This is a genomic window from Azospirillum brasilense, from assembly GCF_007827815.1.
In the GTDB taxonomy this organism is placed as follows: domain Bacteria; phylum Pseudomonadota; class Alphaproteobacteria; order Azospirillales; family Azospirillaceae; genus Azospirillum; species Azospirillum brasilense_C.
Map to the genome: position 1 here is coordinate 1 of NZ_VITH01000020.1, position 56,234 is coordinate 56,234.

The following is a 56,234-nucleotide window of genomic DNA, read 5'->3' on the forward strand; positions in this document are numbered from 1 at the left end:
TCGGCGCCTCGTTGGCGGCCACCGCGTCGGGAGGCGCTTTATATGCGGGGTGCCCCGAGGGTGGCAAGCACTTTTTTCGCCCATCGGCGATTTTTTCCGCTCCTTACTCCAGACGCACATGACACCCTTTTCATTGGTTGTCCCGCAGCCCGAGCCCCATAGTCTGGCGAACGGCTGAAGGGTCCTTCAGCTTGGACGCGGCAGTAATCAATGGTTCGTTAACCAAAATCCGGTAAGGTTGCACAACGGCACAATGCAGCCGCCAGCCGACCGCCGGGACCAGCAACATGGGTCCGACCGCCGCGATTGCGCTGAACCATTTTATAAAGGCTGACAAGCGTGACATTGCTTCGCACGCCGACCTTGGTCGAAGCCCCAGGCGCCGGCCATCGTTCGTCCGAATCTTCGAACGATGCCTTCTCCTCTCCCCTCCCCTCTCTTCCGGTTTCCGGCGTTCTGCGCGGCAGCGCAATGCCGGAACTGCTTCGGGACGAACTGCTGTCCGACATCTTCGCGGGCAGCGCGCGGGCCATGCCGGAGCGGACCGCCATCCTGTTCGACGGGCGCCGCGTCAGCTACGGGGAATTGGAGGCTCGGGCGAACCGTGTCGCCAACGCGCTGCGCGCCCGCGGCTGCGGGCCGGGGAGCTTCGTCGGCCTGTGGATGACGCGGTCGCTCGACCTGCATGTCGCTCTGCTCGGCATTCTGAAGGCCGGAGCCGCCTATCTCCCGTTTGACGCCGACGCGCCGGCCGAACGCGTCGCGGTCAGCTTGGCGGACTGCTCGGCGCCGGCCATCCTGGTGGACGCCGTGACCGCGTCCAAGGCGGCCGGGCTCGCGGTGCCCGCCTTGATGCTGGAGGAGTTGGCCTCGGACGATGAGCGCGCGCCCGACCTGCGCGCGGACGGCGTCACCCGCGATCATCCCGCCTACGCGATCTACACCTCGGGCTCGACCGGCAAGCCCAAGGGCATCGTCATCAGCCACGCCAACATCTGCCACTATCTGCGCGCCGCCAACAGCGTCTATGGAATCACCCGCGACGACATCGCCTTCCAGGGCGCGTCGGTGGCCTTCGACCTGTCGCTGGAGGAGATCTTCGTTCCCTACATGGTGGGCGCGACCCTCTGGGTGGCGAGCCGGCAGGTGCTGGACGAGGCCGACCGGCTGGCCGACGTCCTGAACGACGCCGGGATCACCGTTCTGGACACCGTGCCGACCCTGCTCGCCATGCTGCCCAAGGACGTGCCCAGCCTGCGCGTCGTCATCCTTGGCGGCGAGGCCTGCCCGCCCGCGGTGGCCGCGCGCTGGTGCCGTCCGGGGCGGACGATCCTCAACAGCTATGGTCCGACCGAGGCGACCGTCGTCGCCACCGTGGCCGAGGTGCGCCCGGACGAGCCGGTCACCATCGGCCGGCCGATTCCGAACTACAGCTGCTATGTGGTGGACGAGGCGATGGCGCTGGTCGCCCCCGGCACCCAGGGCGAGCTGCTGATCGGCGGGCCGGGCGTTGCCCAGGGGTATCTGGGACGCCCCGACCTGACCGCCGAGAAGTTCATCCGCAACAGCTTCGCCATCCACGGCAACGACCCGCTGCTCTACCGCTCCGGCGACGCCGTGAGCGTCGATCCGAACGGCAACCTGCTGTTCCACGGCCGCATCGACGATCAGGTCAAGATCCGCGGTTTCCGGCTGGAGCTTGGCGAGATCGAGGCGAAGCTGACCGACATGGCGGGCGTCAGCCAGGCCACCGTCGTGCTGCGCAACGACAACGGGCTGGACCGGCTGGTCGCCTTCCTGGTGCCGCAGGCCGGCGCCACGCTGGACAGAACGGCGCTGCGCGACCAGCTGCGCACTCAGCTGCCGAGCTACATGGTGCCGTCGCATTTCGAGCTGACGGACCGCCTGCCCCGGCTGACCTCCGGCAAGGCCGACCGCAAGGCGCTGCAGGCCGCCCCGCTGACCGACGACGTCGGCCCCGGCGAGCAGGACGAGCCGCAGACCCCGACGGAGGCCGCCCTGCTGGAAGCCGCCAAGCGCGTCTTCCCCGGCCAGTCGGTCCCGCTGGAGGCCGACTTCTTCATGGACCTGGGCGGGCATTCGCTGCTCGCCGCGCGGTTCGTGTCGGCGGTGCGGGAGACCCGGCACCTCGACGGGCTGACCCTGCAGGACGTCTACGGCGCCCGCAGCCTGCGCGCCATGGCCGAGCGGCTGGACGCCCGCGCGCCGCGCGGCGGCAACGGCGACGGAGCCGAACGCAAGGACCGCTCGTTCACGCCGCCTCCCCTGCTGCGCCGCTTCCTCTGCGGCGCAGCGCAGGCGGCGGCCCTGCCCTTCATCCTGGCGCTGATGACGGCGCAGTGGCTCGGCGTCTTCGTCAGCTACATGCTGCTGTCCGGCGAGGACGCCAATTTCCTCCAGGAAATCGTCACGCTGCTCGGCGTCTACATGGTCATCAACGCCGCCACGGTGGTGATCGCCGTCGCCGCCAAATGGCTGGTCATTGGACGGACCAAGCCCGGGCGCTACCCGCTGTGGGGCGCCTACTATTATCGCTGGTGGCTGGCGCAGCGCTTCATCAGCCTCGTCCATCTGAAGTGGTTCCAGGGCTCCCCAGTCATGCGGGTCCTCCTGCGCGCGCTCGGCGCCAAGGTGGGCGACGAGGCGCTGATCGGCGAGTTCGAGTCCGGGGCAATCGACCTCGTCACCATCGGGGCCGGCGCCTCGATCGGCGGCAAGGTGAAGCTGGCGAACGCCGAGGTGATCGGCAACGAGCTGGTCATCGGCGCGGTGGAGATCGGCGCCGACGCCTATATCGGCACCTCCTGCGTCATCGGCATGGACGCGGTGGTCGGTCCCGGCACGGAACTGGCCGACCTGACCGCCCTGCCCGCCGGCGCCCGCACCGGCGCCTATGAGCGCTGGGACGGCTCGCCCGCCCGCCGCGTCGGCAGCGTCGACCGGGCGGATTTGCCCGCCCCGGCGACCGCCGGACGGCTGCGCCGCGGGGTGAACGCCGCCTTCTACACGGCGATGCTGCTCGCCCTGCCGCCGATCTCGCTGATGCCGATCTTCCCGGCCTTCTACCTGTTCGACAATCTGGACGGGGTTCTGGGGTCGGTCTTCGGGGTCAGCTACCTCTATTATCTGCCGCTGATCGCCTGGCCGACCGCGATGGCGCTGGTGGCGGTGACGGTCTGCATGATCGCCGCCGTGCGCTGGATCGTCCTGCCGCGCGTCGAGGCCGGCACCTACTCCGTGCACAGCGGCTTCTACCTGCGCAAATGGATGGTGGCGCTGTCCACCGAGGTGATGCTGGACACGCTCAGCTCGCTCTACGCCACGGTCTACATGCGGGCGTGGTACCGGCTGATGGGCGCCAAGATCGGCAAGGACGCGGAGATCTCCACCAACCTCGCCGGGCGCTACGACCTCGTGGAGATCGGCGAGAAGTGCTTCATCGCCGACGAGGTGGTGCTGGGCGACGAGGACATCCGCCGCGGCTGGATGTTCCTGAAGCCGGTCAAGACCGAGGCGCGCGTGTTCGTCGGCAACGACGCGGTGGTGCCGGCGGGCGCCTGCATCCCCACCGGCTCGCTGATCGGCATCAAGTCGAAGCCGCCCGCCAACGAGGCGATGTCCGCCGGGGAGACGTGGTTCGGCAACCCGCCGATCAAGCTGCCGGTGCGCCAGCGCTTCGACGGGGTCGGCGCCAACTGGACCTACGAGCCGTCCAAGGCGCGCCGTCTGGGCCGCGCGGTGTTCGAGGCTTTCAGCCTGTCGATGCCGACGATGCTGTTCATCACCTTCGGCACGCTGGCCGTCGAGCTGTTCGCCCCAGCCATCCTGGAGCAGCGCTACGGCGCCTTCCTGGCGCAATTCCTGGGCGTCAGCGTCGCCATTCCGGTGGCGATGGTGGCGGTCGTCATTCTGGTGAAGTGGCTGCTGATGGGCCGCTACGCGCCGACCGTCAAGCCGATGTGGTCCTGGTGGGCCATGAAGACGGAAGCGGTGGCGGTGCTCTACTGGGGCCTTGCCGGCAAGGTGCTGCTCGACCATCTGCGCGGCACGCCGATGCTGCCGTGGGTGCTGCGCCTGTTCGGCACCAAGTTCGGCGAGGGCGTCTTCATGGACACCACCGACATCACGGAGTTCGACTGCGTCTCGGTCGGCGACCACAGCGCGGTGAACGCCCTGTCGGCCCTGCAGACGCACCTCTACGAGGACCGCGTGATGAAGGTCGGCTGCGTGAAGGTCGGCCGCGGCGTCACCATCGGCGCCGGCTCCACCGTGCTCTACGACACCAGCGTCGGTGATTACGCCCATCTCGGCCCGCTGACCCTGGTCATGAAGGGCGAAGAGATCCCGGCCCACACCGAATGGGCCGGCGCCCCGGCGGAGCCGGTGACCGAAGGCCAGCCCGAGTTGACGGATCAGTTCAAGAGCGCCGCCTAAATCATTGTCGGTGTTTGATGGTTGCGGCCCGGTCTCCAGCGCTTCGGCGGTGGGGCCGGGCCGCTTCGTTTCTGGGCCCGGACGGCGGCGTTTCCTTATCGCCGCAGGGTGTTCCGTTCCCGTTGTGCGCGGGGCGCAGGGGTGTATAACGGTGCGCGAGCGTGGCCCTGGCCCTTTTGCGCGCTCCAACGCGCCGCATCGGGGCCTGTGACCCAAGAACAGGAAGGAAGCCCCCCGAATGCCCGACGACATCAGCCCCGCCCGCGGCGCCGCGACGCTGTTCCCGCTGGCCAAGGACGACACGACCTACCGCAAGCTGACCTCGGATCACGTCTCGGTCGTCGAGTTCGACGGCGAGCAGATCCTGAAGGTCGAGCCGGAGGGCCTGCGCCTGCTGGCCGAAGAGGCCTTCAAGGACATCAACCATCTGCTGCGTCCGGGCCATCTCGGCCAGATCCGCGCGATCCTCGACGATCCGGAAGCCTCGCCGAACGACAAGTTCGTGGCGCTGGACCTGCTGAAGAACGCCAACATCGCCGCAGCCGGCACGCTGCCGATGTGCCAGGACACCGGCACCGCCATCATCATGGGCAAGAAGGGCCGCCGCGTCTTCACCAAGGGCGGCGACGAGGCCGCCCTGTCGGAAGGCGCCCGCGACGCCTACCTGAAGCGCAACCTGCGCTACAGCCAGCTCGCCCCGATCTCCATGTATGAGGAAAAGAACACCCGCAACAACCTGCCGGGCCAGGTCGAGATCTACGCGGAGGGCGAGGATGCCTACAAGTTCCTGTTCATGGCCAAGGGTGGCGGATCGGCCAACAAGACCTTCCTGCATCAGGCCACCCCGTCGGTGCTGGCGCCGGACCGGCTGCTGAAGTTCCTTGAGGACAAGATCCGCTACCTCGGCACTTCGGCCTGCCCGCCCTACCACCTCGCCATCGTCATCGGCGGCCTGTCGGCGGAGCAGAATCTGAAGACGGTGAAGCTGGCCTCGGCCCGCTACCTCGACAATCTGCCGACCGAGGGCGGCGAGGACGCGCACGCCTTCCGCGACCTCGCCATGGAGGCCGAGGTGCACAAGCTGACCCAGACCATGGGCATCGGCGCCCAGTTCGGCGGCAAGTACTTCTGCCACGACGTTCGCGTCATCCGTCTGCCGCGCCACGGCGCCTCCATGCCGATCGGCATCGGCGTGTCCTGCTCGGCCGACCGTCAGGCGGTGGGCAAGATCACCAAGGACGGCATCTTCCTGGAGCAGCTGGAGACCGATCCGGCCAAGTATCTGCCGGAGATCACCGACGGCGATCTGGCCGGCGAGGTCGTCAAGATCGACCTCAACCAGCCGATGAGCGAGATCCTCGCCACGCTGACGCAGTATCCGATCCGCACCCGCCTGTCGCTGAGCGGCCCGCTGATCGTCGCCCGCGACCTCGCCCATTCCAAGCTGCGCGCGCGGCTGGACGCCGGCGAGCCGCTGCCGGACTATTTCAAGAACCACCCCATCTACTACGCCGGTCCGGCCAAGACCCCGGAAGGCTACGCCTCGGGCTCCTTCGGTCCGACGACCGCCGGGCGCATGGACAGCTTCGTCGAGCAGTTCCAGGCGGCGGGCGGCTCGATGGTCATGCTGGCCAAGGGCAACCGCAGCCCGGAAGTGACGGCGGCCTGCAAAGCGCATGGCGGCTTCTATCTGGGCTCCATCGGCGGTGCCGCGGCCCGTCTCGCCCAGGACTGCATCAAGAAGGTGGAGTGCATCGAGTATCCGGAACTCGGCATGGAAGCCATCTGGCGCATCGAGGTCGAGGACTTCCCAGCCTTCATCATCGTTGACGACAAGGGCAACGACTTCTTCAAGGAATTGAAGCTGGCCTGACGCCCACGCCTTTTCCCTTCCCCCGCATCTGCGGGGGAGGGTCAGGGTGGGGGCAAGTGTCTGCCATTCAAGGACCTGCCATGTCTGAGGACCTGACCGCCAAGATCGCCGATGCCCAGCGCCGCGCCCTGTTCGCCGCGGAGGTGATCGTCAACCGCCGCCTGCACGATTTCTCGATGCGCCACCAGACGCACTACGCCAACGACGTGGCGGAGGAGCGCAAGGCGATCGAGAAGGAAATCCGCGCGATCCGCCGCCGTGTCCCGGCCGCCCCTCCGGTGACTGACGCGCTGGTGGCCCAGGTCGCGGGCGACGCCTACACGCCGGACACGGTCCGGGCGGTGCTGCTTGCCCTGGCCGCAATCCGGCCTGATGTGCTGACAACGGTTGACGAAGCCGCCATCAACCCCGAAGAGGATGAGGAAGACTGACCGACTCGTCCGTTAAGGCATCATGACACCCGAACAAATCCAGGCCCGCGTTCTCTACCGCGACGGGCTGATGCTCATCATCGACAAGCCCGCCGGGCTGCCCGTACACGCGGGTCCGGGCGGCGGCCCGAACCTGGAGCGCCATTTCGACGCCCTGCGCTTCGGCTTTCCGAAGCCGCCGGGGCTCGCCCACCGGCTCGACCGCGACACCTCCGGCTGTCTGATCCTCGGGCGGCACCCGAAGGCCCTGCGCAAGCTGGGCAAGCTGTTCCAGGACGGCAAGGTCGACAAGACCTACTGGGCGGTCGTCGCCGGCACCCCGCCGGAGGAGCAGGGGCGCATCGACATGCCGTTGAAGAAGGTCACCAACAAGACCGGCGGCTGGCGGATCGTCGTCGCCGACGATGGCCAGAGCGCCGTCACCGAGTACCGCGTCCTGGGCCGCGGCGACGGCATGACGTGGCTGGAGCTGAAGCCCCACACCGGGCGCACGCACCAGATCCGCGTGCACTGCGCCACGGCTCTGGGCTGTCCTTTGCTGGGTGATCCGCAATATGGCGGGCCGGAGGGGCACCCGCTGCACCTGCAATCGCGGGCCATTTCGCTGCCCCTCTACCCCTCCCGCGAGGCGGTCGGCGCGGTGGCGCCGGTTCCATCGCACATGCGCGCGGCGCTCGCCGCCTGCGGCTTCCAGGGCGACGACCCGGCCTGACGGCTGGGCCCCCGATCGCCCTTGTCCGACCCGACGGTTACGCCCGCCACTCGGCGCGCTTCTCGGTGCCGGTCTCCGTCTCATGCACCATGAAGCCGACATAGCCGGCCACGATGGCGAGGACGGCGTGCAGCCAGATGTCGTTGCCGTGCAGCGGCACCAGACCGAACAGTGTGTTCAGACCCGGGATGAAACCGAGGACGGTCAGCACGGCGTAGGCCACCGCCACGCTGCGCAGATAGCTGCGCGAGGCGAGGCGGCTGGAGAAGTAGGCGAAGAAGCCCCACAGGCCGAACAGCAGATGCACGATGTTGTGCAGCAGGTTCACCGGGAACAGCCCGAGCAGATAGCCGTGGAAGGACTCGACGGCGAGGACCACGCCGTCCGGAGGCGGCGACAGGAAGGTCGGGATGAAGCCCAATATGCCGATGGCCGTAAAGGCCGCGGCGTAGACCAGCGTAACGTTGCGCCACCACATGTGCGTCTCCGTTGGCAGACAGGGGATGAATCCGCCTTACCAACAGAGGGTTTAGAAACAGCGTTCCCAGATTCGGCCGGCAATCTCAGGCGGCCACCGTCTCCATCGAGACGGCCTTGACCGGGCACACGGCCGCGCAGTCGCCGCAGCCGGTGCAGTTGCCCTCCTCGATGACCGGCAGCCAGCGTCCGCGCCCCAGCGGACGGAAGCGGATCGCGCCGCGATCGCAATGGTCGCCGCACATCCGGCAGTCGGTCCCGGTGTAGGACAGGCAGCCCGCCCCGATGCGCGCCTGCACCGCCTGGGGCGCCGCCGGTGTCGGCTGGGCCGGTGTGGATTCGGACCGGATGCGTCCCCGGAACAGGTCCGCGCGACTGATCGCCACGATGGTCGCCCTCCCCTCCTTTTTCCGTCGCTCGGCCGTTGCTGCATTCGCGAATGCCGAGCATCGGCGATGGCGGTACACTGACCGTTCGTGCACCACCCGGCCTTGATCGTCGTCAAGGTCCGCACCGGACGGAAGGACGGACGGCATGGTCCCCATCGGCAACACCACGGCGCGCTGGATGACGCTTCGCTACGGGCTGGCGCTCGGGGTGATCGCGCTGTGCACGCTGGCCGGCTTCGTCATGACCGAACGGGTCATCGACCAGCACGCCGACATGCTGGAGGTGGTGAACATCTCGGGCCGTCAGCGCATGCTGTCGCAGCGCACGGCCCTGCTGGCGGAGCAGCTCCGCAACGCCCCGACCGACGCCGAGCGGGTCGCCCTGACCGCGCGCCTCGCCGAGGCGACCGACATGTTCGAGCGTGCCCACCGGCGCCTGACCGGCGCCGACGAGGGGCCGGCCATGGGCAAGAACGTGCGCCGCCTCTATTTCGACGGGCCGGAGCCGCTGAACGATCTGGTGCTCCGCCACATCGCCGCGCTCCGCGCGGTGATCGCCGCCGGACCCGCCGGCTTGCCCCCCGACATGCCCGAGGCCGACCTCGTCATCCATCAGGCGCTCGGACCGCTGCTGGCCGGGCTGGAGGACATGGTGGCGCGCTACCAGGAGGCGGGCGAGCGCGGCTTCGCCACCCTGCACAATCTGGGCTTCGCCGCCCTGATCCTGACGCTGCTGACGCTGTGCGCCGAGGTGCTGGTGATCTTCCGCCCGATGGTCCGACAGGTGGAACGCCAGTTCGCGGACATCACCCGCATGACCCAGGCGCTGGAACAGACCAACGTCACGCTGGAAGCCCAGGTGCGCGCCCGCACCGCGGAGCTGCACACGGCCAAGGTGGCGGCGGAGCAGGCCCATCTGGCGAAGTCGCGATTCCTCGCCCACGCCGGCCACGACCTGAAGCAACCCCTGCAGGCCATCAACATGTTCACCGGCATGCTGGAACGGCAGCTCGACAAGCCCCGCGCCCTGGCGCTGGTGAAAGACCTGCGGCTCGCCCAGCGCTCCATGCACGACCTGCTGAACGCCATCCTGGACATCTCGAAGCTGGAGTCGGGCGTGGTCGAGCCAAAGCCCGCCGACATCGCCCTGTCCGCCCTGTTCGACCAGTTGGAAGCGGAATTCACCGGGATTGCCGAGGACAAGGGGCTGCGGTTGCGCGTCGTGCCGACGGACCTCTCCGTGCGGACCGACCCGTTCCTTCTGGAACGCATCCTGCGCAACCTGCTGACCAACGCCGTGCGCTACACCGAGCAGGGCGGCGTGCTGATGGGGTGCCGACGCCGCGGCGGCACGGTGTGGATCGAGATCTACGACACCGGGCGCGGCATCGCCGAAGCCGACCGCCGGCGCATTTTCGAGGAGTTCGTGCAGCTCGACCGGCCCGACCGCGACCGCAGCGAGGGGATCGGGCTCGGGTTGGCCATTGTCGACCGGTTGGCCCGGCTGCTCGGCCACCCGCTGGAACTGCGCTCGGTCGAAGGGCGCGGAACGGTGTTCGCCGTAGGGGTGCCCCTGGTCCGCAGCCTACACGAGACGGTCGCGGCCTGATTCTTTGACCAGAAGGACCGCCTGGGTCCGGCTGCCCACCCCGAGGGCCTTCAGAACCCCGGTGACGTGAGTCTTCACGGTCGACAGGTTGAGGCCCAGCCGTTCCCCGATCTCCTGGTTCGACAGGCCCTGGGCCAGCAGGTCCAGCACTTCGAGTTGGCGGCGGGTCATGCCGTCGAAGACGCTCGGCTCATGCGGCTTGGTGGCGGCCGGCGCCTGGGCAATCCCCGGCATGCCGAGGACCGGCGGCACGTAGGACCCGCCGGCCATGACCAGACGCAGGATGTTCACGACCAGCACGTCGTCGGTGGACTTCGGGATGAAGGCCCGCACCCCGCGCGACAGCACGGCGCGCATTTCATCCGGCGAGTCGATCATCGAGAAGACGACGACCGGCACCGGCGCCACCCGCTTCACCACCGCCTCCACGTCATCCAGGCCGCCGAGGCCCGGCATCCGCAGATCCATGATGACGAGGTCGTAGGTCCCCTGGTCCAGCAGCTGGTTCAACTGGCCGAAGCTGGTCGCCGCCGCCACGCCGGCCTGCTCGTCCAACTCCCCGACCAGATGGGTCAGGCCACTGCGAACGATGGAGTGATCGTCGGCGATCAATACCTGCATGACAACCCTGCTTCGGCGGAGGCGGATGGAGGGAATGACCCGATGGGACAGGGTCCGCTGGGACCGGGCCGGCCTCGGTCGTCTCAAACCAAAGTGCGGCATCCGGTATGAACCTCATACGCCGACCGGAGATTTCATGCCACAATTGATGCATGTTTCCGCGATGCCGCTCGTGCTTATCCCGCGCATGGCGAAGTTGCGCATGCGAAAAGGGCGCCGCGGTGGCGGCGCCCCTTCCCTGTCCCTGCTCTGATCGCGCCGGCCGGCCTTGAAGAAGACCGGCCAGCCCGCCCGATCACTGCACGCGGATGAGGATCTGCGCGCGGCGGTTCGACGGCTCGCGGACGTTCGCACCGGTGTTCACCAGAAGCTGGGTCTCGCCCTTGCCCTCGACGGTGATCTGGTTGGCGGCGACGCCCTTGCCGACCAGCGCGTTCTTCACCGCGTCGGCGCGGCGCAGCGAGAGCCGCTGGTTGTAGGCTGGCGAGCCCGAGGTGTCGGTGTGGCCGACCACATGGATGCTGACCGCCCGCACCTGACCGGCCGAGGCGGCGGCGTCGCCGATGATCTTGTCGGACGCCGCCGTGATGTTGGCCTTGTCCCAATCGAAGAACACCAGATACTCCGACTGCGGCTGCGCCTGGACCGGAGCCGCCGGAGCGACGGGGGCCGCCGCGGGCGCGGCCGCCGGAGCGCCGAAGGTGTAGCGCAGGCCGGCCATGACAGTGTGGTTCTGGTACTCGCCCTTCACGGTGGAGCTGGCGAGGCCGGCCGGGCCGCCCAGATCGAACTTCGGATCGAGCGTCGCGAAGTAGCGGTAATCCAGCGTCAGCGCCAGGTTCTGGGTCAGCGCGTAGGACACGCCGGCGATGCCCTGGTAGGCGAACACCCAGTCGCGATCATCGAAGCCGCCGAGATCCAGACGGACCTGGGCGATACCGGCGCCGACGCCGATGTAGGGCGTGAAGGCGGTGCCGGTCTTGATGTCGTAGAGCACGTTGCCCATGAAGGCGATCGAGCTGGCCTTGCCGCCCAGACCGTTCACCGCGGCGTTGGAGCTGTCGGTGCTGTCGATCGAGTTGCGCCAACGCCACGCGAACTCCAGTTCGGCGCGCGGGCCGGCGGCGGTCGCATAGCCGGCCGAGATGTCGCCGATGCCGCCCAGCTTGAAGCTGGTGCTGGCGTCCGTCGGGGTGTTCTCGAAGCGCAGATCGGCGTCGCGCGTCCAGTTCACGCCGGCGCCGGCGCCGACGTAAAAGCCCTCGGTCGCGGCCATGGCGGCGGTCGGCAGCATCGCCGCGAGCGCCGTTCCGAGCAGAATCCCACGCAGAGTCATTTTCTTCTTTCCTTTGTGCACGGCGTTGCCGGGGCTGTCGAAGCGAACCGTTCGAAGGGCGGGTGTCTGGCGACGCCAGCCTTCATCGGGAGAGCCCGCCGCATTCCGTCGGCGGTTGAAACGTCATAACCCCGAAATAACAGCAACCACTCACCGTCACAAGTGCCCCACGAAAGGATGCACAGAGATGTTGCATTTCTGCATTACCCGAACGTTCGTCGTTCTCTTCCTATTCATTTGATATCGAAGCAATCGAATGTCGAATTCTTCCTAAGCCCATTGGATAGGATGCATGACCTTTGGAATGGTTTTGTGCCTAAGTCCAACAATCCGGACGCGCGAAAGCGCCCCGCCTTCGGCAGGGACGGCGCGCCCGCAGTGTCGTTGATCAAGGAGTGCCCGCGGCCAATGCCGACGTTCAAATCAGTCCTGCGGTTCGGCGACCATCTCGAACTGGGTGGCATCAAGCAGGGCGGAGACCGCCAGGGTTTTCAAGGTCTTGTGATCATCGGACCGCTGAAGTTGGGCATGCTGGGTGCCCAGCCCATCCTTGCGGATGGCGATCACCTGCCAGATGCCACCGCCCGGACCCAGTTTGCGGAACATCTGGCCTTCGACGACTTCGCGCTTTCTGCGCATATCCGATCTCCAAAACCCAAAACGACAGACCCGCGAACCCTGCGGGTACGGCAGACCATACAAACACCAAAGCACCCCCGCTTGGCGAGCGTCCGCTGCGCGCGCCACGCATACCGGAGGCGGGATGTAGCGGTGCTGCAACAACCGTCTTCGCACCTGCGGAACAATCCGCCAATCCACCGTGTTGATGCCGTCATGAAAATCGATCACGACGTGCTCCTGTTCGCGACCCGCCTCGTGGAAGAACTGGGCGAGTCCGCCATCCGCATCAGCCGCGTCCGCCTCGTCGAACTCACGGCTGCCAACAACCTGCGCGCCGCCGCCTTCTGGCGGGACGTGATGCAGACCTCGGAGAGGCTTCTGGCGGAACGCTCTCCGGCTTTGGCGCCCCCTCCCACATCGCCGCCGATGGCGTCTCCGATGGCACCCTCAATGACGGCGCAGACCGCCACCCTCTGATCCGCGCGGCGGACACCCGGTCACGCGAAAGGCCCGGCGGTTCCCCGCCGGGCCTTTGCACGAGATCGTTTCCCGAAGGGTAACGGATCGTACGACCGGTTTACTTGACCTGGGCGTACTGGCCGTTGTTCCAGCGGTACCAGACGTAGGCCGGGGTGGTCACGTCGCCCTTGGCGTCGAAGCCGATCTTGCCGATCACCGTGCTGTAGTTGCCCTTGCGGAGAACCTCGGCGACCTTGGCGGCGTCGGTGGAGTTGGCTTGCTTGACCGCGTCCGCCCAGATCTGCAGGGCAGCGTAGGTGTAGAGGGTGTAGCCCTCCGGCTCGTAACCGGCCTTGCGGAACTTTTCCACGGCGTCCTTGGCTTCCGGCATCTCGCGCGGGTCCGGGCCGAAGGTCATCATGGTGTTCTCGCCGGCCGGACCGGTGATCGCCCAATACTCGTTGGTCACCAGCGCGTCGCCCGACACGATCGGGGCGTTCAGACCCTGATCCTTCATCTGACGGGCCAGCAGGCCGGCCTCGGTGTGGTAGCCACCGACATAGACGACGTCGACGGCTTCCTGCTTCAGCTTGGACACCAGTGCCGAATAGTCCTTCTCGCCCGCCGTGTAGGCTTCGTAGATCTTCTCCTTCTGGCCGCCGGCGTTCAGCGCCTTCTGCGTCTCGTCGGCCAGACCCTTACCATAGGCCGACTTGTCGTGCAGGATGGCGACGTTCTTGCCCTTGTAGTTCTCCAGCAGATATTTGCCGGCGATCTGGCCCTGCTGGTCGTCGCGGCCGCAAACGCGGAAGACGTTCTTCAGGTTCTGCTCGGTCAGCTTCGGGTTGGTCGAGGCCGGAGAGATCTGCAGGACGCCTTCCTCGGCGTAGACCTGCGAGGCCGGGATCGAGGAGCCCGAGCAGAAGTGGCCGGCGACGAACTTCACGCCCGCCTTGGCGAGCTGGTTCGCCACGGCGACGGCCTGCTTCGGGTCGCAGGCGTCGTCGCCCACTTCCAGCTTCAGCTTCTGGCCCAGGACACCGCCGGCGGCGTTGATGTCGGCGACCGCCTGCTCGATGCCCTTCTTCATCTGCTCGCCGAAGGTGGCGTACTGGCCGGTGATCGGGCCGGCGGTCGCCACCGCGATGTCGGCCTTCGCCACCGAGGCGGTCATAGCGGTCGCCGCAACCGCAACGAGGAGGGAAAGCTTGTAGTTCATAGTTTCGTTGGCTCCCTGTTATGAGTCGTACGCCGGCCCCGCGGGGGCCTTTTCACCGGTCCCCCAAGGGCTGGGGGAGCCGGTGCCGACAAGGTTCCACTATAGTCCGATCATCGCCAAGTGCGACAGTTTCACCCGCGTCCCAGTCCCGATCGGACCCATGGAATTCGCAATCACTGGGCGAGCGTTCCACCGACGCGTTCGCGCCAGTTGAAGGGCCCGGAACGCTCATACAGCCAAGGATACTGGGACACCATTCGGCGCGCCATCGAAATGCGGTACGTGGTCAGGGTGATCGCGCCGATCACCAGGGTGTGCACCACGAATCCATACACCGACAGGAGCTGGCCGCCGAACAGGCCCCAGACCAGGAACCGGTCGCCCAAGCCCAGCAGGACGGAGTAGGCGATGGCGCTCGACAGCGGCTTCCAGCCCTCGGCCAGGGTCTGGCCGGTCAAAACGCCGCAGCCTCCGAACACCAGGACCGTCAGGCCCAGGAACACCGGCAGAGAGGATCCGAGAACGCCGTCCATCAGTGACCTCCCTCCAGATAGGCCGAGCGAACTTCCTCGTTCGCCAGCAATTCCGAGCCGGTCCCCGACATGGTGACCTTGCCGTTGACCATCACATAGCCGCGGTGGGCGAGCTTCAGCGCGTGGAAAGCGTTCTGCTCGACCATGAACACGGTCATCTTCTGTTCGCGGTTGATGTCCTTCACCGCCTGGAAGATCTGCTTCACCACCAGCGGGGCGAGCCCCAGCGACGGCTCGTCGAGAAGCAGCAGCCGCGGCTGGCTCATCAGCGCGCGGCCGATGGCCAGCATCTGCTGCTCGCCGCCCGACATGGTGCCGGCGCGCTGGCTGATGCGTTCCTTCAGGCGCGGGAACAGGGTCAGGACCCGCTCCAGCTCGTTGGCGAAGCTGCCCGGCTTGGCGGTGATGGAGCCCATCTGCAGGTTCTCCAGCACGCTCATGCGCGGGAAGATACGGCGGCCTTCCGGCGACTGGGCGATGCCCAGGCGGACCAGCTCGTAGGTGGGCATCTGCGTGATGTCCTGCCCTTCGAAGGTGATCCGGCCCATGCGGGCGCGCGGACTGCCGCAGATGGTCATGAGAAGCGTGGACTTGCCGGCGCCGTTGGCGCCGATCAGCGAGACGATCTCGCCGGCCCCGATCTCGATATCGACCCCCTTCAGCGCCTCGATGGCGCCGTAGAAGGTGTGGACGCCCGATACCTTCAGCATGGCTCAGGCCCCCTCCTCGGCTCGCTTGGCGACCTCCGGCAGGTCGGCCTTGACCTCCGGCGGCAACTCCTCGTCCTCTTCCTCGCCCAGATAGGCGCGGATGACGGCCGGGTCGTTCTTGACGAAGGCCGGATCACCGTCGGAAATCTTCCGCCCGTAATCCAGCACCACGACATGGTCGGAAATGGTCATCACCACGCTCATGTCGTGCTCGATCAGCAGCACGCCGATCTTGTGCTCGTCGCGGATGTAGGTGAGCAGTTCGGCCAGTTCGCCCGACTCGCGCGGGTTGAGGCCCGCCGCCGGCTCGTCCAGGCAGAGCATCACCGGCTCGGTGCACATGGCGCGGGCGATCTCCAGCCGGCGCTGGGCGCCGTAGGGGAGATTGCCGGCTTCCCAGTCCGCGAATTCCAGCAGGCGGACGCGGTCCAGCCAATATTTGGCCAGTTCGACCGCCTCCCGCTCCGTCTTGGTGTAGGACGGCAGGCCGAGCAGGCCGGCGATGGAGAATCCCGAGGCGCGGATCAGCTTGTTGTGCTGGGCGACGATCAGGTTCTCCAGAACGCTCATGCCGCCGAACAGGCGGATGTTCTGGAAGGTGCGGGCGACGCTGGCCTGCTGCGAGATGCGGTAGCCCGGCATCCGCTCCAGCAGGAACTCCTTCCCGTTGGCGTGGCGCAGCGTCAGCCGGCCCACCGTGGGGGTGTAGAAGCCGGTGATGCAGTTGAACAGCGTGGTCTTGCCGGCGCCGTTCGGACCGATGATCGCGGTGATCTCACCGTTGCTGGCCGAGAAGGAAACGTCGTTGACCGCCACCAGGCCACCGAAGCGCATGGTGAGGTGTTCGACCGTCAGCAGGGGCGTGGTGGTCATGGAACGACCCGTCATCACAGTATCTTCCATCACTTCGCGCTCCCCCCGGCGATGCCCTGGCCGCCGGCGGCGGCGGTGCCCGCGGCGGGGCCGCCGGCTCCACCCTTGCCGTGCAGGAGGATGGTCGGGTCGCGGTGGGCCAGCAGGCCGCGCGGACGCCACAGCATGATCAGAACCATGCCCATGCCGAACGTCAGCATGCGGTAGTCGGCCAGTTCACGGAAGGCTTCCGGCAGGCCGATGACCAGAAGGGTCGCCACGACGACGCCGATCTGGCTGCCCATGCCGCCCAGCACCACAATGGCGAGGATGATCGCCGATTCGATGAAGGTGAAGCTCTCCGGGCTGATAAAGCCCTGGCGGGTGGCGAAGAAGGAGCCGGCAAAGCCGCCGAACATCGCCGCGATGGCGAAGGCCGCCAGCTTCATGTTCGTGCGGTTGATGCCCAGGGAGGCGCAGGCGATGTCGTCCTCGCGCAGCGCTTCCCAGGCACGGCCCAGCGGCAGCTTGCGGACGCGCATGGTGAACAGGTTCACCACCAGGGCCAGCACCAGGATCAGGTAGTAGAGGAAGATGATCCGGTGCAGCGGGCTGAACTCCAGGCCGAACATCTCGTGGAAGGCCGCGGTGCCCTCCGCCGGGGTCCGCGTGAAGTCGGCGATGCCGAAGAAGCTCGGGCGCGGAATGCCGGAGATGCCGTTGGGGCCGCCGGTGAACTGGTACCAGTTGATCAGGATGATGCGGATGATCTCGCCGAAGCCCAGCGTCACGATGGCGAAATAGTCGCCGCGCAGGCGCAGGACCGGGAAGCCCAGCAGAACGCCCGACATCGCCGCCAGGAAGCCGGCCAGCGGCAGGCAGACCCAGAAGCTGAAGCCGAAGTAATGGGCCAGCAGCGCGTAGGAATAGGCGCCCACCGCGTAGAAGGCCACATAGCCGAGATCGAGCAGGCCGGCGAGGCCGACCACGATGTTCAGCCCCCAGCCCAGCATGATGTAGGTCAGCAGCAGGATGCCGATGTCCAGCAGCTGGCGGTCGGCCAGCGGCGTGAACGGGAAGGCCAGCGCGACGACGACGGCGATCGGGCCGAGCCAGCGCGAGGCGTGCTGCACCTGCGCGGCGATGTGGTCCATCCGCTTGTCGCGCTCCGCCTGCGACAGCTTGGAGCGGCCGGTGCGGATCGCCAGGATGGCGCGGATCGCGATGACGGCACCGCCGCCGATCAGGATGACCCGCAGGGCCTCCGTCGGCATGGCGATGAAGAAGCCCGCCGCGGTGGCGGCGGCGGCCAGCACCAGGACGGTGACGGCGTGGCCCTCACGGATCAGGCAGAGGCCGAGGCGGCCGAGGAAGACCAAGCCGACGGCGGCGGCCACCTCGTTCCAGCGGGTCTCCAGCCCGAGCCCGGTGGGACGGTCCACCGTGCGCAGGCCGACCAGCGGGATCGTCAGGAGAAGGGCGACGAAGGCGGTCATCGCCGCCTCCTTCAGGATCACGGGCCAGGCGATGGCCCGCGGGGAGGACATGGAAATCGCGGTCATGGCCTCACACCTTCTCGATTTCCGGACGGCCCAGCAGGCCGGTCGGGCGGAAGATCAGGACGAGCACGAGAATTGTGAAGGTCGCCACGTCCTTCCATTCGCTGCCCATGTAGCCCGACCAGAAGGCCTCGATCAGGCCGATGACCACGCCGCCCAGCATGGCGCCGGGCAGCGAGCCGATGCCGCCGAGCACGGCGGCGGTGAAGGCCTTAACGCCGGCCAGGAAGCCGATGTAGAAGTCGATCACGCCGTAGATCAGCAGGACCATCATGCCGGCCACGGCGGCCAGGGCGGCGCCCATGACGAAGGTCAGCGAGATGACGCGGTCGACGTTGACGCCCAGCAGGCCGGCCATCTTCTTGTCCTGCTCGCACGCGCGCTGGGCGCGGCCGAGCGAGGTGCGGGTGATGAGCTGGGTGAAGCCGTACATCAGCGCGATCGTGATGACGATCGTCGCCAGACGCACGTAGCTGACCGACACCGCACCGTCCATCATGGTCAGGTTGCCCGGCAGGATCGGCTGCAGCGGCTTGCTGCGGGCGCCCTGCAGGATCTGCACGTAGTTCTGCAGGAAGATCGACATGCCGATCGCCGAGATCAGCGGCGCCAGACGCGGCGAGCTGCGCAACGGGCGATAGGCGATGCGCTCCACCGTCCATCCGTAGACGGCGGTGAACAGCATCGATGCGACCAGCATAATCAGAAGAGCCAGCGGAACCCAGGTGATGCCCAGGGTGCCGATGGCCAGGAAGGTGATGAGGGCCACGAAGGCGCCGATCATGTAGATCTCGCCGTGGGCGAAGTTGATCATGCCGATGATGCCGTACACCATCGTGTAACCGATCGCGATGAGGCCATAGATGGCACCCAGCGACAGGCCGTTGATCAACTGCTGAAGGAAGTATTCCATTGTCTTACCTCGCCTCGGCGCGATGCGCAGGCTTCGGCGAGCGAGACAAGCGCGCTCGTACACCAGTCACGTGAAGTGCCACTCCCCGAATTGGCTTACCCGTGCTCTTGAGCGCGGGGCCAAGATTGTTGTGTGAGCGGAACGTTAGCCCAGCGGCTCTCAACAGAGCAAGAGGGCAAACCCGCACTCTATCTGCGGTAATACCAATTTTCCGAGAATTTGCAATATCGATTCATGTCAGTTCCGTGAACTTTGCGCTTGCGTTCTACCATAGCGAATGCACCGCATGAAAAAACCCTCTTCACTGTGGTGAAGAGGGTTTCGCAACAACTGTGCCACTGCTGCGATGCATGATGCCGGTCCGGCTATGACCTCCGGCATCACCATCGATACTGGCCGGTCAGCGCTTGGCGGAGACCACCTGCGCCTTCGCCGGGTCCTTGGGCTTTCCAGGGGCCTTGGCCGTCGCCTTGCCGGTCGACTTGGACGGCGCCGCCGCGCTGCCACTGCGCGAGGCCGGGGCCTGGGCCACGTCGTAATTCACGTCCGGGTTGCTGACGACCTGCACGTCGCACAGCGGCTTTGACGACAAATGCATCAGGCCGGCGCTTTTTTCATCGCCGGTCAGGACGCGAAGGTCGTCCGCCGTCAGATCCATCGCCGCCTTGGACCGGTCCACGAAATTGGCGCAATAGAGACCGGTGCCGATCACCGCGGCGCGGCGGCTGACCTCGTTCGCCAGCTCGGTGCGGAACATGTCGAACTGCCGCGTCGCGTTGCCGCCGCCCTTCTTGCGGAAGTGGTCGATCATCGACGCTTCCGAGTTGGAGATCAGCGAGCGGTTCTTGACCGTGAAGTCCTGGTACAGGTTGAACGGCTTCTTGTCCGGATTCACCTGCTGGCAGGTCAGCCCGACCACCATCATCTCGGTGTGCATGCGGATGGTCTGCTCCGCGGCGTGCTCGGCGCGGCTGTAGCAGGCGCCGGGCTTCGTCGCGGCGGCTTTGGCCGTGGTGCTCTTGGCGGCGGTGCTCTTGGCGGCGGCCGGCTTCGCGGTGGCCTTCGCAGCCGTCTTTTCAGCGGGCTTCGCCGCCTCCTTGGCGACGGCCGGCAGCGCGGCGCCGGCGAACAGCACGGCAAGGCCGACGGCGGCGGCGCTGCGCAAGGTGAAGGAAGGAATGCGATGGGCGGCGCGCTGGCGATTCATCGTTGGTCCGGCTCCGGTGGCCCTGATTGACGGGCGGAATCCGACGGATCACGCCCTCTCCTTCGCTGGTTCTACAAGATCCCGGCAGACGGTCAACCCATATCGCCCGCGCAAAGACCATTTGTCCCAACCTGTGGCGCGACCGTCGCCGGAAAGGCCGGACGGTTGCTTGGCTTGCGGGGTGCCGGTCTTTCCCAGTATTGCAACAGCACCGGCGTCCGTCTGTGACGCGGGCCACAGATCAGGGCATTTTCCCATGAAAGGCACCGGCGGCCTCCTCCCGGCCATCCGCATCGGCATCGACCTCGGCGGCACCAAGACGGAGGGGATCGCGCTCGGCGCGGCCGGCGCGGAGCACGCCCGCTTCCGCGTCCCCTCCCCGCGCGGCGACTACGACGCGACGGTGCGGACCATCGTCGATCTGGTGGCGCGGCTGGAAAGCGCGACGGGATCGGCGGGCGCCACCGTCGGAATCGGCATTCCCGGCGCCATCTCCCCGGCGACCGGGCTGGTGAAGAACGCCAACTCGACCTGGCTCATCGGCAAGGCCTTCGACCGCGACCTGGCCGCGGCGCTGCAGCGGCCGGTGCGAGTCGAGAACGACGCCAACTGTCTGGCCGTCTCGGAGGCGGCGGACGGGGCCGGGGCCGGCTGCGGCGTGGTCTTCGCGGCGATCCTCGGCACCGGCTGCGGAGCGGGAATCGTCGTGGACGGGCGTCCTCTGGGCGGCCGCAACGCCGTCGGCGGCGAGTGGGGGCACAATCCCCTGCCCTGGCCGACCGACGACGAGCGGCCCGGACCGACCTGCTACTGCGGCAAGTCCGGCTGTCTGGAGACCTTCGTGTCCGGCCCCGCGGCCGCCGCCGACCATTGCCGGGCCACCGGCGCGGACCTGACGGTGGAGGCCATCGCCGCGCAGGCGGAGCGCGGCGATGCCGCCGCCCGCGCCACCCTCGACCGGCTGGTCGACCGGCTGGGGCGCGGGCTGGCGGGGATCATCAATGTGCTGGACCCGGACGTCATCGTGCTGGGCGGCGGGCTGTCGAACCTGGAGTTCCTCTACACCGCCCTTCCCCCGGCCATTGCCCGCTGGGCCTTCACGGACAGCCTGGACACGCCGATCCGCCGGGCCGCCCACGGCGATTCGAGCGGAGTCCGCGGGGCCGCCTGGCTGTGGCGGCCCGAGGAGGCCGTGGCTGGCGATCGAAGCCGCGGCTAGCGATCGAAGTTGTATTCCGGATTGAGCGTCACCTCGCGCGGGGTGCCCGGCACGTTGTCGCCGCCGCCGCCCCGCCGCGCCGCCGCAGCGGCGCCACGCGCGTCGCGGACCGGCGGGGTCAGCGAATTGGTCCGGGAATAGGAGGGGGTGGCGCGGGCCGGATCGGTGCCGTAGCCGCGCGAACCGGCGCGGAACTGCTCGCCGTTGCCCATGGCGCCCCAATGGGACGGCCGCGGGCCGGGAACCGGCTGGGCCTCCTCCATGCGGCGCATGTAGGGTCCGGTCGGCACCATCTCCTCATACACCCAGGAAGGGTATTCCTGCCTCTGCGCTTCGGCGGGTGCGGCGTAGGCCAGCACCGCGAGGGTCGCTACAGTCATCGTTCGAAGCATGACACGGCGGCCTTCCATCCTTTTGCGTGTGGAAGACCGATTCCGCCGGACGCGGCCGCTCATGTCCAGGGGGGAGGCGGGTTACTCAGCCCGCAGTCTCCATCTGGCAACCTCCATCGGACGGACACCCCATTCCGGCTCGTTCAGGGGCGCGCCGCGCCATAGAGCGTCAGGGTAAGCCGCTTGCCGGTGTTGTAGTTGAAGCCGGCAAAACGGCCGAGCTGGACCGGCTCCGCCCCCTTCAACGCGGCGCGGAACTCCGCCTCCTCCCGGTCGGTCACCAGGGCCAACCCGCAGGACGGATTCTCCGCCAGATGGGCAGCGGCGCCCGTCCCATGGGTCAGGCGCGTGCCGGTCCCCAGCAGGAAGACGAGGCTGGGCTCCGAATAGCCGGCGGAGGCGACCACGCTGTCGGCGCAGGGCCGCGCCGCCGCGACCGTCCGCGCCGCTTGGCGGCTGATCCACACGCCGTCGATGCCCGGCAGGACCGCACCGTAGGTTCCGGCGTACAGCACCGCCGCCGCCGCCAGACCCGCCGCGAACCCCGGCGTCTCCCGGCGCTGGGCGAACAGGCGCACGGCCAGCGCGTACAGCACGAGAACCACCGGCAGCATGGCGACCGCCACCGGATCGACGCGCCCGTCCACCAGATAGGGAATCACCGCGACCGCAATGGTCAGCGCGCCGAATCCGACAGCCCCGAGAACGGTGGCGACCGAGAACAGGCCCCAGCGCGGCGCGTCGGCGCGGCGCAGGAAATGCTCACGCGCCGCGGCGGCGGTGAGGATGGCGATGGCCGGGAAGACCGGCAGCGTGTAGTGCAGCAGCTTGGTCGGCACCGCCTCGAAGACCAGCCAGCTCGGGATGATCCAGGCGACGCAGAAGCGCACGGCGTCCGCCACCGGCCCGCCGCCCTTGCGGTGGCGCCACGCCCAGGGAGCGGCCAGCATCGCCAGGAAGGACCAGGGAGCGAAGGTCACCCAGAAGGTGCCGAGGTAATAGCCGGGCGGCAATCCCTTCGCCTCCTGCCCGCCGACGACCTTGCCCATCATGTCGTGGCCGACCGATTCCGCGAAGAAGGCGCCCTTGGTCTTCACCGTGATGGCGATCAGCCAGGGCGCGGCGATGGCGACCACGATGGCGAGGCCGACCAGCGGGCGCAGCCGCTTCAGCCAGCCGGCCCGGCGGTCGAGCACCGCCAGCACCAGCGCCGTGGTGCCGGACACCAGGAGGACGATGGGACCCTTGATGAGGATGCCCACGCCCGCGGCGATCCAGAAGGCGAGCGGCGCCGCCCAGCCGGAGCGCTCCGCGTGGCGGTTCAGGTAGAGGCTGGCCAGGGCCGCCTGTCCGATGACGATGGTCGAGAGCAGCACCGCGTCGGTCTTCGCCATGCGGGCCTCGACTCCCAGCACGACGCAGGAGGCCATCATCAGCCCGGCGAGGAAGCCGACCGTCCCGCCGAACATCCGCGCCCCGGTCCAGGCCGTCGCCAGCACCGCCAGCACCGCCCCGAGCAGCGAGGGAATGCGGAAGGTCCAGATCTCCTTTGGCACTCCGCCGGGCCCTTCGACCAGCCGGGTCGCCGCGGTTTGCAGCCAGTAGATGCCGACCGGCTTCTTGTGGCGCGCCTCGTCCTGGAAGCGGATGTCGACATAGTCGCCGCTTTCCAGCATCTGGTGCGACGCCTGGGCGAAGCGCGCCTCGTCGCGGTCGAAGGGCGGCAGATCAAAGAAGCCGGGCAGGAACAGCAGGACGCTGATCACCGCCAGCGCCAGATAGGCCAGGACCGGCAGGCGGCCGGCCTCGGCGTTCGGCACCGCGCTCATGGAGCGCCCGCCGCGCCGCCGTTCCGGCGGTTGTTCAGGACGAAGTAGAGGTTCCGGAAATAGATGATGAGGCCCAGCCCCTGCCCGAACATGAACACCGGATCACCCCGCTGGATCGAATAGGCCAACAAAAGAACCCCGCCGCCGATCGAGAAATACCAGAAGAGATCCGGCACGATGCTGCGCCGGGCGCGCTCGCTGGCGATCCATTGGACGACGAAGCGCATCATGAAGAGCATCTGCGCGAAAAAGCCGACGCCGACCCAGATCAGGTCGGCGCTGCTTTGGCTCTGGTACCAGGCGATGGCGCGTTCGAGCATCGGGCGGCGACCGGTCCGGATGGAGAGGGGGTCAGCGGTCTTCGACCGCGGGCGACAGCGCGGTGCGCCGCTTCAGCCAATAGACGCCCAGCAGGTCGACCACGCCGATGAGGCCGCGGCGCCAGTTGGTGTATTTGGACACGCCGCGCTCCCGCGGGCGGTGGTTGACCGGCACATAGGCCACCGGATGGCCGTGCGACCGGAACAGGGCGGGCAGGAAACGGTGCATCGCCCCGAAGAAGGGCAGATCGAGGAAGGCGTCGCGGCGGAACAGCTTCAGCCCGCAGCCGCTGTCGGTGCAGCCGTCCTGGAGGAAGGACTGCCGGACCGCGTTCGCGAAACGCGAGGCCAGACGCTTGGACAGGGTGTCCTGCCGCTTCTTGCGCAAGCCGCCGACCAGCACTGGCGCGTCCGGGCCGCCCTTGGCGGCCAGGGCGAACAGAGCGGGGATGTCGGCCGGGTCGTTCTGGCCATCGCCGTCGAGGGTGGCGATCCACTCCCCGCGCGCCGCCTTGACTCCGGTGCGCACGGCCGCGCTCTGCCCGGACCGGCGGACGTGGCGGACCAGCCGCAGGCGGCCGGCCGCGACGATCGGCGCGAGGCGCGTCAGCGTGTCGTCACTGGACCCATCGTCCACGTAGATCACCTCGAAGGCGCGGCCCAGCACGGCGGCGGGCGACAGCGCGCGCTCGATCTCTTCAAGAAGGGGAAGGACGTTTTCGGCCTCGTTGAAGACCGGAACCACGACCGACAGCCGCACGGGCGGACGGCCCTCGGAATCTACACTCACTGGATTAATCCCATTCGCCAAGTGGCGGGCAAATTACTCCCGCCGCCCGGCAAACGGTAGAGGAAAAGGTTGAGACGGCCCCCGTGGAGAACCTCCGGGTGCCGCCTCCGGCCGTCCTCAGCCCTTGCGGTCCTCGATGGGCATCGGCACGTAGCGCAGGTCGCCGTCGCGGCTGAGCAGCATCAGCACGGTCTTGCGCCCCTGGCTGCGCGCATCGTCCACCAGCCGGTTCAGGTCCTCCGGCGTTTTCACCGGTTCCTGCCCGGCCTCCACGATGACGTCGCCGGCCTCGATTCCGCGCTCGCTGGCAGCGCTGGCGTCGCCGACCTCGGTCACCACTACGCCCTCGACATCGGGGTTGATGGAGAAGCTGTCGCGCAGACCGGGGGTCAGCTGCGACAGGGTCAGGCCGAGAACCTGCTTGGTGTCTATGGTCGTTTCCGGACGCGGCGTCCCGCTCGATCCGGACAGCGCCACCTGCTCCTGCGGCTCCAATTCGCCCACCGTCACAGTGACGGTTTCGGGCTTGCCCTCGCGCACCAGTTCCAGCGGCACGGCCGAGCCGATCTTCGTGGCGGCGACGACGCGCGGCAGTTCGCGCATCTGCTCGATGGACTCGCCGTTGAAGCGGGTGATGACGTCGCCCTGGCGGACGCCGCCCTTGCCCGCCGGCCCTTCCGGCGACACGCTGGTCACCAGGGCGCCCGCCGGCTCCTGCATGCCCAGGCTCTCGGCGATGTCCGGGGTCACGCTCTGCACCTGGACGCCCAGCCAGCCGCGGCGCACCTGACCATGGTCGCGCAACTGCTCGACAACCGGGCGGGCGACGGAGGACGGGATGGCGAAGCCGATGCCCACCGACCCGCCGGTCGGCGAATAGATCGCCGTGTTGATGCCGATCACCTCGCCGTTCAGGTTGTAGAGCGGTCCGCCGGAATTGCCGCGGTTGATCGAGGCGTCGGTCTGCAGATAGTCGTCGTAGGGCCCCTGTTGAATGTCGCGCTGCCGCGCCGACAGGATGCCCGCGGTCACCGATCCGCCGAGGCCGAAGGGATTGCCGATGGCGACCACCCAGTCGCCGACGCGCAGCGCCTCGCTGTCGCCCCAGGGGGCGGCGACCAGCGGCTTTCTGCTGTCGACCTTGAGAACGGCAAGGTCGGTCGGCCCGTCCACGCCCACGAGCTTCGCGGGCAGTTTGGTGCCGTCGTGCAGGGTGACGGAAATCTCCGACGCTTCGGACACCACATGGCTGTTGGTGACCACGAAGCCCGCCGGGTCGATGATGAATCCGGAGCCCAGCGCCGCCGTCGGGCGTGGCGCCTGCTGCGGCTGCTGCGGCTGGCCGCGCTGGCGGTCGCGAAATTCGCGGAAGAATTCCTCGAAGGGCGATCCCGGGGGAAAGCCGGGCATCTCCGGCCCGCGCGGCCCCGCTTGCGGACCGCCCTGCGGGGGCGCCTGCGTCGTGGATATGAAGACCACCGCGTCGAGCTGCTTGTCCGCGAGATCGGCGAAGGTCGGTGGCGCGTTGGGCGGCAGGACGGACGCCAGCGGCGGCGCGGCGGGGGCCGGAGCAGCCCCTCCACCCGCATCCTGCGCGAAGGCCGGCGGCGAAAAAGCCAGGAAGGCGGCGAAAAGCCCCGCGGACACGGTGGGCACCGGCGAGCGCGGTGCAGATCCGCTCGTCAATCCGGTCTTCAATCCGGCTGGGCGCCGGACGGGGCCGGACCGGGGCCGGAATCGATCGATGGAACGCGGCATGAAGAAACTCCGCCTGTCGGACAGCGCGCGCCATGCGAGGGGCGCTTGATGTCAACAGAACGCTTTGCAACGCATTCCGGACCGCCGTGGATTTTCAAACCGCCTTGCAACCGCGTCCTGCACGACCGATTCGTGAAATACAGTTTTTAAAATTCGCGTCCGCGGATGTTCCTATGCGGTTCGCGGGAGCAACGCCGCAAGGCAATCCGGCCTTCGGACTAAGGCTCCGGCGACCCGCCTAAGCGCAATTTTTCCATGCGGCGCAAAGTTCTTCTGGCATTTTCCCTGCAAGTTCCCGATATTCATCCATACCGACAACATCGCACGCAAAAACGGCTCCTGACGTGATGCTCGTGCACGCGCCCGCGTGCCGCTGCGTCGGAAGGCGCGCGATACGGCCCAAGCAGCGTACGCATGACTCAAAATTCACTTTGGCAACCGAGCGACATAATGAACGCAGAAACCGGGTCCGAACCGGAGGCTCCGAAGAAGCGCGGACGAATCCCCCAGTCGGCGTGGCCGCAGATTCTTGAGCGTTACCGTTCCGGCGTCACCCTGTCGGCGATCGCGCGTGAATTCGAATGCACGCCGAGCGCCATCTCCTACATCATCCGCAAGGCCGAAGCGGCCAGCGAGAAGGACGCGCCGGTCGAAGAGGCCGCCGTCATCGACTCCGCCGCGGAAGAGGCGCCGGCCGGCGACGCCATGGCCGAGGAGCCGCCGCCCGCTCCGGTTGCCGTTCCGGAAGCGCCGGCGCCGGTGAAGCCCGCGCGCCGCGCCGCCGCCCCGGTTTCGGCCCAGGCCCCTGCTCCGACCGCCCAGACGGCGGCTCCGGCTGCGGCTCCGGCGGCCGCCCCGACCGCGGCTCCGCAGCCCGCCCCGACGCAGCCGGCCGCTCCGGCCCAGACCGAGACGCTGCGCCTCAACCGTCCGGAGTCGCAGCCGGCTCCCCAGCCGGCCCCGGTCCAGCCGGCGGCGCCCGCCGCCCAGGCTCCCGCCCAGGGCGCTGCCCAACCCACGGCGGCGGATGCGAACCGCCCGGCCGGCACCAACCCGCCGCCGGTCGACGCCGTCGAGGCGCGGCTGCGCGACACCGCACGCGGTTGCCTGAACGCCTACCGCGGGTGGCGCCAGCAGCCCGGCGAAGCGTCGATCCAGACGCTGTCGGAAGCGGTGCACGAACTGCGCAAGGCCCTGGCCCGCATCGAGATCGACATGTCCGCCAGCCGCCGCGAAGAGCAGGCGATCCGGCCCATTCCGATCCCGGCGCACCGCACCGCGCGCCGCACGCCGTAAGGCAGGCCATCAGAACGGGTCGTCGCAACGCTGCTTGGGTTCGCAAAAAGCCCTTCCCCACCGCCTGGGGAAGGGCTTTTTCATGCCCGGATGCCGGCATCGGACCTTCGGTCTAAGCCACCCGCCCGTCCCGCCTACCTCCAACGCCTCAGGAAAAAGCCCTACGGCTTGCAGTGGAATGACGGCTATACTGGGGACAACAAGGCAAACATAAGCCGGAGGAACGCCCGATGACCTTCCGCCGAAACACAGAACTCCCTGAATCGGTGAAGCGATGCCTGCCGCCGTCGGCGCAGGACATCTACCGCTCGGCCTTCAATCACACTTGGCAGGGATGCCGGTCGCCGGAGGCCGCTCAGGCCATGCAGCGCGAACGGCTGGCGCACAAGGTCGCCTGGGCCGCGGTCCGGCGGCGTTACGAGCCGGACGGCGGCGCTTGGCGCCCCAAGCATTGATCGCCGAAACCGCGACCGTCGACGCGAGGGGCGCGCGTTGCGCCCCTACTCCTTGTCCACCACCGTGAAGCTGCTGAGGTCGCCCTTGCTCCGCTCCTCGGACGGCAGGCGTCCCCGAACGATGTAGCAGATGTTCTCGGCCACGTTCGTGGCGTGGTCCCCGGCCCGCTCGATGGACTTCGCCACGAACAGCAGATGGGTGCAGCCGGTGATCTGCGCCGGCGACTCCATCATGTAAGTGAGGAACTCACGGAACAGGCTGGTGTAGGCCGCGTCGACCTGGCCATCCCGGTTGCGGACGGCCATCGCCCGTTCGGCGTCCTGTTCGTCATAGGCGCTCACCACTTCACGGATCATGCCGAGCACCGTCTCGCCCATCCAGGCCAGCGACGCGACGGGTGTCTCCGCCGGCAGGGCCGCCAGGGTGACCGCGCGTTTGGCGACCGAGCTTGCGAAATCGCCCATGCGCTCCAGGTTCGAGGCGATCTTGAGCGCCGAGATGATGTCGCGCAAATCCTTCGCCATCGGCTGGCGCAGAGCCAGCAAGCGCACGCTCAGCGCCTCAAGCTCCAGCTCGAGACGGTCGATTTCGGCGTCCGCCTCGATCACCCGCGCGGCCTTGTCGGCGTCCCGTTCCGCGATGGCCTGCAGCGCGGCGGCGAACTGCTCCTCCACCCGCCGCCCCATGGTCACGATGATCTGGTGCAGGCGTGCCAGTTCGGCGTCGAAGGCCGCCACCGTATGTCCCCCGGTCATTCCGAGCCCCTCCTCCTTGTTTGCCCGCCGTGGCGCACCGGTCCGATGTCGCGCGGCGCCCGGCAACGGAACGGCATGTTAACATTTAAACCAGATTATCTTATGACACTGCCAAAGCGCTGGAGTAACCGCGCCCATCTCCCTCGCGCCGGGAACGGGCCGATTGTCGGACGGGGTCATGACGCCACATGAGTTGGTCGCCGTGCTCGAAAAGCACGAGCGTTGGCTGAAGAACCGGTCGGGCGGCACCCGCGCCAACCTGACCATGACCAACCTGGAGGGATCGAATCTCGCCGGGGTGGAGCTGACGCAGGGCAAGCTGTCGGGGGCCAACATGGCCCATTGCGACCTGTCCAACGCGAATCTCAGCCACGCCGACCTGTTCGCCGCCCACCTGACCAAGGCCGACCTGACCGGCTGCAACTTCTATCGGGCGGATCTGCGCGGCGCCCACATGCGCGGTGCCAAGCTGAAACGCGCCATTCTGAAGGAGGCCGACCTGCGCGGCGGCGCGCTGCTCTATGGCGGAAGCGGCGCGAACGGCAGCAAGGGGCTCGACTTCGTGCGGTCGGACCTGTCGGGCAGCGACATGGACGACGCGATGATGTCGAACGCCAACCTGTCCGGCGCCGACCTGACCGACGTGTCGATGAACGGCGCGGACTGCGAAGGCGCGCTGATGGCCGGGGCCACGCTGATGCGCTCGACCATGAAGAATTGCAACCTTGCCCGCGCCGACCTGCGCGGCTGCAACCTGTCCGGCGTCAATCTTCAGGGCGCCGTCCTGCGCGACGCCAACCTGAACGGCGCGGTGCTGGCCGGCGCCAACCTGCGCAACGCCGACCTCCAGGGTGCGAAAATGGAGGGGGCCGATCTTGCCGGGGCGGACACGACGGGCGCCAACATGGCGCGCTCTGCCGAGAATTTCTCGATCCAGATTCAGGAAGCCCTGCACAACCATTACACCTGGATCAACACCAACGGCGCCATGGGATCGCGCGCCGACCTGAGCGGCGCGGACCTCTCGCACATCGACCTGCACGGCGTGAACCTGTCGGGAGCGAACCTGCGCGGGGTGCGGCTGGTCGGCGCCAAGATGCGCGATTCCCTGCTCATCATGTGCGACATCTCCGCCGCCGACCTGACCGGCAGCGATTTCAGCGGCGCCATCCTCGACGGGGCGACGCTTCGCGGCACCAATTTGACCGGGGCCCGGTTCGACGGGGCGGGCATCGGCTGGGTCGACATCAAGGGCCCGGACGGCCGGCCGACCGGCCGGTTGTGGGCGGCGAATCTGACCGGCAGCACCTTCGCGGGCGCCTCGTGCATCCGCACCAACATGCGCGGCGCCAACCTTGCCGGCTGCGATTTCTCCAGCGCCGACCTGACCGGGGCCATTCTGAGCGATGCGAACATCCGCGACGCGCGCTTCACCGGCGCCAACCTGACCGGCGCCAGCCTGCCGCCGCCCCCCGATCTCGACGACTGACGACCGCGGACGAACTTGCGCGACGGGCCGCGGCCCCTTGCGTCATCCCAGATCATCGTCCCCGCCGATGGGGGGCAGGCCGCCAAGATTGGCGGAGACCCGGCGCAGGACGCTGACCGCCAGGGCCAAGTCGTCCGACGAGACGCCCTGGGTGGCGCTCTCCTCGATCTCCTCGGCACAGGGCAGGATGTCGGCCCGCAGCGCCTTGCCCTTCGGCGTCAGGTAGATGTTCACCTTGCGCCGGTCGTGCGGGTTGCGCACCCGCTGGACGAGATCGCACCGCTCCAGATTGTTCAGCGCGGTCACCGTGGTGGGCTCCATCATGCCGACCCGCTGGCTCAACTCGCGTTGGGTCAGCCCGTCCTCGTCCCACAGGGCGCGAAGAAAATACCACTGCCCCATGCTGACGCCATGGTCGACGATGCGGATCTGCAGCGCGCGCGTGAGCGCGCGATGGGCTTCCCGCACGGCCCGCGGCAGGGTCGCGCCGGACTGCGGCAGTCCGGCAGCGTCCTCACGTTGCGGTTCGACCAACATGGGTTCCTGTCTCTTGAAACGCCCAACCATGACGACGATCTCTCGGCAGACGTCCGTCAGGCCGTGGTGCGGTGCAGCGGACGAAATCAACGGACGAAATCAACTTACCCGATCATATCTTCTCTCGGAAAAATCGCAAAGCAATTGAGGATTTAAATTTCTCGTGCATGCAATAATATGTCGTGTAACCGAAGAGCGGTCCCTGATCGGGCATTTTTGTATTTATGCGTATGACTGTCGAGTTCTGCGCGTGCTCAACGGCGAGGGCCATGGTTGGTCCGGCGCGGAAACCCGGACGAATCTGAAACGTTTGTGACAGGGCGGAGATGGGGTTGCGCACCCGGCCATCCGCCCACTAACACGGCGCAGCACACGCCAGAGCACAGGAGCACCAGCTTATGCGCCCCACCACCGGACGCACCGTCACCGTCGCGGCGACCCAGATGGCCTGCGGTTGGGACCGCGACGCCAATGTGAACGGCGTCGAACGCCTCGTGCGCGACGCGGCGGCGCGCGGCGCGCAGATCATCCTGCCCCAGGAGCTGTTCGAGACGCCCTATTTCTGCAAGGACCAGAAGCAGGAGTTGTTCGCCCTCGCCCACCCGGTCGAGGATCACCCGGTGATCGCCCGGATGAGTGCGCTCGCCCGTGAACTCTCCGTGGTCATCCCCACCAGCTTCTTTGAGCGGGCGCGGAACGCCTATTACAATTCCCTGGCCATGATCGACGCCGACGGCACGGTGCTGGGCGTCTACCGCAAGTCCCACATCCCGGACGGTCCCGGTTACCAGGAAAAATACTATTTCAACCCTGGCGACACCGGCTTCCAGGTCTACAAGACGCGCTACGCCGCCATCGGCTGCGCAATCTGCTGGGACCAGTGGTTCCCGGAATCGGCGCGCGCCATGGCGCTGAAGGGCGCCGAGATCCTGTTCTACCCCACCGCCATCGGGTCCGAACCGCAGGACGGGTCGCTGGACAGCCAGGCCCACTGGACGCGGGTCATGCAGGGCCATGCCGGGGCCAACCTGATGCCGCTGGTCGCCTCCAACCGCATCGGCCGGGAAGAGGGCGACATCTGCGGGATCAGCTTCTACGGGTCGTCCTTCATCGCCGGGCCGACCGGGGAACTGGTCGCGCAGGCCGACCGGGAGAGCGAGGCGGTCCTGACCGCCAGCTTCGACCTCGACCGCCTCGCCGCACAGCGCGCGTCCTGGGGCGTCTTCCGCGACCGCCGTCCGGAGCTGTACGGACCGCTGCTGACCCTCGACGGCGAGACTCCCGTCCGCCGCTGACCCACCGGAACCGGGCCGCCCGGCGGCGGACTCCGGGGTCAGACGATGATGCCGGCGGCGCCGGTCCGCCGGCCGATGCCGGAGGCCGACGCGTACGCCGCCGCGCCGCGCGCCGCCAGCGCCGGCGCGGCGGTCTCGCTTGGCGGCGCGCCGTTCCGCTCGTCGGACGGACCGTCGCTGCTCCCGCCCGGCCCCTTTCGCCGCAGTTCCTGCTGCGCCTGCATTTTCGCCGCGTCCGCCTGCTGGGCGACGCGAAGGTCCTGGGCCGACGGGTCGGACGGCGCCAAGGCCGCCGCCTTGACCGTGTCCATCTTGCGAACGGTGGCTTCGGGGTCGCTCTCGCCACCGACATCCACCTGGACTTCGCCGGCGGTCGCGTAGTTCTTACCGTCCGGGCCGCGGGTGAAGGTGAAAGAGGCGCCTCCCGCGTGGGGGCCGCCCGCCGCCTGATGCGCCGCCTCGTGCTGGCGGACGCTGGAGTCGATGCGCTTGAGTTCCTGGACCTGCCGCTGCTGATCGTCGGTCAGGGTCCCCGGCTGGCCGGCCGCGTTGCGGCCCGCGCCGGTCCGACCGGTGTCCTGGGCGCCATCCTGATCGCCGACTTGGCTGCGGTCGCGCGCCGGCTGACCGGACCGCGGGAGCGGCACGCCATAAACGGCACTGGACGAAACACCGGATACCATGGGCCCGCGGCTCCTGCGCGCTCCACGCGATGATCCACAGTCTACACGCCGCGGGCCGGCGCGGCAACGCAGCTTGGCCGTTGCCTTTTCCCGATTATGCTCGCATTAGTCTTATAACGTCCGGACGGGACGCCCCCAATGGTGCCGGGACTTGGCACGCCCACAATTTGCGTGTGACTCCTTGCGCAGACTCCTCGCCCTTTTGGTGCCGTTGGCTGTGATCACCTGGGGACTCGCCGCATCGGCTGCGGAACCGTTCCCCCCGGTCCCTCATCCGCGTCCGTCGGCCGCCGTGCCAGCCCAAGCAAAGCCCGCCCTCCCCCCAGCCTCCCTGTCGCCGGTCGAAGCCGCCTACAGCGAGCGGGCCGGCTCGGTCCTCCTCCAGTTCGGTTACGACCAGTTCGGTGAGGAGCCGCCACGGCGGGACGGATCGGGCGGCGTGCAGGCCGACTACACGCTGGGTCCGGGCGACGAGCTTCTGGTGACCCTGCGCGGCCAGAAGTCCTCCAGCAAGCGCCACGTCATCGACGCGGCCGGGCTGCTCACCGCCGATGACGTCCGCCCCGTCGTGGCGCAGGGCCTGACCCTGGCGGAGCTGCGCGCCCAGCTGACCAACGCCGTGACCGCCTCCTTTCCGGACACCGAGGTCTATGTCTCGGTGACCGAGGTGCGGCGGATCGGTGTGCTGGTGACCGGCGCCGTGGCGCGTCCGGGCCGGCAGGAGGTGGGGGCCTTCGCAACGCTGATCGACGCGCTGGGCGCCGCGGGCGGCGTCACCCGCGCCGGGTCGCTGCGCCGCATCCGCCTGTTTCACGCCCAGGGCACCGGGGGAAGCCCGCCCGCCGGGCTGCCCATCGACCTGTACGACCTGTTCATGACCGGAGACGGGGCGACCGCGGGCCTGCGTCTGCGGGACGGCGACCGCATCTTCGTGCCGCCGCTCGGCCCCACCGTGGCGTTGGCCGGCCCGCTGAAGCGTCCCGGCGTCTACGAGCTTCCCCCCGGCCAGGACCGCCTGCCCGTCGCGGCGGCGCGCGAGCTGGCCGGCGGCCTCCTGCGGCCCGGCGCGCATCGGGCGCTGCGCTACGCCATCGGCCCGGACGGCGAGGAGCGGGCCGAGGAGTTGCCGGAGACCGAGGCGCCCCCGTTGGCCGACGGCGACCTGCTGCTGCTGGCGCCCCGCCGTGAGGACCGGCGCGACGACCTGCGTCTGGAAGGCCATGTCCTGCGCCCCGGTCCGCGGGCTCTGGGGCGGACCCCGACCATCGCCGCCCTGGTCGCGGCGACGGATCTGGGACCCACCCCCTATCTGCCCTTCGCTGTGCTGGCTTCGACCCGTCCGGGGAGCCGCGCCCGCGTCCTCCAGCCGATCGACCTGACGGCCGTGCTCAATGGCCGCGACCGCCGTCCCCTGGCCGAAAACGACGTCCTCTACGTGCTGGGCGCGGAGGAGGTGGATTTCCTCACCGCCGAACCGGTGCTGGCGCTGCTGCGCGGTGCGCGCGAGCCGGCCCCCGACGCCTGCCGCGGTCTGGTCGTGCTGGCCCGCGCGCTGACGGCGCAGCCGGACGGCCCCCTCGCCAGCGGACCCCAGGCCCGGGCGGCGGCAAAGCTGACCGGCGGACGTACGCCCTGCCCGCCCCTGTTCGACGCCATTCCCGACCTGCTCGTCTTCGCGCTGGAGCATTCCACGCTCCTGATGGGCGGGGTGCCCCGCCCCGGCTTCTATCCCTCCACCGGACGGCGAAGCGCCGCGGAGCTGGCGCTCGCCGCGGGCGGGCCGGAATCCGGTCCTTACGAAACGCCCGCCGCCGGGCTCGGACCGCCGCGCCGCGCCGCGGCGCCGGGCTCCATCCTTGAGCCGGACGAGCCCGTCTACGAGCTGACCGGCCACACCCGCCGCCCCGGCGTCCGCCCGCTGGCGGGGGGCGCCACGCTGCGCGACGCCCTCAGCGGCGGCGATGCGCTGATGCGGGACGTCTATCCCCTGCTCGGTGTCATCGAGCGTTTCGACCGCCGCACCCTCGCCCGCCGCTTGCTTCCCTTCTCGCCGCAGGAGGTGGCTTCCGGTCAGGCCAACCGCGCGCTCGCTGACGGCGACCGGGTGCGCCTGCTCTCCGCCGCCGAGGTGCGAGCGCTGACCACCCCCACGGACAAGGACGGCCCGACCGAAGGGACGCCGGCCGACGCCGAACCGTCGCTTCCCGGCGACGTCGCGGCCCTCGTGCGGGAGCGCGGTGTGCAGGTGGGCGGCGCCGTGCGCCTGCCCGGCGCCTATCCCGTGGCGGAGACGGCGTCCGTCGAGGCCCTTCTGGCGACCGCCGGCGGCCCCACGGCGACCGCCGACCTCGCCAGCCTGGAACTCACCAGCGCCACCGGGCAGCGCCGCCGCCTGGACCTTCGCGACGGGATGTCCGCCCGGACCGCGCTGCATCCGGGCGACAACCTGCGCATCGACCCGCTGCCGCAGGCGCTTGAGGCGCGGGCGGTCACCATCTCCGGCGCGGTGCGCCGCCCGGGCAGCTACCATGTGGGTCGCGGAGAGACGCTGTCCTCGCTGATCGACCGGGCCGGCGGTCTGACCGAGGAGGCCTACCCCGCCGGCGCCAGCTTCCTGCGCGACAGCGAGCGCAAGCGCGAGCGCGCCTGGTTCGACCAGCAGGCCCGCGACCTGGAGCGCTGGATGGTGCAGGAGGTCGAGAAGGGTGAGGCCGCGCGTTCCGACGTGGTCGGGCTGGCCCGGCAGCTCGCCACCCAGCTGCGCGGCGTCGAACCGTTGGGCCGCATCGTCGTCGAGGCGGACCCCCAGGTGCTGCGGCAGCGGCCGGACCTGGACGTGCTTCTGGAGCCGGACGACCGCGTCCTGATCCCGAAACGGCCGCTGACCGTGACCGTAGCCGGAGAGGTGCTGCACCCGACCGCCGCCCAGTTCATCAGCGGCAAGACCGCCGAGGCTTATCTGCGCGAGGCAGGCGGAGCGAGCCGCAACGCCGACGACGGCCGCATCTTCCTGGTTCTGCCGGACGGGCGGGCGCAGCCGCTGTCCCTGTCCTCCTGGAACCACACGGTGACGGCGATCCCGCCCGGCTCGTCCATCGTGGTGCCCCGCGACCCGAAGCCGTTCGACCTCATGGAGTTCTCCAAGAACATGGGAACGATCCTCGGCCAGCTCGCCATCTCGGCGGCGGCCATCGCGGTGATCTCCGAATGACGGGGGCGGCGGGAACGATCCGGCTGGCGGTGGTCACCGTGGTCCGCGACGACCTGCCCGGCCTGCTCGCCACCCGCGCGAGCCTGCGCGCCCAGACCATGGCGGCCTACGACTGGTTCGTGGCGGACGGAGGCTCCGGCGACGGGACGGCCCGCTGGCTGGCCGACCATCGGGACGAGACGGTCTGGTGGCGCTCGTCGCCCGACCGGGGCCTGTACGACGCCATGAACATCGCGATGGACGCCATTGCGGAAGGGTCTCCGCCCTCCTGCAGCCATGTCCTCTTCCTCAACGCCGGCGACCGGCTGGCCGACGACCGGGTTCTCGAACGGCTGCTTCCCCTCCTGGCCGCGCATCCGGACGCCGGTCTGCTCTATGGTGATGCGTTGGAGGCGCTGCCCGGCGGGCGTCTCGTGGTGAAGCGGGCGCGGTCGCACCGCCGCGCCCTGCTGGGCATGTTCACGCACCATCAGGCCATGGTCTACCGCTTGGCCGAGTCGTCGGGCTGCCGGTTCGATCTCCGCCACGGACTTGCCGCCGATTACGCGTTCACGCTGTCCATCCTCAAGCAGGGGCTTCCAGCGCAGCGCTTGCCACTTACGGTATGCATTTTTGCTGGCGGCGGACGGTCGCAGCAGGACCCGGCGGGCGGTCGACGGGAGCAGGCGATCATCCGTCGCGAGGTGCTTGGGCTCGGCTTTGCAGCCAACGCAACATTATGGGGATTACAATGGCTTGCCCTTACCCTACGCCAGACAATCCCATGGCTTTACGCGAAATATCGTTTCTCACCAAATGAACGATCGTTGCTTTCATAAGCTTTGGCCTCTGTTTTACGCATCTAGCTATTGATGCGCACGAAAAGTTGCATAGAATTTACTTTCTGAACTAACCAATTTCCCTGGTGGCGCGGTCCACCTCCATACTGAGGGTCTATTATGAGTGCCACGAAATCCAAGCTATCACCCGCCCACACCCTATCACGCCGCGGCGAGGGACCGAACCCAATCGACATCCATGTCGGCGCCCGGTTGCGGCTGCGCCGGACCCTGCTCGGCCTCAGCCAGGAGAAGCTGGGTGAAGCGGTGGGGATCACCTTCCAGCAGCTTCAGAAGTACGAGCGCGGGTCCAACCGCATCAGCGCCAGCCGCCTGTTCAACCTGTCGCAGGTCCTGGGCGTCCCGGTCAGCTACTTCTTCGAAGACATGCCGTCGCCCGAGCACATCGCCACCCCGTCGCCCGACCTTCCGCCGTCGGAAACGGAAGAGTTCGAGTCGATGGCCCGCCGCGAGACTCTGGAGCTGGTGCGGGCCTATTACCGCATCGAGGACCCCTCGGTGCGCAAGCGGACCTTCGACCTGCTGAAGGCCCTCGGCGGCGAGCGCGCTCTGGACGAGGCGGTGTGAGGCGCGGCACAGCCTGTCCGAACCCTCAGACATCGGTGGACGCGGGTGACACGGCCCGCCGTCTCGCGTCCGCGATCTTCACGCCGACCTGCCAATAGTAGAAAGCTCGCGCCAGCGCGTGTTGGAAGCCGGGACCGCCGTCCAGAAAGCCCAGCCGCACGACATAGCCATACAGAAAGACCAGAAACGGACGGGCCGGCAACCGGTTGAGGCCGATCTTCATCCACCGCCGCGCCCCGGATTCCCGCGTGATCAACCCCGTCATCCGTCCATCCGAACGCAGCGCCGCCTCCCAGTCGGCGTAACGGGCGTGCCGTTCGAACCAAGCGGCGACCGGCTTGTCGTCGGCGTGGTCCAGGCTGTGACGCAGCCGTCCGACGCTGCCCGCGATCACCGGCTGATAATGGCCTTCCACCTCCCACATGGTGGCGACATCCAGATCGGGTGCGGGCGGAAAGGACGCCCGTCGCCGGTCGAACAGGGCGAGCTTCCGATTGCCCGCGCCGAAGCGCAGCCGCCGGCCGAGAAACACCGGACGGCCATCGATGAAGTAACCGGCGTGCCGCGGCCCCGCGGCCATCAGCGCGGCGATCTCCTCCACCAGGGCGCCGCCGAGCCGCTCGTCCGCATCGACGAACAGAACCCAGTCCCGGCTGAACGGCAGCCGGTCCAGACACCATTGCTTCTTCTTCGGGTACCGTCCGTCCCACTGGAAGGCCACCACCCGCGCGCCGGCCGCCGCGGCGATGTCCGGCGTTCCGTCGGTGCTGCCGCTGTCCACAACGAAGCGTTCGGCGAACCGCGCCAGCGCGGGCAGGCAGTGGGGAAGATTGACCGCCTCGTTGCGGGTCATCACCACCACCGACACGGGGATCACGATTCCGCCTCACCGCCCGCCCGCCACAGGCGCCGCAGGCTGACGAGGATCGCACCGGCCACCAGCCCGGCCAGCGCCGCGAATGGAACGACCGTCACCGGGTTCGGCCAGTCGGGGCGCTGCGCCGCGGCGGGGGGTTCGATGGCGTCCGCCGCCAGCGGCAGGTCGACCTCGATCATCATGGCGATCCGCTCCTGCTCCGACAGCAGATCGGCCAGCGCGCGGCGGTGCTCGGCGACGGTGATCCCGGCCAGACGGGCGCGGGCATGGGCGATCTGCGCGGCGCTGCGCCGCGACGCCTCCGCCCGCAGATGGGCGTCGGTCGCCTGGGCCGCGGCCGACAAGATCCGCAGCGCCATGGCGCGGTCGGCGTGACGCAGCCGGAGCCGCCGCATCGGCCCGCTGCCGACCATATCGACGGTCAGCCGGTCGCGAAGCGCGCTCGCCACCCGCTCGGCGTCGGGCTCCACCCAGTCCGACCGGCCGACGAGCGCCAGGAACAGACGCTTGGCGGACGCCATGGCGCCGGGCGCCGGGCGCCAGCCCCCCGCCTCCTCGTCCCAGCGGTCGGGAAACAGGCCGCGCAGCAGCAGCGGGTCGGCCATCATCCGTTCCGCCACCGGGATGGAGGTGAAAAGCTGGAGGTAGCGCGCGAAGTCTGACAGGATCTCATCCCCCGGTCCGGGCTCGGACGCGGCGGCGGCGGCTTCCCGGCCGATCAAAACGGGCAGCCGCGCGCCCATGGCCGCCGCGCCGACACGGGCGGTCGGCCCGATCACCATCACCGCGGTGTATTGCGGAACCACCAGCCGCAAGGAAGTCACGGAGGCCACCACCCCCAGCGCCGTCCCGATGAGCAGGATCGGCCAGCCCTCCCGCATCGTCCGCAGGAATCGGCGCAGCCGCAGCGCCGATTCCACCGCTTCGAACTCCAGTGGAGAGCGGCGCAGCGGCACGCCATCAGGCATGGGGCAGGCTCCGCCCCGGCAGAACGGGCACGCCAAGCGGCGTCCTCCGGCGCAGCCCGTCCGCCAGCGCCGCGAAGCGCCGCGCCGCCGCTGCGGCGTCCCAGGCCGCCGCGACGGACAACGCCCGCTCCCCTTGGGCCGCGCACAGGGCCGGATCGCCGGCATAACGGCGGATCGCGGCGGCCAGTCCCGCCGCATCGTCGGGCGCCAGCCTCTGCCCGCAGCCGTCCAGCAGCGCGGCCGCGTCGCTGCCCGCCGGTCCCAGAAACAGGCAGGGCCGCCCGGCCGCCAGCGCGCCGGCCACCTTGCTGGGCACCAGCAGTCCTTCCGCCCGCGGGTCCATCGTCGCCAGATGCAGGTCCGCGGCGGACAGGCTTTCGGCCAGCCGATCCGAGGGCTGGAGAGGCAGCAGCCGTACGTTCCTCAGGCCACGCCGCTCCACCGCCTCCGCCACGGCCGCCCGGCGGCGCCCGTCGCCGATCAGCAGAATCGCGATGGCGGGGTCGCTGCGCGCCAGCAGTGCCGCGGCGTCCAGCACCGCGTCCATCGGGTGGGCCAGCCCCATGTTGCCCGAATAGGCCACGGTGAAGCGGTCGCCCAGCCCATGCGCCTGCCGGAACGGATTCTCCGCCCGCGGCACCGGCCGGATATCCGGGTCGGGCCAGTTGGGCAGAACGGTGATCCGCTCGGCCGGCACCCCCACCGCCGCCAGTCGCCCGGCCATGCAGCGTCCGATGGCCACCACCGCGTCCTGGCGGCGAAGCGCCCGGGCGCTGGCCCGTTCGACCATCCGCATCAGCGGGTCCGGCAAGTGGACGCCGAGCACCGGCAGCAATGCCGGAAACACATCCTGGCTCCAATGAAGGGACGCCGCGGCATGGCGCGCGGCGATCAGCGGCCCGGCGCAAACCAGCAGCGGCGGGTCGGTCATCGTCACCACGACGTCGTGCCGCGGCAGGCGCAACGCCCGGTGAATCAACCGCAGCGCGGCGGCCAGATAGCCGCGTGTGGTCGCCCGCACATCTCCGGACATCGCCCCCGCTTTGGAAGAGCGCCCCCAACCGGCGCGGCAGACGGTGACCCCGGGCGGGGCGACGCTGGGGCCCGAACCGTCGGCGACCACGGTGACCCGCCAGCCCATCGCCGCCATCCGCTCCGCCACGTCGCGCACGCAACGCCCGGTCGCCCCCTTGTCCGGAGGAAACACGCGATTGACGAACAGGATGGATGGCGAATCCATGGATGAACGATCACTTCACGGATTGAACACGCGTAAGTATGCATTTCCATCAGCGCGCGGGCAACCGCTTCCCGCGCTCCGCCGCCAGAGCCGCCACGGTGAGGAGGAGGCCCGTGTCGAGGTATTTGAAACTGGTGTGCAGGCCGAGCGCCATCAGCAGCGGCGCCAGCACCGCCCAGCCGAGCGCGGGGTCGGAGCGGACAAGGCGCAGGGCTCGCGGCGCCAGTCCGCCCAGATAGGCGATCAGGGCGCACAGGCCGACCACGCCGGTCTTGGCGAGGGCGTAGGTCGCCAGCGTGTGGGTGTAGGACACCCGCCACCCGCCCACCGCCGGATTGGCGAGGAGCGCCCCCCACCCCTGCCCGAACAGAAACGCCGCCGGGGAGGACAGGGCCTGCCCGACCGCGGCCTCCGCCTCCTCCCACCGGGTGTTCGCCCCGGCCAGCCGGGTTTTCTCCGCCACCTGCCCGAGGGCGCCGAACAACGCCTCGTGAAAGAGCGCCAGCACCAGCAACCCCGCCACGCCAGCCCCCAGCACGGCCAGCGGCGCCCGGCGCAGCCACCACAACCCGAGGGCCGTGAAGGCGAGGACGGCGAGCCCGAGCGCCATCCGGTGCACCGCGCCGGCCAGCGCCGCCAAGCACAACAGGCCGCCCAGAATCGCGGCCACCCCGGCGGCGCGGCGTGGCCACCCGCCCTGCGCCAGCATCCCGACCCCGAAGGCCGGCAAGGCGATGGCCGCGAACAGCACCGACGGCGCGTTCAGCAGATAGACGCCGCCGTCCGCCATCGCCCGGACGCCGACGGCGCCGAATCCCCACTCCGCCTGCTTCCACCAACGCAGGGCGAAACCGACGCCGGCCACCGCCAGACCGCCGGCCAGCAGCCCCACCGCCCGGTCCGGAGCGGCGCGCAGCATCGGCACCAGAAGCACGGGAAGAAACAGGTACAGAAGAGGCACCACGTCGCGCAGCATGTCGCCCGGCGCCCAGTCGAGCCACACCCCGCGCATCAGGGGGCACCACAGCAGCACCGCCAGAGCCAGCACCGCCGGCATCTCCCACGGCGGCGAGTCGCTCTCCAGCAGCGCGTGGCCCGTCGCCACCGACAGGGGACGCAACAGCCCGACGCCCAGAACCAGCAGCGCGCCGATCAGCGCTTCGGCGAGGCGGATCTCCGCCGGGGCCGGAGCGCTCAGCAGGCCATACAGCGCAAGCGCCAGGGACAGCCCGGCGGCCCGCCACAGCGCCACTCCCCTTCCGGCCACGCGCTCCCCGCCATCGCTCCGACTCGAACGGGCGGCAGAATTTCACGACACAGCGAAAAAAGGAACAACCAACCCGATCCGCAACGCTCAGGCGTAACGCAACTCGGCGCGGTCGAGACGGTAGAACAGTCCTTCCAGGGGATTCAGCCGCAACGTGCCGGTCATCAGCACCGGCACCTGGGTCTCGCGCACCGGAATCTGGCTGTGGACATACAGCATGCTGGACGGGCTGGGCCGGTGGCAGGCCGGACAGGATATGGGGTTGGCGGCGAGGATGAAGCGGTTGTGGGCCGGGGCGTCGCCCAACGGCACCATGAAGCCGCGCACCGTAACCAGCTTGCCCTCCAGCGCCTTGACCCGGGTCGGAAAGACCGGGTTGGCCGCCGGTCCCTCCATCCGGACCTGCACCAGATCCCGCCAGAGGAACGTGGTGTCGTCCAGCGGCAGATGGAACGGGCCCACGGGATGGGTGGGTTCGCTGGCGTTGGTGGCCCAGATCGCCCAGCCGGCCACCGGGGCCAGCGCGAGCGGCAACAGAACCTGTCGGCGCGATGTCATGGCGGTCCTCCCCCTCGATCCTGCCCGTTCCGGTCGTTCGTTCGACCGTTCGTTCGATCCCGTTCATTGGATCGTTGAAGGCATTCTGTGCGGCCTTTGTCCCAGACCGTCGTGCTTGCGGCCGAATTGTTCCCGAGCCTTCGCCCAAGGTCAACTGGCGAGCGATAGGCCATACGGAAGAGGGCGTCGCCCATCGACTTCGATCGTTGTTTCGCCAACCTATGGGATTGACGCGGCGGCCGGCCTATACTTTGTAAAGGGCGGCAACCACCGATAAAACGCCGTAACCGATAAAAACCTTACAAGCGGGAACCAACGCGGCATGCAAAAAGGGTCAGCACCGAAGGACAAGCCGGCGCATCTCCGCCTGTCCGAAGACCAGACCACCGAACTGGCCGACATGTTCCGCCTGATGAGCGACCCCAGCCGGCTGCGCATCATCCTGGCCTGCCTGGACACCTCGACCTCGGTCGGCGACATGGCGGCGGCGCTGGGGCTGTCGCCGTCCCTGGTCAGCCATCACCTCCGCCTGCTGCGGGCGGGACGGCTGATCCAGGCGGAACGGCGTGGCAACCGAGTCTTCTACCTGATCACCGACGAGCACATCCGGCGCGTCCTGTCCGACATGGTCGACCATGTGGCGGAGGAAAGCGAAGGCGACCTGGAAGCCTGAGGCCACTTCGGTTGCGGAGGCTCATAGCGCCACAACCCGTTGAAGCCTTTATAACAAATACGCAATAGGATTTGACCGCCATGCCGGTTGCGCCGCATAGTTCCGACCATGCTGCGGCGCATCAAACCGTTGTTGCACAAATGGCTTGAAGAATCGGGCCAGGAAACAAAGGGTGTTGGCATGGAGACGTTCCGCTTCCAGCCGGGGGAAACCCCCGTCCTGCTCAGCATCCCGCATGTCGGCACCGTGGTGCCTCCGGACATCGCGGCCACCATGACCGACTCCGCCCTGGCGGTTCCGGACACCGACTGGCATCTCGACCGCCTTTATCATTTCGCCCCGGCGCTGGGCATCGGATTCCTGAAGCCGATCCTGTCGCGCTACGTGATCGATCTGAACCGCGATCCTGACAGCGCCGCTCCCGGCGCCGGCGGCACCGAACTCTGCCCCCTAACCACCTTCGATCATCAGCCGATCTATCGGCCGGGGATGGAGCCGGACGCGGCGGAGGTGGAGCGACGGGTCGGCGCCTATTGGCGCCCCTACCATGAGCAGCTCAACGGCGAGCTTCAGGCTTTGAAGGAACGCTTCGGCGTGGCGGTGCTGTTCGACGCCCATTCGATCCGGTCGCGCGTGCCGCGATTCTTCGACGGCCAGATCCAGGATTTCAGCCTCGGTACGGCGGAGGGGTCCAGCGCCTCGCCGGCGCTGGTCGGCCGGGTGATGAACGTGCTCACCGCGACCGGGCGGTTTTCGTCGGTGCAGAACGGGCGCTTCAAAGGCGGCTTCATCACCCGCCGTTACGGCAACCCCGCCGACAACATCCACTCCATCCAGCTCGAACTGTCCCAGGTCACCTACATGGACGAGGAGGCCCCCTTCGGCTTCCGCGAGGAGGCGGCGCGTCAGGTGCGCCCGACGCTGGAGCGCCTGGTCAGCCTCGTCGTCGAATGGGCGTGGGAGAACGCCGCCGGGCGGCGGCGCAGCGCCTTCCTGTAAGGCCGGCCGGTCCGCCCTCAGACCCAGACGCCCCGCACATAGGGCGTCAGTTGCGTGTCCTGCATGATGATGTGGTGGACCAGCCAGTTCGCGGTGAAGGTGTAGATCCGCTCGGCGTTCTGGTGGGTCGGATCGCGGGTGAAGACCGCGGACAGCTCGCTCAAGGTCCGCACCGCCTCGTGGTGCTGGCGCACATGCTCCTCGAACTTCGGATAATGCACGGCCTGCATGATCTTTTCTTCGCGGGCGAAGTGCTGCTGGGTGTATTCCAGCAGTTTCATCAGGATCTTGGCGACGCGCACAGGCATGAAGCTGCGCGAATTCAACGCGGCATCCAGTTCGTTCAGATACTCGATCAGGTGCTTGTGATCTTCATCGATGGACGGCTGGCCGACGCTGAGCTGCCGCCTCCACGTAATGACACCCATGAACCCTCCGCACCCTGTCGTCCGCGGCCACCGGGCCATTCCGCCGAAAGCCACCGCATTGAAGGGAAGCGCGCCGTAGCTTGCGCAACTGAAGATGAAGGTGCGCAACCCGTCAAGGAACCGTAAATACCGGACGCCGCGACCCTTGTTACCGCCGACTCCGCAACCGACGGCCTTTGCCTGCATTATGGGCGCATTTTCTACAAAACGAACGCATACGATCGTCACATGGCATTTTGCCGCACCAAAACAAAGACGCGAAAAGGCAGGGGAAACGTCATGTTTCCGCCTGCCTCCACATCGACTTTATGAAGATGAGGCGATGATCAGCCGCCCCAACTTACCGGTCAAACAACGTCCGATCAGCCGACGATCGAATAGCCGCAATCCACATAGGTCGTGCTGCCGGTGATGCCCTTTGCCCCATCCGTCGCCAGGAAGGCGGTGGTGTAGCCGACCTCTTCGATGGTGACGAGGCGCTGCTCCGGCGCGCGCTCCGCGGCCTTCTCCATCAACTCGTCGAAATGGGCGATGCCGGAGGCGGCGCGCGTCTTGATCGGTCCGGGGGAGATGGCGTGCACTCGGATGCCCTTCGGGCCCAGCTCCGCCGCCAGATAACGAACGCTGGCCTCCAGCGCCGCCTTCACTGGCCCCATGACGCCATAGTTGTCGATCACGCGGTTGGCGCCGAAGTAGGACATGGTGAACAGCGAACCGCCGTCCTTCATCAGCGGCTCGGCGTAGCGGGCCATGCGGATGAAGGAGTGGCAGGACACGTCCATCGCCATCTGGAAGCCTTCGCGCGAGCAATCGACGACGCGGCCGTGCAGGTCGTCCTTCGGGGCGAAGGCGATGGAATGCAGCGCGAAGTCCAGCTTGCCCCACTTCTGCTCGATCTTCTCGAAGATGGCCTTCAGCTCACCCTCGCCGGTGACGTCCACCGGCTCGAAGATCTCCGCTTCGAGCTGCTGGGCCAGCGGCTCGACGAAGCGCTTCGCCTTGTCGTTGAGGTAGCTGACCGCGAGATCCGCGCCCAGCGCGCGGAAGGCGCGGGCGCAGCCCCACGCGATCGACTGATCGTTGGCGATGCCGAGCACGAGGCCCTTCTTGCCTTCAAGAGTGGCGGCGGCGGGGATGATCGTGGTCATAGGCTGGCTTTCCCGGATTGCAAGGTGGCCGGATTCGGAGTGCGCCAGATCGGATCACTCGAATTGTGCAACGCACCATAATGCAATCGAAGGTCATAGGCAACTTGTTAAAGTCGCAATATATCCGACATTATCGCTTTGTTTATCCGTAACACAGCCTTCACACAGCGAAGACGCGAAGTCCGCGGCGGTAATCCATACCTCTTTCTTGCGTATTCATAGCGAGGACCGCAACAAAAACAAAGGCCCCACCTTTCAGAGGGGCCTTTTTACAAAGGACATGACGCTCAGACGGCGCCGGGCGTGAAAGACGGCGGATCGCTGGCTGGGAAGGATTCCATCGACGCCTCGTCCACCTTCTCCTTGTCGTCGGCGTCGTCATAGATGTCGCCGGGATGGCGGGAGTAGCGATGGACGCCCCGCTCCGCATCCTCGGCGGAGGCATCCGCGCCATCCTGGCCGTTCCAGTCCTCCATCATCGCCTTGGCCGGGCAATAGCCGGTCAGGCCGCGGGCGACCAGGGCGCCGCCGGCCAGCGCCAGCGCCGCCCCGCCGACGGTCGGGCGGCGCAACCCGAGTACGGCGAGCAGACCGCCGCCGACCAGCGACACCAAGCGCTCGGTGTGCCCGACGTTGATCATGCGCTCAAGATCGTCCGGCAGGGCCGCGTTGCGGCTGCCCATGCCCTGTTGGCTCGTCATCGCCATCGCTGCTCTCCTCGATCTTTTTCTATGGTCACTGCTGCGGGGCGGGCGGCGTGGAACCGCCCTGATCCGCCGGGGCTGGCGCACCGCCGGTCGATCCGGACGAGCCCGGCTGAGCCGACCCATCGGGCTTGCGGGCCGTATCGGCCAGCGTGCGGGCCTGCGACAGCTCACGGTTCAGCCGATCCACCTCCTGGGAGAGGCGCTGCACCTCCGACTGGATCTGCGGCGAGCCCGCGGCACCGCCCTCCGGCATACCAACCGCGGCGAGGGCCGCACCGTCGCGCATCCAATAGGGCTGGACGCCGTAATAGGTGTGCAGCGCAACCGCCCATTGCCGGTCCGACATGTCCGGACGGTTGGAGCGGGTGAACTGGGGGGCTGTGGTCAGCCGGTCCTTGGTCACGTTCAGGACATAGCCGTCACCGGCTTGCGCCGGCTGAACCAGCGCCCAGGGAACCGGGAAATTGCGCTCGCCCAGCCCGAGGAAGCCGCCGGCCTCGACCACGGCGTAGGCGACGCGCCCGGTGTTCGGATCAACCACCAGCTCGGAAATGGAGCCCATCTCCTCGCCGCTGGCGTTGTGCAGCTTGGCCTTCGCCAGATCGTCGGCGGCGACCACGCGCGGATGCTCGACCGAGCGCAGCAACGCGTCGGCCTCGCCCAGGATGGTCTGGCAGGCCGGTTCGCCGCCCCGCTGCCCGGCACGCTCGGCGGTCTGGCGCAGGGCGCGGAGTTGGCCAAGCTCCTGCGGGCTTATGGAGGCGGGGGTCTGGTTGCCGGCGGCCTCCAGCGCGCCGATGCGCTGGCCCAGCCGGTTCACCCCCTCCGGGCAGGTCTCGGCGAGCGCCGGCCAAGGCCCGAGCGCCCCCGCGATCATGGCGGCGCTGAGGAGCAAACGTTTCATCGTGGGTGCCTCCGGCTTGGTTTCCGTGCGTGTGGTTCTCACGCGTGGAAAACAGCACGGCCAAGACGGAGGTTCCGCGCCTGCTTCTTCCGCGAAGCGGTCAACCCGGAAGCGGCAACCCACCCCGCTGAACGATGAAGGACTGGACCGCGTCCACCCCCTGCCCCGTCTTGATGTTGGTGAAGACGAAGGGCCGGTCGCCGCGCATCTTCCTGGCGTCGCGGTCCATCACCTCCAGGCTGGCGCCGACCAGCGGGGCGAGGTCGATCTTGTTGATGACCAGCAGGTCCGACCGGGTGATGCCCGGCCCGCCCTTGCGCGGGATCTTGTCACCCGCCGACACGTCGATGACGTAGATGGTCAGGTCGGCCAGTTCCGGCGAGAAGGTCGCCGCCAGATTGTCGCCGCCCGATTCCACGAAGATCAGGTCGAGATTCGGGAACTTGCGGTTCATCTCGTCGACGGCGGCGAGGTTGATCGAGGCATCCTCGCGGATCGCCGTGTGCGGGCAGCCACCGGTCTCCACACCCATGATCCGGTCCGGCTTCAGCGCGCCGGAGCGGGTGAGAAACTCGGCGTCCTCCTTGGTGTAGATGTCGTTGGTGATCGCCGCGACCTCCCAGTCGTCGCGCATGCGCTTGCACAGCGCGTCGGTCAGCGCCGTCTTGCCGGAGCCGACCGGCCCGCCGATGCCCACGCGCAGGGGGCCACCATGGCTCTTGGAAATCGGGGCGGTCATGAGCGGAACAACCTCGTGTATTGGGTTTCGTGGATCATGGAGGTCCAATCGACGGCCATGGCGCGGCTGCCCAGATCGTCGAGCGGGGCGGCCAGCGCGGCCTCCGCCGCAGAGTGCACCACGGAATCGAGCGCCGCCAGGGCCTTCTGCCCGTCGGTCTGGCCCAGCGGCACCAGCCGCACCCCGGCGGAGACGAGGTTGGCGGCGAAGGCGTGCAGGTAGGCCGACAGGGCGGGTCCCTCCGGCACGCCGATCAGCGCTGCGGCCAGCGCCACGGCGACGGCATAAGCGACCGGGCGGCCGCTGTCGGCGATCACCCGGTCCCAGCGCTCCATTCCCTCCAGCGGCCAGGCGGCGCGCACGGCGATGAGGAAGGCCTGCCCCTGCGCGCGGCTCTCCAGCGCGGTTTCGGAGGAGGCGCGCATGGCGTCGGCGCGCTCGACCGCCCAGGCGAAGCCCGCCTCGTCACCCGCCAGCACGGCGCGGTGGGCGGCGACGAAGAGCATGCCGTCGGTCCGCCCGGCGCCGTGGCGTAGGATGCCGTCCATCCAGCGCGCCAGCGTGTCGCGGTCGCGGACAAGCCCCTGCTCCACCGCCGCCTCGATGCCGTGGCTGTAGGAGAAGCCGCCGACCGGAAAGGACGGCGACAGCCAGGCGAGGAGCTTGGTGAGGTGGGTTGCCGAGACGGGCCCCCACCCCGACCCTCCCCCGCTGCGCGGGAGAGGGTGCCTATCCTCGCCCAAGTCCCCCCCCTCGCGAGGCGGGGGAGGGTTAGGGTGGGGGCAAGCGCCCTCAGTCATGCGAATGACCGTGGGAATGGGAGTGCCCATGAGAATGGGAATGGGAATGGCCGTGGGAATGCGAATGACCATGATCGTGGTCATGCCCATGGTCATGGCCGTGCCCGTGCGAGTGGCCATGCCCCTGCCCCGAGTAGGCTCCGCCCTCCGGCGCGAAGGGCGCGTGGATGGCGGCGACGCTGGCTCCCAGCCCCTTCAGCATGTCCTCGATCACATGGTCGCGGCGCAGGCGGATGGTCTCGCCGACGATCTGCACCGGCAGGTGACGGTTGCCGAGGTGCCAGGCGATGCGGGCGAAGCCTTCCGTCCCGCCGCCGCAGCGCACCTCCATCAGCTCCTCATCGGCGGCGACCACGCGCAGGTAAGCACCGTCGCCCAGCTCCAGCCCGTCGCCGTGGTCGAGCGCGACCGCACGCGGCAGGTCGAGCAGGAAGTCGGCCCCCGCATCGTCCGTCATCACCATGCGCCGCCGGTGGCGGTCGTCGAAGGCGAGGGTCACCGTGCCGGCCTCGCGCTCGGCCGGCCAATGGCCGCGGGCGTGGACTCGGGTGGCGCGGCGGAGCGTGTCGGTCATGGAGAAAGCCGTTCGAAGGGTGTGGGCCGGCCGAAGAAACGTCCCGCGAGCGCGCCGACCGGTTCCGCCGCTCCCGTGGTGAAGAAACGAAGGGCGCCCGCCGCTTCACCCGCGGCCGGGGCGTATTCGGGGTGGCGCTCCAGGTAGTTGTCCAGCGACCGGGCGACCAGACTGGGCTGGCACAGCACCTCCACCCCCGGCGGCAACGCCTCCGCGAACAGATGCGCCACCAGCGGGTAATGGGTGCAGCCGAGCACCGCCGCGTCCAGCGGCTGGCCGCCGAGCTGTTCCAGCAGCGCCCGCACACAGCCGCGCACCGCCGGAGCCAGCTCCGCGTCCCCCGCCCCGCGCTCGATCAGCGGGACGAGGTCCGGACAGGCCTGCTGCACCACCCGCACGTCGGGCGCCCGCTTGCCGATCTCGCGCGGGAAGGAGCCCGACGCGACGGTGGCCGGGGTGGCGAAGACGCCGACCGTCCGCGGCTCCGGACGCCAGTCGGCGGCAGGCCCGTCCTGCATCCAGGGCACGCGGGTGATCGCTTCGACCATCGGCACCAGGACGCCCAGCACGTTGCGGCCCGGATGGGCCACCGGCAGCCACGTCTGCTGCATCCGCCGCAGGGCCACCGCCGCCGCCGTGTTGCAGGCCAGGACGACCAGCCCGCAGCCCTGGGCGAACAGCCGCTCCACCCCCTGGACCGTCAGGCGGTAGATGTCCTCTTCGCTGCGCGGACCATAGGGAGCGGCGGCATGGTCGCCGAGATAGACGAAGGGACGCCCGGGAGCGGCGGCCACCAGCGCGCGCAGCACCGTCAAACCGCCATGCCCGGAATCGAAGACACCAATCACGAACCCGTCACCTCTTGCCTCAAATCCCCTCTCCCGTCCCGGGAGAGGGATATGTGCCACCCTCGCCTCAGAACAGGAAGTACCGCTGCGCCATGGGCAGCACGTCCGCCGGCTCGCAGGTCAGGAGCTGGCCGTCGGCGCGCACCTCGTAGGTTTCCGGATCGACCTCGATGTGGGGTGTGGAATCGTTGTGGATCATCTGCTTCTTGCCGATGGCCCGCACCCCCGTCACCGCGACCAGCTCGCGCCGCAGGCCGAGCGAGCGCAGCGCCTCGTTCTCCAGCGACAGCTTGCTGACGAAGGTCAGGGAACTGGCCTGCATCGCACGGCCATAGGCGCCGAACATCGGGCGGTAATGCACCGGTTGCGGCGTCGGGATGGAGGCGTTGGGGTCGCCCATCAGCGCCGCCGCGATGGTCCCGGCCTTCAGCACCATGTCCGGCTTCACGCCGAAGAAGGCCGGCGACCAGACGACCAGATCGGCCAGCTTGCCGACCTCGACCGAGCCGACGACATGGGCGATGCCGTGCGACAGAGCCGGGTTGATCGTGTATTTGGCGACGTAGCGCTTGACGCGGAAATTGTCGTTCTCGCCCGTCTCCTCGGCCAGACGCCCGCGCTGGACCTTCATCTTGTGCGCGGTCTGCCAGGTGCGGATGATCACCTCGCCGACCCGGCCCATGGCCTGGCTGTCCGAACTCAGCATCGAGAAGACGCCGAGGTCGTGCAGGATGTCCTCAGCCGCGATGGTCTCGCGCCGGATGCGGCTCTCGGCGAAGGCCACGTCCTCCGGGATGCGGGGCGACAGGTGGTGGCAGACCATGAGCATGTCGAGATGCTCGTCCACCGTGTTGACCGTAAAGGGCCGCGTCGGGTTGGTGGAGCTGGGCAGCACGTTGGGCAGGCCAGCCACCTTGATGATGTCCGGCGCGTGGCCGCCGCCCGCGCCCTCGGTGTGGAAGGCGTGGATGTTGCGGCCCTTGAAGGCGGCGATGGTGTTCTCCACGAAGCCCGACTCGTTCAGCGTGTCGGTGTGGATCGCCACCTGGATGTCCGTCTCCTCCGCCACCGTCAGGCAGGTGTCGATGGCCGCCGGGGTGGTGCCCCAGTCCTCGTGCAGCTTCATGCCGCAGGCGCCGGCGGCGATCTGCTCCAGCAGCGCGTCGGGACGGCTGGCGTTGCCCTTGCCGAAGAAGCCGAGGTTGATTGGCAGCCCCTCGGCCGCCTGGAGCATCCGGGCCATGTGCCACGGCCCCGGCGTGCAGGTGGTGGCCGACGTGCCGGCCGCCGGGCCGGTGCCGCCGCCCAGCATGGTGGTGACGCCGCTGTTCAGCGCCTCGTCGACCTGCTGCGGGCAGATGAAGTGGATGTGGGCGTCGATGCCGCCGGCGGTGACGATCTTGCCCTCGCCCGCGATGACCTCGGTCCCCGGCCCGACGACGATGGTCACGCCCGGCTGGACGTCCGGGTTGCCGGCCTTGCCGATGCCGGCGATGCGCCCGCCGATGATGCCGATGTCGGCCTTGACGATGCCCCAGTGGTCGATGATCAGCGCGTTGGTGATGACGGTGTCCACGGCGCCGCCCTGGCGCGAGGTCTGGGCCTGCCCCATGCCGTCGCGGATCACCTTGCCGCCGCCGAACTTGACCTCCTCGCCGTAGACGGTGTGGTCCTTCTCGACCTCCACGATCAGGTCGGTGTCGGCCAGCCGGACACGGTCGCCGACGGTGGGACCGTAGAGAGCCGCGTATTCGGCCCGGTCGATGCGATGCGCCATTGTCTGATGCCCTCCGCTGGCGCCCTTCACAGGCTGCCGTTGACCTTGCCGTTGAAGCCGATGACCACGCGGTTGCCGGCGTAGGCGACCAGCCGCACGCGCCGCGTCTGCCCCGGCTCGAAGCGCACCGCCGTCCCGGCGGGGATGTCCAGCCGGAAGCCGCGCGCCTTGTCGCGGTCGAAGGTCAGCGCCCCGTTCGTCTCGGCGAAGTGGTAGTGCGAGCCGACCTGGATCGGGCGGTCGCCGGCGTTGGCGACGTCCAGCTCGACCGTGTCGCGGCCGGCGTTGAGTTCGATCTCGCCCGCGGCGGGGATGATTTCACCGGGTTTCATCGGGGCTCCCCTTAGCGAATCGGCTGGTGGACGGTGACGAGCTTGGTGCCGTCGGGGAAGGTGGCCTCGACCTGGATCTCGTGGATCATCTCCGGGATGCCGTCCATCACCTGATCGCGGGTGATCACCGTCGCGCCGTCGCGCATCAGCTCGGCCACGGTGCGCCCGTCGCGGGCCCCTTCCACCACGTAATCGGTGATGAGGGCCACCGCCTCGGGATGGTTCAGCTTCACGCCACGCTCCAGCCGGCGGCGCGCCACCATGGCGGCCATGGCCACGAGAAGCTTGTCCTTCTCGCGCGGTGTCAGGTTCATGGGGCTGTCTCTCCGCCTTCCCATTGGGTTGGCGGGATTATGCCACGTCGCTGCGGTGCGCCAATCCCGTTTTGACGGATGCGCTGCGCTTTCGCGCCGGTCAGACCTCCCACAGCCGCGGCAAGCGCGTCGGCAGGCCGGCCGCCGCCGCGCGCAGATGCGACCACAGCGCCGCGTAGGCGTTGCGCACCGACCGCGCCTCGCCGCCCAGGATGCGGACGACCAGCAGCCCGTCGAAGGCGGTGGCGCCGACCCGCACGCCCTCCAGCCCCTCCGCCGCCGCGCGCAGGGCGTCCCGCCGGCTTCCGGCGTCGGGAGCGGCGAACAGAAGGGTGGCGCAGGCCTCGGCCCCGCCGAAGCCCGCCGGGTGGGCCAGCGTCTCGGCAAGGTCGCCGTCCATGTGCAGGGCGTCGGCCCAGGCGAGGCGGCCGTCGCGCACCAACTCCCAGGCGTCGCGGACGAGGCCGCGGGTGACCGTCTCGCCGAAGGCGGCGCGCCCGAAGACCAGCATCTCCCCGGCGATCAGGCGGGCGTCGCCCTCCAGTTCCAACCGGGTCAGGCGGCGCAGGCGCGAGCCCTCGAAGACGATGGCCTCCTGCGGCATCCATTCCAGCCAGCCGCCGGCCTCCACGGTCACACGGGTGTCGATGCGGCAGTCCGGCCCGGCGGAGCGGTAGACCTTCTCCGCCGCCTGCGTCGTCACCAGCGCCGCCGCCCCCGGCCCCGCCGACAGGGCGACGTCCAGCCGGTCGCCGCCGACCAGCCCGCCGGAGGTGGTGACCAGCACCGCGATGGGCAGGTCCCCCGCCCGCGGGTCGGGCAGCAGCACCCGCAAAGGGTCGTGGTGGTAGAGCGTGGCGAGGCGCGTGGCCCCGTGGCGATGCTCGAACCGCACCGTCGCCGCGCCGTGGACGGCGACCTTCTTCATCAACGCGTCAGCCACCAGCGGAACCCATCCTTGCTTTTACGTCTTCGACCGCCAGAAGCACGCGCTCCGGCGTCGCGGGCGCGTCGAGGCGCACGGGCAGCCGGTGGCCGGCCACCGCCGCGACAGCGTCCTTCAGCGCCAGCCACGCCGAGATGCCGAGCATCAGCGGCGGCTCCCCGATCGCCTTGGAGCGGAACACCGTGTCCTCCCGGTTGGGGCGGTCGGTGTAGAGCGCCACCCGGAAATCCTCCGGCAGCGAGCGCGAGGTCGGGATCTTGTAGGTGCTGGGCGCGTGGGTGCGCAAGCGTCCCTCACCGTCCCACCACAGCTCCTCCGACGTGACCCAGCCCAGCCCCTGGACGAAGGCACCCTCCACCTGCCCGAGGTCGATGGCCGGGTTGATGCTGCCGGAACAGTCGTGCAGCACGTCGGCGCGGGGGAAGCGGTACTCGCCGGTCAGCGTGTCGATCAGCGCCTCGGTCACCGCGACGCCGCAGGAGAAGTAGAAGAAGGGCCGCCCCTCGCACTTCTCGCGGTCCCACCAGATCTTCGGCGTGGCGTAATGGCCGGTGGAGGACAGCGACACCCGATTCAGCCAGGCGAGCTTCGCCACCTCCGCAAAGGTCATGGCGTGGTTGCCGGCGAAGACGGCGTTGTCGCGGAACTCCACCTTGTCCGGCGTGGTGTGGCAGTGCTGGGCGAGGAACGCCACCAGCCGGTCGCGGATGGTTCCCACGGCGATGCGCACCGCCATGCCGTTCAGGTCGGTGCCGGCCGACGCGGCGGTGGGCGGCGCGTTCGGCACCTTGTCGGTGGCGCTGGCGGTGACCCGCACCCGCTCCACGTCGATCTGGAACTCCTGGGCGGCGATCTGGGCCATCTTGGTGTGGATGCCCTGCCCCATCTCGGTCCCGCCGTGGTTCACCTGGATGGACCCATCGGTGTAGACGTGGACCAGCGCCGCCGCCTGGTTCAGGTGCTTGACGGTGAAGGAGATGCCGAACTTCACCGGGGTCACCGCCAGACCCTTCTTCAGCACCGGGCTGCGGGCGTTGAAGGCGTCGATCTCCGCGCGGCGGCGGCGGTAGTCGCCGTCCCGCTCGATCCGGTCCATCAGTTCGGCCAGGATCTCCGGCTCCTCGACCGGCATCCCGTAATGGGTGGTGTCACGCCCCGGCCCGCCGTAGAGGTTGGTGCGCCGCACGTCGAGCGGGTCCTTGCCGAGGGAGCGGGCGATCTCGTCCACCACATGCTCGATGGCGATGACGCCCTGCGGCCCGCCGAAGCCGCGGAAGGCGGTGTTGGACACCGTGTTGGTCTTGCAGCGATGCCCGGTCACCCGCGCCGCCGGCAGATAGTAGGCGTTGTCGGCGTGGAACATGGCGCGGTCGACCACACCGTTGGACAGGTCCAGCGACACGCCGCAGCGCCCGGCGAGGTCCATCTCCAGACCAAGGATGCGCCCCTCGCCGTCGAAGCCGACGTCGTAGCGCACGAAGAAGTCGTGGCGCTTGCCGGTCATCAGCATGTCGTCGTCGCGGTCCAGGCGGAACTTCACCGGACGCTTCGTCGCGTTGGCCAGCAGGCCGGCGATGGCGGCGATCTGCGCCGGCTGGCTCTCCTTGCCGCCGAAGCCGCCGCCCATGCGCCGGCACTCAACGGCGATGCCGTGCATCGGGCGCCCCAGCACCTGGGCGACGGCGTGCTGGACCTCCGACGGGTGCTGGGTCGAGGAATGGACCAGCAGGTCGCCGTCCTCCTTGGGGATGGCGTAGGCGATGTGGCCTTCCAGATAGAAATGGTCCTGCCCGCCAACCTCCAGCGTGCCGGTCAGCCGGTGCGGCGCCCCGGCGACCTCCGCCGCCGCGTCGCCGCGCCGGAAGGTCAGCGGCGGGGAGACGAAGCTGCCCTTCTCCAGCGCCGCCTCGGCGGTCAGCACCGCCGGCAGGTCCTCGTAATAGATCTCGACCAGCCGGGCGGCGGCGCGGGCCTGCAACAGCGTTTCCGCCGCCACGGCGACCACCGCCTGCCCGGCGTAGGTCACCAGATCGTCGGCCAGGATGGGGTCGCCGCGCTGGACGGCGCCGATGTCGCCGTCCCCCGGAACATCGGCGTAGGTGAGGACCGCGTGGACGCCCGCCGCCTGCTTCGCCCGCGACAGGTCCATGCCCAGGATGCGCGCGTGCGCCCGCTCGGACAGCCGCACCGCGACGTGCAGCGTGCCGGGCAGTTCCGGGATATCGTCGGTGTAGGCCGCGGCGCCCATCACATGCTTGCGGGCGCTTTCATGCTCGATGCCCCGGTGGACGCCGCCGCGGATCGGTTGGATGGTGCCGCCGTCAGCCATGCACGGCCTCCAGGGAGGGCAACGCGGCCCCGCTCGTGTGAAGAAGGAAGCGCATCAGCAGGTTCTTCGCCACCAGCGCCCGGTAACGGTCGCTGGCCCGCATGTCGGTCATCGGGCGGAAGTCCTGGTCGAGCGCCGGCAGGGCCGCCGCCGCAGCGTCCGCCGTCCAGGGCTGCCCGGCCATCGCCGCCTCCAGCGCCGGGGCGCGGGCCGGGGTCGCCGCCATGCCGCCGTAGCCGGCGCGCAGTTCCGCCACCCGCCCCTCCCCATCCAACGTCAGCAGGAAGGCGGCGCAGACGGCGGAGATGTCCTGGTCCCGCCGCTTGGACACCTTCCAGGTGGCGAAACGCTGGCCGTCGCGCGGCAGGGGGATGCGGATGCGCTCGACGAACTC

At 68.8% G+C, this 56,234-nt stretch carries 55 protein-coding genes (1 of these 55 running past the window's edge); 16 read left to right on the forward strand and 39 right to left on the reverse strand.

The window, feature by feature from the left end; all coding sequences use genetic code 11:
• Positions 1-471: 471 nt before the first annotated feature.
• The 4 genes from FBZ83_RS28120 (at position 472) to FBZ83_RS28135 (ending at position 7,471) form a co-directional block, all read left to right on the forward strand.
• Positions 472-4,455 (forward strand): Pls/PosA family non-ribosomal peptide synthetase, encoded by a 3,984-nt coding sequence (locus tag FBZ83_RS28120; RefSeq protein WP_145690087.1) that lies wholly within the window; start codon positions 472-474, stop codon positions 4,453-4,455.
• Positions 4,456-4,693: 238 nt separating this feature from the next.
• Positions 4,694-6,328, forward strand: a complete 1,635-nt coding sequence (locus tag FBZ83_RS28125; protein WP_145690088.1) for a fumarate hydratase — start codon at positions 4,694-4,696, stop codon at positions 6,326-6,328.
• Between the two features lie 80 nt (positions 6,329-6,408).
• Positions 6,409-6,759 (forward strand): hypothetical protein, encoded by a 351-nt coding sequence (locus tag FBZ83_RS28130; protein WP_145690089.1) that lies wholly within the window; start codon positions 6,409-6,411, stop codon positions 6,757-6,759.
• 22 nt (positions 6,760-6,781) lie between these two features.
• Positions 6,782-7,471, forward strand: coding sequence for an RluA family pseudouridine synthase (locus FBZ83_RS28135; protein ID WP_145690090.1), 690 nt, complete (start codon positions 6,782-6,784; stop codon positions 7,469-7,471).
• Between the two features lie 37 nt (positions 7,472-7,508).
• On the opposite strand, the gene FBZ83_RS28140 is transcribed toward FBZ83_RS28135, so the two are convergent.
• Positions 7,509-7,949: a DUF4383 domain-containing protein gene (locus FBZ83_RS28140; protein WP_145679642.1), complete on the reverse strand. Its 441-nt coding sequence runs from the start codon at positions 7,947-7,949 to the stop codon at positions 7,509-7,511.
• Between the two features lie 85 nt (positions 7,950-8,034).
• Positions 8,035-8,334: a 4Fe-4S dicluster domain-containing protein gene (locus FBZ83_RS28145; protein WP_186466214.1), complete on the reverse strand. Its 300-nt coding sequence runs from the start codon at positions 8,332-8,334 to the stop codon at positions 8,035-8,037.
• Positions 8,335-8,482: 148 nt separating this feature from the next.
• Between FBZ83_RS28145 and FBZ83_RS28150 the strand changes: the two genes are divergently transcribed.
• Entirely contained in the window at positions 8,483-9,946 is a 1,464-nt protein-coding gene (locus FBZ83_RS28150; protein ID WP_145690092.1) for an ATP-binding protein, read from the forward strand.
• On the opposite strand, the gene FBZ83_RS28155 is transcribed toward FBZ83_RS28150, so the two are convergent.
• From FBZ83_RS28155 to FBZ83_RS32135, 3 genes are all read right to left on the reverse strand, one after another.
• Complete coding sequence (locus FBZ83_RS28155; protein ID WP_145690093.1) at positions 9,923-10,567, reverse strand: response regulator transcription factor; 645 nt, start codon at positions 10,565-10,567, stop codon at positions 9,923-9,925. The two genes, FBZ83_RS28150 and FBZ83_RS28155, sit on opposite strands and share 24 nt — an antisense overlap.
• 295 nt (positions 10,568-10,862) lie before the next feature.
• Positions 10,863-11,903, reverse strand: a complete 1,041-nt coding sequence (locus FBZ83_RS28160; RefSeq protein ID WP_145690094.1) for an OmpA family protein — start codon at positions 11,901-11,903, stop codon at positions 10,863-10,865.
• Between the two features lie 423 nt (positions 11,904-12,326).
• Positions 12,327-12,752 carry a hypothetical protein gene (locus FBZ83_RS32135; protein ID WP_247888509.1) on the reverse strand — a complete coding sequence of 142 codons (426 nt, stop codon included), beginning with the start codon at positions 12,750-12,752 and terminating at the stop codon, positions 12,327-12,329.
• On the opposite strand from FBZ83_RS32135, the gene FBZ83_RS28170 reads away from it, so the two are divergent.
• Positions 12,738-13,001 (forward strand): hypothetical protein, encoded by a 264-nt coding sequence (locus FBZ83_RS28170; protein ID WP_145679637.1) that lies wholly within the window; start codon positions 12,738-12,740, stop codon positions 12,999-13,001. The two genes, FBZ83_RS32135 and FBZ83_RS28170, sit on opposite strands and share 15 nt — an antisense overlap.
• Before the next feature lie 100 nt (positions 13,002-13,101).
• Here the strand turns inward: FBZ83_RS28170 and FBZ83_RS28175 are convergent, their stop codons facing one another.
• From FBZ83_RS28175 to FBZ83_RS28205, 7 genes are all read right to left on the reverse strand, one after another.
• Positions 13,102-14,202, reverse strand: coding sequence for a branched-chain amino acid ABC transporter substrate-binding protein (locus tag FBZ83_RS28175; RefSeq protein WP_145690095.1), 1,101 nt, complete (start codon positions 14,200-14,202; stop codon positions 13,102-13,104).
• 173 nt (positions 14,203-14,375) lie between these two features.
• Positions 14,376-14,735, reverse strand: coding sequence for a DUF6867 family protein (locus tag FBZ83_RS28180; RefSeq protein WP_145690096.1), 360 nt, complete (start codon positions 14,733-14,735; stop codon positions 14,376-14,378).
• The gene (locus tag FBZ83_RS28185) at positions 14,735-15,445 is read right to left on the reverse strand and encodes an ABC transporter ATP-binding protein (RefSeq protein ID WP_145690097.1); all 711 of its coding nucleotides are present in this window, start codon (positions 15,443-15,445) and stop codon (positions 14,735-14,737) included. Before FBZ83_RS28185 ends, FBZ83_RS28180 begins: the two co-directional genes overlap by 1 nt.
• Positions 15,446-15,448: 3 nt before the next feature.
• Positions 15,449-16,318, reverse strand: coding sequence for an ABC transporter ATP-binding protein (locus FBZ83_RS28190; RefSeq protein ID WP_247883410.1), 870 nt, complete (start codon positions 16,316-16,318; stop codon positions 15,449-15,451).
• Between the two features lie 29 nt (positions 16,319-16,347).
• Positions 16,348-17,859, reverse strand: a complete 1,512-nt coding sequence (livM, locus tag FBZ83_RS28195) for a high-affinity branched-chain amino acid ABC transporter permease LivM (RefSeq protein ID WP_145690098.1) — start codon at positions 17,857-17,859, stop codon at positions 16,348-16,350.
• A gap of 4 nt (positions 17,860-17,863) precedes the next feature.
• Positions 17,864-18,769, reverse strand: a complete 906-nt coding sequence (locus FBZ83_RS28200) for a branched-chain amino acid ABC transporter permease (RefSeq protein ID WP_145679632.1) — start codon at positions 18,767-18,769, stop codon at positions 17,864-17,866.
• Between the two features lie 400 nt (positions 18,770-19,169).
• Positions 19,170-19,976, reverse strand: a complete 807-nt coding sequence (locus tag FBZ83_RS28205; RefSeq protein WP_145690099.1) for a hypothetical protein — start codon at positions 19,974-19,976, stop codon at positions 19,170-19,172.
• A gap of 256 nt (positions 19,977-20,232) precedes the next feature.
• Here FBZ83_RS28205 and FBZ83_RS28210 point away from each other — a divergent pair, with 256 nt between their 5' ends.
• Complete coding sequence (locus FBZ83_RS28210) at positions 20,233-21,195, forward strand: ROK family protein (RefSeq protein ID WP_145690100.1); 963 nt, start codon at positions 20,233-20,235, stop codon at positions 21,193-21,195.
• Here the strand turns inward: FBZ83_RS28210 and FBZ83_RS28215 are convergent.
• The 5 genes from FBZ83_RS28215 to FBZ83_RS28235 form a co-directional block, all read right to left on the reverse strand.
• On the reverse strand, positions 21,192-21,575 hold the full coding sequence (locus FBZ83_RS28215; protein ID WP_145679629.1) for a hypothetical protein: 384 nt from the start codon (positions 21,573-21,575) through the stop codon (positions 21,192-21,194). The genes FBZ83_RS28210 and FBZ83_RS28215 overlap by 4 nt on opposite strands.
• A gap of 155 nt (positions 21,576-21,730) precedes the next feature.
• Positions 21,731-23,416, reverse strand: coding sequence for an ArnT family glycosyltransferase (locus FBZ83_RS28220; protein ID WP_145690101.1), 1,686 nt, complete (start codon positions 23,414-23,416; stop codon positions 21,731-21,733).
• Positions 23,413-23,736, reverse strand: coding sequence for a lipid-A-disaccharide synthase N-terminal domain-containing protein (locus FBZ83_RS28225; protein WP_145690102.1), 324 nt, complete (start codon positions 23,734-23,736; stop codon positions 23,413-23,415). The genes FBZ83_RS28220 and FBZ83_RS28225 overlap by 4 nt, the downstream gene beginning before the upstream one ends.
• Before the next feature lie 31 nt (positions 23,737-23,767).
• Positions 23,768-24,526, reverse strand: coding sequence for a glycosyltransferase family 2 protein (locus FBZ83_RS28230; RefSeq protein ID WP_145679626.1), 759 nt, complete (start codon positions 24,524-24,526; stop codon positions 23,768-23,770).
• 117 nt (positions 24,527-24,643) lie between these two features.
• Positions 24,644-26,173 carry a Do family serine endopeptidase gene (locus FBZ83_RS28235; RefSeq protein ID WP_247888510.1) on the reverse strand — a complete coding sequence of 510 codons (1,530 nt, stop codon included), beginning with the start codon at positions 26,171-26,173 and terminating at the stop codon, positions 24,644-24,646.
• 561 nt (positions 26,174-26,734) lie between these two features.
• On the opposite strand from FBZ83_RS28235, the gene FBZ83_RS28240 reads away from it, so the two are divergent.
• Entirely contained in the window at positions 26,735-27,580 is an 846-nt protein-coding gene (locus FBZ83_RS28240; RefSeq protein WP_145690104.1) for a hypothetical protein, read from the forward strand.
• A 230-nt stretch (positions 27,581-27,810) separates the two neighbouring features.
• Complete coding sequence (locus FBZ83_RS28245) at positions 27,811-28,035, forward strand: ChaB family protein (protein WP_145690105.1); 225 nt, start codon at positions 27,811-27,813, stop codon at positions 28,033-28,035.
• Positions 28,036-28,080: 45 nt separating this feature from the next.
• On the opposite strand, the gene phoU is transcribed toward FBZ83_RS28245, so the two are convergent.
• Positions 28,081-28,791 (reverse strand): phosphate signaling complex protein PhoU, encoded by a 711-nt coding sequence (gene phoU, locus FBZ83_RS28250; protein WP_145690106.1) that lies wholly within the window; start codon positions 28,789-28,791, stop codon positions 28,081-28,083.
• A gap of 178 nt (positions 28,792-28,969) precedes the next feature.
• On the opposite strand from phoU, the gene FBZ83_RS28255 reads away from it, so the two are divergent.
• Positions 28,970-30,280, forward strand: coding sequence for a pentapeptide repeat-containing protein (locus FBZ83_RS28255; RefSeq protein WP_145679622.1), 1,311 nt, complete (start codon positions 28,970-28,972; stop codon positions 30,278-30,280).
• Positions 30,281-30,322: 42 nt separating this feature from the next.
• Here the strand turns inward: FBZ83_RS28255 and FBZ83_RS28260 are convergent, their stop codons facing one another.
• Positions 30,323-30,817 (reverse strand): MarR family winged helix-turn-helix transcriptional regulator, encoded by a 495-nt coding sequence (locus tag FBZ83_RS28260; protein WP_247888511.1) that lies wholly within the window; start codon positions 30,815-30,817, stop codon positions 30,323-30,325.
• 398 nt (positions 30,818-31,215) lie between these two features.
• Here FBZ83_RS28260 and aguB point away from each other — a divergent pair, with 398 nt between their 5' ends.
• Positions 31,216-32,112 (forward strand): N-carbamoylputrescine amidase, encoded by an 897-nt coding sequence (gene aguB, locus FBZ83_RS28265; RefSeq protein WP_145690108.1) that lies wholly within the window; start codon positions 31,216-31,218, stop codon positions 32,110-32,112.
• 38 nt (positions 32,113-32,150) lie between these two features.
• On the opposite strand, the gene FBZ83_RS28270 is transcribed toward aguB, so the two are convergent.
• Entirely contained in the window at positions 32,151-32,795 is a 645-nt protein-coding gene (locus FBZ83_RS28270; protein WP_145690109.1) for a putative metalloprotease CJM1_0395 family protein, read from the reverse strand.
• A 292-nt stretch (positions 32,796-33,087) separates the two neighbouring features.
• Between FBZ83_RS28270 and FBZ83_RS28275 the strand changes: the two genes are divergently transcribed.
• The 3 genes from FBZ83_RS28275 to FBZ83_RS28285 all read left to right on the forward strand — a co-directional run bounded on the left by FBZ83_RS28275 (position 33,088) and on the right by FBZ83_RS28285 (position 37,412).
• A complete protein-coding gene (locus FBZ83_RS28275) occupies positions 33,088-36,006 on the forward strand; it encodes an SLBB domain-containing protein (protein ID WP_247888512.1) in 2,919 nt (972 codons plus the stop codon).
• On the forward strand, positions 36,003-36,824 hold the full coding sequence (locus FBZ83_RS28280) for a glycosyltransferase (protein ID WP_145690110.1): 822 nt from the start codon (positions 36,003-36,005) through the stop codon (positions 36,822-36,824). Before FBZ83_RS28275 ends, FBZ83_RS28280 begins: the two co-directional genes overlap by 4 nt.
• A 120-nt stretch (positions 36,825-36,944) precedes the next feature.
• Entirely contained in the window at positions 36,945-37,412 is a 468-nt protein-coding gene (locus FBZ83_RS28285; protein ID WP_145679617.1) for a helix-turn-helix domain-containing protein, read from the forward strand.
• A gap of 25 nt (positions 37,413-37,437) precedes the next feature.
• On the opposite strand, the gene FBZ83_RS28290 is transcribed toward FBZ83_RS28285, so the two are convergent.
• The 5 genes from FBZ83_RS28290 to FBZ83_RS28310 form a co-directional block, all read right to left on the reverse strand.
• Positions 37,438-38,289, reverse strand: a complete 852-nt coding sequence (locus tag FBZ83_RS28290) for a glycosyltransferase family 2 protein (protein WP_145690111.1) — start codon at positions 38,287-38,289, stop codon at positions 37,438-37,440.
• Positions 38,286-39,257 (reverse strand): hypothetical protein, encoded by a 972-nt coding sequence (locus tag FBZ83_RS28295; RefSeq protein ID WP_247888513.1) that lies wholly within the window; start codon positions 39,255-39,257, stop codon positions 38,286-38,288. The genes FBZ83_RS28290 and FBZ83_RS28295 overlap by 4 nt, the downstream gene beginning before the upstream one ends.
• The gene (locus FBZ83_RS28300; RefSeq protein WP_145690112.1) at positions 39,250-40,497 is read right to left on the reverse strand and encodes a glycosyltransferase family 4 protein; all 1,248 of its coding nucleotides are present in this window, start codon (positions 40,495-40,497) and stop codon (positions 39,250-39,252) included. Before FBZ83_RS28300 ends, FBZ83_RS28295 begins: the two co-directional genes overlap by 8 nt.
• Positions 40,498-40,546: 49 nt before the next feature.
• Complete coding sequence (locus tag FBZ83_RS28305; protein ID WP_247888514.1) at positions 40,547-41,764, reverse strand: hypothetical protein; 1,218 nt, start codon at positions 41,762-41,764, stop codon at positions 40,547-40,549.
• An 87-nt stretch (positions 41,765-41,851) separates the two neighbouring features.
• Positions 41,852-42,322, reverse strand: a complete 471-nt coding sequence (locus FBZ83_RS28310) for a DUF3299 domain-containing protein (RefSeq protein WP_145690113.1) — start codon at positions 42,320-42,322, stop codon at positions 41,852-41,854.
• A 322-nt stretch (positions 42,323-42,644) separates the two neighbouring features.
• Between FBZ83_RS28310 and FBZ83_RS28315 the strand changes: the two genes are divergently transcribed.
• Positions 42,645-42,995: an ArsR/SmtB family transcription factor gene (locus FBZ83_RS28315; protein WP_014240322.1), complete on the forward strand. Its 351-nt coding sequence runs from the start codon at positions 42,645-42,647 to the stop codon at positions 42,993-42,995.
• A gap of 180 nt (positions 42,996-43,175) precedes the next feature.
• On the forward strand, positions 43,176-43,994 hold the full coding sequence (gene hutG, locus FBZ83_RS28320; protein ID WP_145690114.1) for an N-formylglutamate deformylase: 819 nt from the start codon (positions 43,176-43,178) through the stop codon (positions 43,992-43,994).
• 17 nt (positions 43,995-44,011) lie between these two features.
• On the opposite strand, the gene FBZ83_RS28325 is transcribed toward hutG, so the two are convergent.
• From FBZ83_RS28325 to xdhA, 14 genes are all read right to left on the reverse strand, one after another.
• Entirely contained in the window at positions 44,012-44,422 is a 411-nt protein-coding gene (locus tag FBZ83_RS28325) for a bacteriohemerythrin (RefSeq protein WP_038528038.1), read from the reverse strand.
• 362 nt (positions 44,423-44,784) lie between these two features.
• On the reverse strand, positions 44,785-45,570 hold the full coding sequence (gene fabI, locus FBZ83_RS28330) for an enoyl-ACP reductase FabI (RefSeq protein WP_014240318.1): 786 nt from the start codon (positions 45,568-45,570) through the stop codon (positions 44,785-44,787).
• Positions 45,571-45,857: 287 nt separating this feature from the next.
• Entirely contained in the window at positions 45,858-46,277 is a 420-nt protein-coding gene (locus FBZ83_RS28335) for a YgaP-like transmembrane domain (protein ID WP_145679612.1), read from the reverse strand.
• A gap of 28 nt (positions 46,278-46,305) precedes the next feature.
• Positions 46,306-47,181, reverse strand: a complete 876-nt coding sequence (locus FBZ83_RS28340) for a PRC-barrel domain-containing protein (protein WP_145690115.1) — start codon at positions 47,179-47,181, stop codon at positions 46,306-46,308.
• Positions 47,182-47,281: 100 nt separating this feature from the next.
• Complete coding sequence (ureG, locus tag FBZ83_RS28345; protein ID WP_035673506.1) at positions 47,282-47,920, reverse strand: urease accessory protein UreG; 639 nt, start codon at positions 47,918-47,920, stop codon at positions 47,282-47,284.
• A complete protein-coding gene (locus FBZ83_RS28350) occupies positions 47,917-48,663 on the reverse strand; it encodes an urease accessory protein UreF (protein ID WP_432612504.1) in 747 nt (248 codons plus the stop codon). The genes ureG and FBZ83_RS28350 overlap by 4 nt, the downstream gene beginning before the upstream one ends.
• 49 nt (positions 48,664-48,712) lie before the next feature.
• Positions 48,713-49,294 (reverse strand): urease accessory protein UreE, encoded by a 582-nt coding sequence (ureE, locus tag FBZ83_RS28355; protein WP_145690117.1) that lies wholly within the window; start codon positions 49,292-49,294, stop codon positions 48,713-48,715.
• Positions 49,291-50,142 (reverse strand): glutamate racemase, encoded by an 852-nt coding sequence (murI, locus tag FBZ83_RS28360; protein WP_145690118.1) that lies wholly within the window; start codon positions 50,140-50,142, stop codon positions 49,291-49,293. Before murI ends, ureE begins: the two co-directional genes overlap by 4 nt.
• Positions 50,143-50,209: 67 nt before the next feature.
• On the reverse strand, positions 50,210-51,919 hold the full coding sequence (gene ureC / locus FBZ83_RS28365; RefSeq protein WP_094306278.1) for an urease subunit alpha: 1,710 nt from the start codon (positions 51,917-51,919) through the stop codon (positions 50,210-50,212).
• 26 nt (positions 51,920-51,945) lie between these two features.
• Entirely contained in the window at positions 51,946-52,251 is a 306-nt protein-coding gene (locus tag FBZ83_RS28370; protein ID WP_145690119.1) for an urease subunit beta, read from the reverse strand.
• An 11-nt stretch (positions 52,252-52,262) separates the two neighbouring features.
• Positions 52,263-52,565, reverse strand: a complete 303-nt coding sequence (locus FBZ83_RS28375) for an urease subunit gamma (RefSeq protein ID WP_014240308.1) — start codon at positions 52,563-52,565, stop codon at positions 52,263-52,265.
• 100 nt (positions 52,566-52,665) lie between these two features.
• Entirely contained in the window at positions 52,666-53,508 is an 843-nt protein-coding gene (locus tag FBZ83_RS28380; RefSeq protein WP_247888515.1) for an urease accessory protein UreD, read from the reverse strand.
• Positions 53,501-55,840 carry a xanthine dehydrogenase molybdopterin binding subunit gene (gene xdhB / locus FBZ83_RS28385; RefSeq protein ID WP_145690120.1) on the reverse strand — a complete coding sequence of 780 codons (2,340 nt, stop codon included), beginning with the start codon at positions 55,838-55,840 and terminating at the stop codon, positions 53,501-53,503. The genes FBZ83_RS28380 and xdhB overlap by 8 nt, the downstream gene beginning before the upstream one ends.
• Positions 55,833-56,234 carry the 3' portion of a xanthine dehydrogenase small subunit gene (gene xdhA, locus FBZ83_RS28390; protein WP_145690121.1) on the reverse strand. 1,065 nt of this gene lie beyond the right edge of the window, so only the last 402 of its 1,467 coding nucleotides appear in the window; its start codon lies off the right edge, out of view; its stop codon occupies positions 55,833-55,835. Before xdhA ends, xdhB begins: the two co-directional genes overlap by 8 nt.

Bases quoted from the DNA above. Each gene is read 5' to 3' on its own strand.
- FBZ83_RS28120 (WP_145690087.1), top strand. From the start codon at position 472: ATGCCGGAACTGCTTCGGGACGAACTGCTGTCCGACATCTTCGCGGGC.
- FBZ83_RS28125 (WP_145690088.1), top strand. From the start codon at position 4,694: ATGCCCGACGACATCAGCCCCGCCCGCGGCGCCGCGACGCTGTTCCCG.
- FBZ83_RS28130 (WP_145690089.1), top strand. From the start codon at position 6,409: ATGTCTGAGGACCTGACCGCCAAGATCGCCGATGCCCAGCGCCGCGCC.
- FBZ83_RS28135 (WP_145690090.1), top strand. From the start codon at position 6,782: ATGACACCCGAACAAATCCAGGCCCGCGTTCTCTACCGCGACGGGCTG.
- FBZ83_RS28140 (WP_145679642.1), bottom strand. From the start codon at position 7,949: ATGTGGTGGCGCAACGTTACGCTGGTCTACGCCGCGGCCTTTACGGCC.
- FBZ83_RS28150 (WP_145690092.1), top strand. From the start codon at position 8,483: ATGGTCCCCATCGGCAACACCACGGCGCGCTGGATGACGCTTCGCTAC.
- FBZ83_RS28155 (WP_145690093.1), bottom strand. From the start codon at position 10,567: ATGCAGGTATTGATCGCCGACGATCACTCCATCGTTCGCAGTGGCCTG.
- FBZ83_RS28160 (WP_145690094.1), bottom strand. From the start codon at position 11,903: ATGACTCTGCGTGGGATTCTGCTCGGAACGGCGCTCGCGGCGATGCTG.
- FBZ83_RS28170 (WP_145679637.1), top strand. From the start codon at position 12,738: ATGAAAATCGATCACGACGTGCTCCTGTTCGCGACCCGCCTCGTGGAA.
- FBZ83_RS28175 (WP_145690095.1), bottom strand. From the start codon at position 14,202: ATGAACTACAAGCTTTCCCTCCTCGTTGCGGTTGCGGCGACCGCTATG.
- FBZ83_RS28180 (WP_145690096.1), bottom strand. From the start codon at position 14,735: ATGGACGGCGTTCTCGGATCCTCTCTGCCGGTGTTCCTGGGCCTGACG.
- FBZ83_RS28185 (WP_145690097.1), bottom strand. From the start codon at position 15,445: ATGCTGAAGGTATCGGGCGTCCACACCTTCTACGGCGCCATCGAGGCG.
- FBZ83_RS28190 (WP_247883410.1), bottom strand. From the start codon at position 16,318: ATGACCACCACGCCCCTGCTGACGGTCGAACACCTCACCATGCGCTTC.
- livM (WP_145690098.1), bottom strand. From the start codon at position 17,859: ATGACCGCGATTTCCATGTCCTCCCCGCGGGCCATCGCCTGGCCCGTG.
- FBZ83_RS28200 (WP_145679632.1), bottom strand. From the start codon at position 18,769: ATGGAATACTTCCTTCAGCAGTTGATCAACGGCCTGTCGCTGGGTGCC.
- FBZ83_RS28205 (WP_145690099.1), bottom strand. From the start codon at position 19,976: ATGAATCGCCAGCGCGCCGCCCATCGCATTCCTTCCTTCACCTTGCGC.
- FBZ83_RS28210 (WP_145690100.1), top strand. From the start codon at position 20,233: ATGAAAGGCACCGGCGGCCTCCTCCCGGCCATCCGCATCGGCATCGAC.
- FBZ83_RS28215 (WP_145679629.1), bottom strand. From the start codon at position 21,575: ATGACTGTAGCGACCCTCGCGGTGCTGGCCTACGCCGCACCCGCCGAA.
- FBZ83_RS28220 (WP_145690101.1), bottom strand. From the start codon at position 23,416: ATGAGCGCGGTGCCGAACGCCGAGGCCGGCCGCCTGCCGGTCCTGGCC.
- FBZ83_RS28225 (WP_145690102.1), bottom strand. From the start codon at position 23,736: ATGCTCGAACGCGCCATCGCCTGGTACCAGAGCCAAAGCAGCGCCGAC.
- FBZ83_RS28240 (WP_145690104.1), top strand. From the start codon at position 26,735: ATGAACGCAGAAACCGGGTCCGAACCGGAGGCTCCGAAGAAGCGCGGA.
- FBZ83_RS28245 (WP_145690105.1), top strand. From the start codon at position 27,811: ATGACCTTCCGCCGAAACACAGAACTCCCTGAATCGGTGAAGCGATGC.
- phoU (WP_145690106.1), bottom strand. From the start codon at position 28,791: ATGACCGGGGGACATACGGTGGCGGCCTTCGACGCCGAACTGGCACGC.
- FBZ83_RS28255 (WP_145679622.1), top strand. From the start codon at position 28,970: ATGACGCCACATGAGTTGGTCGCCGTGCTCGAAAAGCACGAGCGTTGG.
- FBZ83_RS28260 (WP_247888511.1), bottom strand. From the start codon at position 30,817: ATGTTGGTCGAACCGCAACGTGAGGACGCTGCCGGACTGCCGCAGTCC.
- aguB (WP_145690108.1), top strand. From the start codon at position 31,216: ATGCGCCCCACCACCGGACGCACCGTCACCGTCGCGGCGACCCAGATG.
- FBZ83_RS28270 (WP_145690109.1), bottom strand. From the start codon at position 32,795: ATGGTATCCGGTGTTTCGTCCAGTGCCGTTTATGGCGTGCCGCTCCCG.
- FBZ83_RS28280 (WP_145690110.1), top strand. From the start codon at position 36,003: ATGACGGGGGCGGCGGGAACGATCCGGCTGGCGGTGGTCACCGTGGTC.
- FBZ83_RS28285 (WP_145679617.1), top strand. From the start codon at position 36,945: ATGAGTGCCACGAAATCCAAGCTATCACCCGCCCACACCCTATCACGC.
- FBZ83_RS28295 (WP_247888513.1), bottom strand. From the start codon at position 39,257: ATGCCTGATGGCGTGCCGCTGCGCCGCTCTCCACTGGAGTTCGAAGCG.
- FBZ83_RS28300 (WP_145690112.1), bottom strand. From the start codon at position 40,497: ATGGATTCGCCATCCATCCTGTTCGTCAATCGCGTGTTTCCTCCGGAC.
- FBZ83_RS28310 (WP_145690113.1), bottom strand. From the start codon at position 42,322: ATGACATCGCGCCGACAGGTTCTGTTGCCGCTCGCGCTGGCCCCGGTG.
- FBZ83_RS28315 (WP_014240322.1), top strand. From the start codon at position 42,645: ATGCAAAAAGGGTCAGCACCGAAGGACAAGCCGGCGCATCTCCGCCTG.
- hutG (WP_145690114.1), top strand. From the start codon at position 43,176: ATGGAGACGTTCCGCTTCCAGCCGGGGGAAACCCCCGTCCTGCTCAGC.
- FBZ83_RS28325 (WP_038528038.1), bottom strand. From the start codon at position 44,422: ATGGGTGTCATTACGTGGAGGCGGCAGCTCAGCGTCGGCCAGCCGTCC.
- fabI (WP_014240318.1), bottom strand. From the start codon at position 45,570: ATGACCACGATCATCCCCGCCGCCGCCACTCTTGAAGGCAAGAAGGGC.
- FBZ83_RS28335 (WP_145679612.1), bottom strand. From the start codon at position 46,277: ATGGCGATGACGAGCCAACAGGGCATGGGCAGCCGCAACGCGGCCCTG.
- FBZ83_RS28340 (WP_145690115.1), bottom strand. From the start codon at position 47,181: ATGAAACGTTTGCTCCTCAGCGCCGCCATGATCGCGGGGGCGCTCGGG.
- ureG (WP_035673506.1), bottom strand. From the start codon at position 47,920: ATGACCGCCCCGATTTCCAAGAGCCATGGTGGCCCCCTGCGCGTGGGC.
- ureE (WP_145690117.1), bottom strand. From the start codon at position 49,294: ATGACCGACACGCTCCGCCGCGCCACCCGAGTCCACGCCCGCGGCCAT.
- ureC (WP_094306278.1), bottom strand. From the start codon at position 51,919: ATGGCGCATCGCATCGACCGGGCCGAATACGCGGCTCTCTACGGTCCC.
- FBZ83_RS28370 (WP_145690119.1), bottom strand. From the start codon at position 52,251: ATGAAACCCGGTGAAATCATCCCCGCCGCGGGCGAGATCGAACTCAAC.
- FBZ83_RS28375 (WP_014240308.1), bottom strand. From the start codon at position 52,565: ATGAACCTGACACCGCGCGAGAAGGACAAGCTTCTCGTGGCCATGGCC.
- xdhB (WP_145690120.1), bottom strand. From the start codon at position 55,840: ATGGCTGACGGCGGCACCATCCAACCGATCCGCGGCGGCGTCCACCGG.